The sequence below is a fragment of the Halorhabdus sp. CBA1104 genome (genome assembly GCF_009690625.1).
Taxonomy (GTDB): domain Archaea; phylum Halobacteriota; class Halobacteria; order Halobacteriales; family Haloarculaceae; genus Halorhabdus.
Map to the genome: position 1 here is coordinate 333,707 of NZ_CP033878.1, position 55,810 is coordinate 389,516.

Genomic DNA, 55,810 nt, shown 5'->3' on the forward strand with positions numbered 1-55,810 from the left:
GATGAGTTCGATCACCGCCTCGGGGTCGGTGTCTTTCCAGTTCTCTGCTTCCATCGGCCCGAGGTCGGCGAAGATGTGTTCGTGAGGGACTAACAGACCGATCTCGTCTCGATCGATGGTTCCCTGTGTCGTGCTGAGTTTTCCCATGGACGCTCTCTCGGATGCAGTTGAAAAGTACGTTTTCATCATCTCTTTGAACGAAGCCGGATTCAGCGATGCTGGGTGGCAGCTCCCGCTCTCAGTTCTCCCGGCTTTTTAAAACCGCTCACATCGACAGACTGCGGTCGAATTGTCAGTGTGAACAATAGCACTCTTTTTTCCGTGTCTCGGTTCACAGTTCAGGCGTGGTAACGATGGGTGTCTTCGACCGCGGCAGGTTCAACTTGGGGTCTGAGGATGCTGAGACGCTTCCCTATCTCTGTCTCTCCTGTGAGACGCCGCTGCCCGTCCAGTATCACTCCTGCCCGGAGTGTGGGAGCTACGACGTGCGGCGCGCGAAGTGGGTCGACGATCACTGACGGCGATCCGGTCGGCACTCCTCGGGGAACCTGTCTCGCGATCTCGGTCGCTCGCTGTCGGCGGATCGACCGTCGAGAGCGGATGCTCTACGTATTGGGAGTCCGCTTGCCCGATATCCACTCTCGCTGGCGAGCCACGACCCCTGGCCGGTGGGTCGCCAGATTCTTGGTCTCGCTGTCGGAACGCCCAGCATGCGATTTCCGAGCGAAATCGTCGTCGATCGTTTCTTGCCGACGGCCAGGGCCATGCTCGCTGGCGAATTGTCCGCGCACGGACTCACCCAACAGGAGATCGCCGATCACCTCGGCGTGACTCAGGCCGCCGTCAGCAAGTACGTCGGTGGCGACGTTGCGGTCGAGTCCCGATTTAGTGAGGACCCGCGAATGCAGTCGACCATCGACGAGATCGCCGCCGGCTTCGCGGACGGGTCGATGGACGCCTACGACGCGCTGGGTGAATTGTTGGACGTGATCCGGGCCTTCGAGGATCGGGGACCGATCTGTGAGATTCACGAGGAGGCGGTCCCGGCACTGGCCGGCCTGGGTTGTGACCTGTGCCTGCGCGGCCACGACGAAGCGGTCGCCGACGAGCGGGCAGTCCTTTCGACGGTCCGCTCGGCCACACGGCTGTTGGCTGACGAGACGGCGATGGTCGCGTCGGTACCAAACGTCGGGACGAACGTGGGCATGGCCCTGCCCGACGCCGAGGACGAGCGAGACGTGGCGGCCGTACCGGGTCGAGTCCACGCGATGCGCGGCCGGATCAACGTCCCTGCGAACCCGGAGTTCGGTGGCTCTCAACACGTCGCCCGGACAATCCTGGCGGCGATGGCCGTCGATCCGTCCAAGCGCGGGGCGTTGAACCTCGCGACCGACGAATCGCTCATCGGGGCCGCACGGGATCGTGGCATCGACCCCCTTCAGTTCGACGCCGGCTACGAGAACCGCCGCGAGCGCCTCGAAGCCGCGTTCCGTGATCGTGACGCGGTGCCAGCAGTCGTCTATCACGAGGGGGCGTTCGGGATCGAGCCGATCACCTATGTGCTCGGGACGGATGCCCTCGAAGCCACGCAGCTGGCGATCGAGCTGGTCGGCGCTGGGAAAGCCTAACCGATGGGACCCGGCCGTCACTGGTGATTCCTTTCGTGGATGTCCCGCTCGCGACGGCCCCTCAGCGGTCGATGTGGACCGGGATCCACCACACCCGCGACCGCCCACCCACTTTCTTGCTCGTGATATCCGTCGACGCTTCGAGGTCGTGCAGTTTGTTCAGTGCCGTCCGACGAGAACACCCAAGCGCCTCGGCCACCTCGCTTGCGGTCAGTGGCTCGGCGTAGTCGTCCCGGTCTTTGAACACCGCTGTTACGTCCTCGACGGCGTACTCCGTTTCGCGGCCTGATCCACTCATACGGTCCGATAGGACGGCCGCCTACTTAATTTCTCACGTAGGAACTGTCCGTCTGGACAGATGTCTACCGGTCTCAGCCGACCGCATCACTGGGTCGCCACGGTCTTGACCGCCTCGAGACGCTTGTGACTCCTCCTGTTCACAACGGCGGCATGTGCGATGCGGGCGACGGATAGTCCAGAGAGAATCGGAGCGACGGAGGTATCGACCCGGCCGAAACGACTAGAACGCTCTCTCACGGTTTCCCCTCCTTGGGCCATCTGGCGGTGGCTACGGAGCGCTGACAGCCACGACGGGAGACGAAAACAGGGGGCGAGCCCGAACACTCACAGTCCTCGACAGAGTACCTCAGCGAAACACATGGATCGTCGTCGCGGTCTCGTCATCGTCGTCACTGTGTTCGGTCTAATCGCCCTGACGCTGGCTGCAGCGACGCTGACGGATCCGACAGTCAACACCGGTGGTGGGGGGAATTCGGTTTCAGCGGTAACGGGACGGGCGGATTGTTCTCGGGGGCGGACAACCAATCGTCGGTCGATGTCGTCGTTCCGCCGGGTGTCCTGCCAGTGTTTCAGGTCTTGGCCGTTGCATTGACCCTGCTCGCGGTCGTCGTCGCCTTTCGAACGTTCTCCTGGAGTGACCTCGCCCGCGTCATACTCGCGGTGATAGCTGTGCTGTTCGGCTGGCTGTTGGTGACGTTGCTGGAGTTGCTTGCCGGCTCTTTTGAGCGGAGTGGCGGAGTACGGCCGGCCGGCATTTGTTTTCCTGGCTGCCCTGGCGGTCTTCTTCGTCCCCAGTCTGGGCGAGCAACTGTCGACCAGTCATCTGGCGGTCATCGTCATCGGGCAATCGTTCTGTTCCGGGCCGCCCCGGCCATCGGGCTGGCTGGCCCCAACTCGTCGGCACACTGCTGCTGTTGTTGATCGGTGCCGGGTTCATCATCTCCTCACTTCGTCTTTGATCGGTCCTGACGTGTCGGCGGTGACTTCGACACTTTTTCTACGGTACCGCCGGACGGTCAGACAGTGTTAACGGGTGTCAATCGGTGAGACGAAACCGCCAGCGCGTCCTCGTCGGTGTGACAGTCATTTTGGCCGTGCTTGCGACTGTTATCGTTGCGGCGGCGGTCGTTCCGACCCAGACCGCAGAGCGTCAACCTGGTAACGGGTCGGGTGGCGTATCCCTCGACCAGCCGTCTCAGGAGCCCAACGAGTTCGACATCACGGTCGATATCCCGCCACTGGTTCGGCCCATCGCCGTGGCGCTGCTTGTCGGGTTCACCGCCGTTGGGCTGTTCGTGCGGATACAGACCCTTACGCTCAAGGGCGTCGTGACATCGCTTTTGGCGGCTGGGGTCGTTTTTGCCGTCCTCCAACTCATCGACCTCTCGTTGCGCTTTCCGGGGTCGGGCCGCCAGCCCCAGAACGTCACGAATGGCACTGGTCCGGGCGGGTCGGGATCGGTCAATCCCGTCGCTCCGGGCGTCGATGTGCCGATCGTGGCGCTGGGGGGGATCGCGGTCGTTCTCCTCGGGGCAGTGGCACTGCTGGTCCTCTCTAGTGGGCGGTCGGAGTCGACCGAAGCGGCGTCCGTCGACGACCAGGCGTCGGTCGATGAGCTGGACGCCGTCGGATCGGCTGCCGGCCGGGCGGCGTCGCGCTTGGCAGCCGGTGTCGATTCGACGAATGCCATCTATCGTGCTTGGGCTGAGATGGCCGACGCCCTCGCAGTGTCGGAGCCGGAAACGACGACCCCGGGCGAGTTCGCGGAGGCGGCGATCCAGGCTGGCATGGATCCCGACGACGTGCAGGAACTCACACGTCTCTTCGAGGCCGTCCGATACGGTAACGTGCCGCCCTCGCCCGATCGGGTCGAGCGCGCCGAGGATGCGCTCCGACGGATCGAAGCCGCGTACGCTACGCCAGAGAGGTCTGGCCAGCGGACGAGTCCCGACGAGACTGGCCCACAGGAGGAGCGACGATGACCGGGCAGCGAGACATGCTATCTGACGCCGCCGAAGCACCCACCGTAGCGAGTGACGACGAAACCGAACAGCGTATCGAGTCGCTTCTCTCTCCGGTGATCGGTGCGATCGGGACTCTCCTCGTCGGCGTTGGGTTAGTCGTCGTCTGGAATCCGTCGCTCGTCGAGATCTCGATCGAATACCTGGCCGTCTACGTGATCTCGGTGGTCGCGGTCATCGCGGGCATCTGGTACAGCTATCGCCGGATCGTCTCCTCGGTGTCGGAATCGACGCCTCCGACTGTCGAAGCCCGCTCGACGACGTCGGTTCCGGGGTCGACGTTCGATCGGCTCCTTGGCGGGCCATTTCCGACACAGGCCGATCGAATCAAGGCCCGCCGGCGCGTTTCGAAACGCCTCCGGCGGGTGACGACCGACGTCCTCGATTCGACCAGTGCCGATCGTGCTGTGGGCTCGATCGAGGCGGCCCTCGCCGACGGGACCTGGAGCGACGACCCGGTGGCCGGGGACTTTTTCGCCGAACAGACCGGCGATCGCACTCTGCGTGACCGTCTCGAGACCGTCCGTCTCGCTCCACACAATCCCTTTGTTCTCGGCGTCGAGCGAGTCGTCGGGGACTTGGCGGACCGCTACCTGCCCGAGCGAACGACAGACGGGTTCGACTCCCCCGAGACGGCCCCACACACGCGGCGCCCTTCGACGTTCGGTACCGTTCGCTCGACGGGGCGGTGGCGCGGGTTGGGTGCTGTCGCGTTGCTCGCGATTGGGCTCGGAGCCGGCCTGGGCAAGCCGGGATTGTTGCTGGTTGCCGGGCCGTTGTTGCTCGTCGTCGGCTACGCGGCCATGGATGTCGAGCCTCCACAATCGATCACTGTCGAGCGGACGATCGAACCGACCGATCCCGACCCCGGCCAACGCGTTCAGGTCCGCGTTACCGTTCACAACGATTCCGGGCGGTGGGTCCCGGATCTCCGGATCGTCGATGGCGTCCCGGCCGGGATGACCGTCGTCGAGGGCTCACCACGACACGGCACCGTCTTGCGTCCGGGGGCCTCCACGTGGTTCGAGTACTCAGTGCAGGCTGCGCGTGGCCCGCATACCTTCGAGTCGCCCTATACGATCACGCACAACCTCTCGGGCTCGATCGAACGCACGTTTCGGACGGCGACCGAGGGCGATCGAACCGTCACCTACGGGCTCCGGCCGGATTTCGAGGCGACGGTTCCGCTCCGCCAACAGGCTTCGAGTCACGTCGGTCGCGTCCTGACAGACGTCGGTGGGAGTGGGCTCGAGTTCCATTCCGTTCGGGAGTATCGTGCCGGTGATCCCCTTTCGCGCATCGACTGGAACCGGGCCGCCCAAGGACAGGGACTCGCGACGCTGCAGTTCCGCGAGGAACGCTCGGCGACGGTCGTGTTGCTGATCGATACGCGCGCCGCCGCCTACGTCGCTCCCGACGAGCAAGCGCCATCCGCCGTCGATCGGAGTGTTCAGGCGGCCGCGAAAGTGTTTCGGGCCTTGCTGAATGCCGACGACCGGGTTGGATTGGCTGCCCTGTCTCCCCGGGGGTGTTGGCTGTCCCCGGGCGCCGGGCACGTCCACTGGGCACGGGCAGAGACGGTACTCACCGATGACCCGGCGTTTTCGACCCAGCCACCGACCCAGGCGTTTCACCCACACGTCCGGCTGCCGAAACTCCGCAAGCGCCTCCCCGCTGACGCTCAGATCGTCATGTTCTCGCCCCTCTGTGACGAGGAGAGTACCGCGGTCGCACGCCAGTTACAGGCCCAGGGCTATCCGATGACAGTGATCAGCCCGGATCCGACGAGCGACGGGACCGCCGGCCAGACCGTCGGGCGCATCGAACGAACGCTTCGCCTTTCGACCCTCCGGAAGACGGATGCCCGCGTCGTCGACTGGCAGCCAGCGGAGCCACTGCCACTGGCGTTTGACCGTGCCCAACGGCGGTGGTCGCGATGAGTCGAGCCGCTGGGCCCTCGCGGTTCGGCGTGGCGATGACACTCCTGCCAGCCGTGGTCTGTCTGGTATCGATATCGGGCAACGGCGCGGGCTTCGTCCTCGCTATCGCCGGGACGCTCGGAGCCCTCGTGGGGGTCGAACGCGGGCGTCGACTCGTCCTCGGTGTCGGTGTAGCCGGACTCTTCGCTTCGGTTCTGGTCGCTGGCGTCGCGGGCTATGACCCCACACTCGTTGCCGTCGCCGGAAGTGGCGCCGTGTTGACGTGGGATATCGCCGAGCACGCGATCGGCATTGCCAGACAACTGGGTACCGGCCCCGACCGCCGTCGCCTCTTGCTTGCACACACTGTCGGGAGTACGATCGTGGCTGTTGGCGCACTCGCGGTCGTCCTGGTCGGCTTTTCCGTGACACCGCGGGACTTGCCACTGGTTGCGGTCGTGTTACTACTCGCTGGATTGCTCGCGCTCGTTCCGGCACTCAAAATCGGGAGATAGGCGAGTGCGGTCGCCTCCGCCCAGACGACGCGGCTCTCTTGGCGTGTTCTCAGACCGTCGGGACGGGGGTGTCTTCGAGGACGTAATCGACGACGGCGGATTTGGCGATGTCGTCGACGCGTGCGTCGGGGGTCAATACGATGCGATGAGCGAGTGCCGGCTGGGCGACGCGTTTGACGTCGTCCGGCGTGACGTATTCCCGGCCGACCAGGGCCGCCCGCGCCCGGCTCATCTCCAGTAGCCGCTGACTCCCACGCGGGGAGACACCGACCTCGACGTGGCGGTGGTCACGCGTCGCTCGCGTGATCTGGACCATGTACCCCAGCAGGTCTGGTTCGACGCGAACGGACTCGGGAGCCGCCCGAAGCGCCTGGACTTGTGCGGGGTCGAGGACCGTCTCGACGGACGGACTCTGTTGGTCACGATCGAGACGCCGCTGGAGGAGTTCTCTCTCGCCGTCTGCCTCTGGGTAGCCCATCGTCGTCTTGATCGCGAAGCGATCGACCTGTGCTTCGGGCAACTCGAAGGTCCCCTCCATATCGACGGGGTTCTGGGTCGCGATCACGAAAAACGGCTCCGGGAGCTCGTGGGTTTCGCCGTCGACGGTTACTTGGCCTTCTTCCATGGCTTCTAGCAGTGCGCTCTGCGTTTTCGGCGGTGCGCGGTTGATCTCGTCGGCAAGGACAACGTGGGCAAAGATCGGGCCGTCGCTGAACTCGAAGGTCCGGTCGCGCTCGTTGTAGACGTGGGTACCGGTGACGTCGGCTGGGAGCAGATCCGGTGTGAACTGGATGCGTGAAAACGAGACGCCAAGCGTTTCGGCGAGCATCCTGGCAGTCAGTGTCTTGCCCGTTCCGGGGACGTCTTCGAGCAGGACGTGGCCGCGCCCGAGCACGCCAACGAGGACTGTTTCGAGAAACTCGCGGTCGGTGATCACTGCCGATTCGATCTCGTCGAGAAGTCTATTGCAGGTCTTACTCGCCTCGGAAACGTCCATGTCCCGGCTCTCTGTTGGGCGTAACTTAGTGATATCGGGACCGAACTGGGATCGAAACGGATAAACACGACAGCAGTGTACCCGACATTGTTGCCGAGGTAGCCTAGCCTGGCCAAGGCGCCTGCCTCGAGAGCAGGTGTCCTCTCGGACTCGAGAGTTCAAATCTCTCCCTCGGCGCTTCTACTTCCGAACGGACGTGAGGAAGTTGTACAACGCGGGAGTTTGAACGTTGCAAGACGCGCGCAGCGAAGCGAGCACGTCTTGCTGGAGTTCAAATCTCCCCCTCGGCGCTCTCTGAACTCGCCCCGTGAGCAGAGTGCTCGCTCTCGTCGTCTGATTCCTGTGTCGCGGTGATGTGAGATTTGAACCAGCGAATCGAGCACAGCGAGAGTCACGCTGTGCAACTCTCTTGGCACTTTTTGGCGACGAACGACGGCCACCGCGAGCCGGCCTTCCGTTACGCCAGCAGGAACAGGATGAAGCTGAGTGCCATCACTGCGAGGATGAACGCCCCCGCCATCGCACCACCCAGCGAGACGACCGCGTTCGCGGTGCTGGCCAGTGTTTCGGTTCGGTCGTTACCAAAGACCGTTACTTCGGCCTGTTCGCTCTCCATCCCGGCCTCGACCGGTTCGAGATCGTCGATGGCCTCGGCGACGAGGTTGTCAATCAATTCGAGTACCTTCGCTTTCTCGATCGCGTCGCCGACCTGGTTTTCGGCCTCGACAGTGTTGACGATGTGTGTGTCCGACGTCATCACTTCAAGGAGATCCACCGAGTCGATCGTCTCGACGATCTCCTCACGCAGCCCGGGCTCCATGTTGTTCCCGTCGATCAGGACGTAGGCCGTCGTCTGTCCGTCGACGTCGATGACCGCGACGCGAGCGCCGAGTGGACCGATCCCGTCTTGGGGTTCCCAGGGGGTTTCGTCCCAGGCTGTGCCAAGCCGGAGCGGCCCCTGGTCGGCGGCTGCGAGCCGTTCGCCCAGCCGATCGGCCCCGTGGATCAACTCGAAGGAGCGCTCGCCGCCGGGGACGACGTGGCCAAGGTTGGGGCCTTCGAGACCGTTGTTGCAGTTGTGGGCGTCGGCGAGCATCACGTCTTCGAGGTGGCCGGCTCGCGCTTCCGCCCGGGCGGACAGGCCCACCGCGTACTCGATGTCGTCGGCGAAAGCGGGCGAGAACGTGACCGTTGTAAAGGCATCGTCACCGAACGCATGCCCGGTCAGCGTGGCTTCCCCTTCCTGGAGGCGCTGGCCCTGGGTCGCCGTCTCGCTGTATTCGATCCGATCGTGGGCTGTTGTCGCCGCTTCCAGAATCGAGTCGACTTCCCCCTCGGTGACGAGGTTGAAGTCGTGACCGGCGGTTGCGTGTGGCGGAAAGCCCAGACCGTCGGCCTCGTTCGCGATTCGCTCTGGGAGGTTCCCGCCACCGATATCACCCATTGGCCCAGGGTGAATCATCGGGAGGACGAACCGCGCTTTCTCGTCTCCATCGGGCCGACGGAACGAAAGTACCGTCACCGGGACGAGCGCGTCTTCTCCGATTTCCTCGAAGAAGCTTTCGAGTTCCTGGGATCCCTCCGCGATATGGCCGATAAACCCCTGCAAGAAATCCAGCGCGCTGACGCCCAGGCTTCGCCGCCAGGGCTGATCGATAACCACGAGGAACAGCCACACGGCGAACCCATAGAACCCACAGAGCAGCCCAAGTAGCACGAAGTCACTGGGGAGGACGACCAGCAGCTCCGGGGGTGCCTGCTCCGGCCGTGAGAGGAACGACCTGGCGAGCGGGCCACCGACTTCGAGATAGCGCATCGTCCCGCTGTAGACGAACAACAGAGCGGCCGCCACGACGGTCTGGATGCTGGCAGGAACCATCGCCACCAGGAGGCGGTGGCGCGAGACCGCCATGACGATCAACAGGCGCACGGCGAAGACCGCCGCTAGCGCGAACAGCAGCGCGTCGAAGACGAAGATCTGTCCTAGCGGAGTCAGGACGGTCGCGATGCTCGCGGCCGTCAAAATGGCTATCACGAGCAACTCACAGCCGAGGGCGAGCAGTGACGCCCGATTGGGCGTCAGTTGGCCACCGAACGCCCGATCGATGTAGGGCGTAAAGACGCCGGCGGCCAGCGTCGGAAGTCCGATGTAGAACACTCCTTCCCAGGCGTTTTCGAGGAGGTATCGCGAATCGAAGGCCGCGAGTCCAGCGATGGCGGCCAGTAGCAGCGCGAAGCTGATACTCGAGTACCACCGCGGCGCGCGAAAGATATAGCGGGAGAGCTGGGCGAGATCACCCTGCGTTGCCGTCATTGCTACGAGTGGGATGCCCGATCCGCTTAAAAGTATCTACCCGTGTACGCCACTTGTGTCTGTCTCACTCACACAGGGCCAGGAAATTCTCGAAGACTTCCTGGCCGCGTTCGGTGTGTGCGACCTCGGGGTGCCACTGGACGCCGTACAGATCGCGGTCCGTGTCGCTCATCGCTTCGACGCCACAGACTCCAGAGGTAGCCGTCCGCTCAAAACCAGTCGGCACGTCTTTGACCTCGTCAGCGTGGCTGGCCCACACGCGTGTTTCCGGCGCCAGTGACCCGACAAGTGGGTCCGCGTCGTCGAGAATCTCGACCGTGACGTCGGCGTAGCCACCGTATTCGCCCGAGTCGACACGGCCATCGAGTTCCCTCGCCAGAATCTGCATACCGAGACAGATCCCGAAGATCGGCACGTCGAGATCCAGATAGGCCGGGCAGTTGCCGATACGATCCATCGACGGGCCACCCGAGAGTACGAGACCGTCACCGTCGATCTCTTCGGGTGGGGTCGTATTGTCCACGAGATCGACTTCGACGCCCAGATCGCGCAGGGCACGCTGTTCGAGATGCGTAAACTGGCCGTGATTGTCGATGACGTCGATGCGAGTCATGGGGAGCGATAGCGCCCTTCCGGATAAATATCCCCGGAAACATCTCTGAGAGGGCCACCGAGAAGCGAGCGCCACGGCTCTTGTCCGTCCGATCGCTGTTGGATCTCGTGGGTGCTATCGGTTTCTCGGGGTCGGGACTGCTCGGCGCAAACAGAGCGTCACGGTCGATCCGTCTTCGCTACGGTCCAGGTCGAGCCGACCGTTGTAGCTTTCGACGATCCAATTGGCGAGCCACAGTCCAAGCCCCTGGCTGTGTTGTAAGGGCGTCTCGGTCCCGTTTTTGAGCGTATCGAAATCTGTGGCCGGGAGGTGATTGTCCGGATCGACAATCTCGATCGCCGTCCAGCCGGGATCGCCGTGTTCGATCGTGACGAGCAGATCGGCACCCGGTTGGCCGTTGCCGATGGCCGTTTCGAACACGTTTTCGATAGCCGTTTCGAGCATCCAGTCGCCCTCGACCCAGGTCTGGTCGGGCATGTCTGTCTCGATGGTGACGTCATCGTGGGCTTGTTCGATCGCGATCACGCGCCGCGAGACGAACGCCGCTGCGTCGACCGGGTGTCGCTGGCGATTTTCTCCCGTTACTGCCAGTTCTATCTCCTGGGCCTTCTCCGAAAGTATCATCACGTCGTCTATTTTCCGGCGGATCGCCCGTACCGGCTCAGAGGACTGTTTCGACTCGTTCCCGTCGAGCTGGTCGAGATGGCCCAGAATAACGGTCATATCGTTGCGCAGATTGTGTCGCAACGCTCGGGAGAGCACTTCCGTACTTTGGGTGAGTGTCGTCGTCGAACGGTCGTACTCCCGGACGATCCCGAGGGCGGCACCACTGGCACCGCCGATGGCGATGGAACTCGCCAGAATCGCCGACTCGGGGACCCGAACCGAACGAACCCATCCACCTGCAGGACGACCAGATTTGATAACGTCAACACGCCGATTCCCAGTCCTGCGTGCGTCGCAACCCGCCAGATCTGCTCGCCGTGCATGTGACACTGGTCGAGCCAGTAGCCGGCAGTTGCGAGGACGAGTGCTGCCAGCAGCCCCATCCCACCCACGATCAAGATGGGCGGACTCGACCCAGCCACATTCAGCGTCGGGACGAACAGCGCGCTCAGCACGATTCCGGTCGCCATCACGTAATTGACGCCGAGCACCTGTTTCGTCACGACCATTCGTTCGCAATAGTGCGATTTATGTCACGTTCACTTATGAGTACGCGTCCGATTATCTCGATTGAAAACGAGGGTGGGTGACAGCCTGAATCCGGTGGCGTTCACTCGCGCTCCCGTCGGTCGGCGGCCGTCTCGAAAGTCAGTTGGGCTTGTTCACGACTCCGCCGTCGCTCGCGGGCGGCGATTGCATTCGGGTCGGGATTCGCAGGATCGTCGACACTCGCCCAGGAGTTGTGGATCTTGGCGTGACACCACCGGCAGAGATAGATCGTGATCTCGTGGCTCGGCCGCTGGGTATCACCCTCAGAGGGGGCCTGCGTGTCGCTGGCGGCCGTCGAACCACCGGCGTTGCTGTCTCGATTGGCATACGAGAGGTGATGTTCTTCCAGCAGCGGGCGCTCGTCGTCGTGGGCCGACCGCCGGGCTTCGAGGCCACACCGCGCACACTCGCGTGCGTGATCGCGCGATCGCATGTGTGGACAGTCTTTCCAGGTCCAGGGGCCAGTGAGCCCGTCGTCGAGCGGATCGCCGACGACTGGGCACCGGAAGTCTTGGCCACTCAACCCGTCGGCAAACGGTGGGTCTCGGTCACCGTGTTCGGCCGCGAACCGACAGCGCCCCTCTTCGGTACAGTAGTCACAGCGGTCGAGGAACGCATATGGATCGTCGACGCCGACGGTCGTCCCTGCGTCGGTCTTCTCCATCCTGCAGTTCGTAGGGCTCGGCTCGACAAAAACGTCCGTGTGGTGCGTCTCGAATGTCCGTCTCAGAGGAGTTCCGTCCTGTAGATCTTCCACTCGCCGTCCTCAGTCCGCAGCTCGATGGTTTGTGTCGTCGATTGGCTTTGCCCGGACGCTGACTCCGTTGCCGTGAGCGTTACTTCGACGGTGGCGCTCGTCTCGGTCTCGCTTTCGAGTTGGGCCTCGTCGACACTGATTTCGATCGATTCGAACTGCTGGATCGCGTAATCCGGAACCTCACTGATCGGGGTGTTGCGGTGTAACAGCTCGCTGGCTTTCTCGGCGTTGCCGGCGTCTAAGGCGTTGATGAACGACTTGGTGGCCCCGACCGGTCCACCGCCCCCGAGGAATTGATCGTACGCCAGCCATCCGCCCCCGAGCAGCGCAGCGAGGCCGCCCCCGTACGCGAGCAGATTTCGCCGCCGGATGCCATCGTCTTGCCCCCTGCTCGTGGCTGTTGTGGCGGTCTGCGCCCTTGTCCTTGTCGTGGTTGCTGGGCGCGCTGTCCCTGCTGCTGTGGTGGCTGCTGGGCGGGCCGGCCCTGATCCTGCGGTGGTTGGCCTCGTTGTGGTGGCTGACCCTGCGGTGGTTGGCCTCGTTGTGGTGGCTGACCCTGCGGTGGTTGGCCTTGGGATGGCTGCCCGCCTTGGGGTTGACCTTGTGGTGGTTGGCCTTGGGGTGGTTGCCCGCTCTGGGGTTGACCTTGTGGTGGTTGGCCTTGGGGTGGTTGCCCGCTCTGGGGTTGGCCCTGTGGTGGTTGCCCTTGAGGTGGCTGCCCGCCTTGGGGTTGGCCCTGTGGTGGTTGATCCTGTGGCGCCTGGTCCGCTGATTGGGTATCCGCCCCGCTTGGCCCGGAACGCAGGACGGTTCCACAGGCGTGACAGGTCTCTTGCTGTTGTTCGACTTCGGTCCCGCACTCCTGGCAATACGGCATCGATATGCCACGCTCACGGCCCTCTCACTAAAATTTTCGCTCTTTGTCTCTCTCCGGTTGCTTCCAAACCATTATTTTCGGGCGCACAGACGAGCCAGTATGCGCGTCGTCCACGACCCGAGCGACGGGACCGAGCGTCGAACGCTCGCGACGGATGTCCACGTCGCCGATGGTTTCTGGGCGAAGTTCCGCGGACTCCGGGGCCGTTCCTCGATCCCAGCGGACTTCGCTCTCGTCTTTCCTTTCGAGGCCGTCGGCCGCCGAGATATCGATATGGTGTTCGTCCGCACGCCGATCGACGTCGTGTGGGTCCGCGATGGCGACGTCCAGCAGGTATCGACGCTCCGGTCTTGGATCGGCTTCGGGCTGGCGAAAGCCGACTGCGTGATCGAGCTTCCCCCTGGCGGGGCCGACGACGTCGAGGTGGGCGATCGTGTTGTCCTCGAAGACGACAACGCCTGATCGTTTTTCGTCACCGCGCTCTTCTGGACTCGATCCGTGCCGGGACCAGTATCTTCATGAACGTCGAGCACATTCCCTCGGGTACAATGTCGGATCCATCCCCGACGATCGAGGATAGAGGAAGTCGCCCCACGGCGGCTGGGCGCGAAATTCTCCCCCAGTAGTGAGGACCGAATTTTGCCAGGATTGTTCGGCGAGCACCCCGCGACCGAGCCACTCGAATCGCTCTCGGACGTGGCGTTGCTCGATACGACGCTCCGTGACGGTGAACAGGCTCCAGGGGTATCGCTGTCCCCTGAGGAAAAAGCACGCATCGCCCGCGAACTCGATGCCGCCGGGATCGACGTGATCGAGGCCGGCAGTGCCGTCACCGGCCCCGGCGAACGCGAGACGATCCGCCGCGTCACGTCGATGGATCTGGACGCGACGATCACCAGCTTCGCCCGGAACGTCCGCGGGGACATCGACCTCGCCGTCGAGACCGGTGTCGACGGCGTCCACCTGGTCGTCCCGGCCAGTGACCGCCATATCGAGGGCAAGCTCTCGACGACCCGCGAGGATGTGATCGCCGACACCGCCGAGTTGGTCGAATACGCCGTCGATCACGACCTCTGGGTCGAGGTGATCGGCGAGGACGGCTCCCGGGCCGATCTGGATTTCCTTGAAGAACTCATGGCCGCGGCCCTCGATGCCGGCGCTGATCGGGTTTGCTACGCCGACACAGTTGGTCACGCCACGCCCGATCGCACGCTCGATGCGGTCTCGCGGCTCGCGGCTCTCGGGCCGACGAGCACTCACACCCACGACGACCTCGGGCTGGCGGTCACCAACGCCCTGGTCTCGCTTGCGGCCGGTGCCGATCTCGTCCACGGGACCATCAACGGCATCGGCGAGCGAGCCGGCAACGTCGCCTTAGAAGAGGTCGCCATCGCCTTAGAGCACGGTTACGGTGTCGAGACGATGGACCTCGACCGGGTGTACGATCTCGCCCAGCTCATCGCCAACAAGACCGGTATCCCGCTGGCTCCGAACAAGGCCGTCGTCGGCGAGAACGCCTTCACCCACGAGAGTGGCATCCACACGGACGGCACGCTCAAAGACGAGTCGATGTACGAGCCCTACCCACCCGAGAAGGTGGGCCGGGAGCGACGGCTTGCGCTTGGTAAACACGCCGGGCGGGCCGGTGTCGAGGCCGCCCTCGCCGAGCACGGGATCGAAGTCGTCGATGCGGAACTCGACGCCATCTTCGAGCGCGTCAAGGAACTCGGCGAGCGTGACAAGCGCGTCACTGATGCCGACCTGCTGGCCATCGCCGAGGACGTCCAGGACCGTGATCGCGAGCGCCGTGTCAGAGTCGAGGACCTGACGACTATCGCCGGAAGTGGCACACCGACCGCGAGCGTCAACGTCGTCATCGACGGCGTCGAGCGGACCGAGGCCGCGGTCGGCGACGGCCCCGTCGACGCGGCGATGAACGCCGTCGAGGACGCGCTGGGCCGTGCCGTCGACTGGAACCTCGATTCCTACCACGTCGATGCCATCACCGGCCGGACGGACGCTCTCGTCACCGTCGAGGTCGAGATGTCGCGGGGCGATCGCTCGGTGACGGTTGCACGCAGCGACGCCGACATCACTCGGGCCTCCGTCGAGGCGATGGTCGATGCGATCGATCGGCTGGTCGAACCAGAAACTGAACCGCTCGTGGCTGACGACTGATCGGCGCCCAGTCCCGCGCCAGTGCGAGACTACGCAGGATATCACTGTCGCTTGGCCACCAGCGCTCCCGATACCGCTTACCCCTGTCCGGATGGCGCTGCCGGCGCAGTCGTTTCCGCGATGGCCTCGACACAATTGATCTCGAAGCGTGCGCCCTCCGACTCGCTTTCGACAGCCTGGATCGACCAGCCGTGGGCGTCGACGATGTTTCGGACGATAGCGAGACCGAATCCGGTCCCGTCGGTACTCGTGGTGTAGCCGCTTTGAAACACCGCTTGGCGTTGGTCGGCCGGGATGCCCGGACCGTCGTCTTCGACGAAGAACCCGTCCGAAACCGTCCCAACGCGGACAGTGACGTCCTCACCGGCGTGGTCGATCGCGTTCCGATAGAGGTTCTCGAACAACTGCCTGAGCCGGTTCCGGTCGGCATCGATGGTATCCGTCTCTCGTATGTCGAGTGTCGCTTGGGCCGTTTCGACGGTCTCCCAGGCGTCGGTTGCGACCGTCTCGAGATCTACTTGGTCCGTTTCGGCGACGGTTTGGCCCTGCTTTGCAAGCCTGAGTAGATCGTCAATGAGTGTCTCCATCCGCTCGTGGGCACTTTCGACGCGCTGGAAGTATGCTTCTTCTCTCTCTGTCCGCGCCAGTTCGAGGTTGCCCGCCGCGACGTTGAGTGGGTTTCGGAGGTCGTGGCTGATCGCACTCGCAAAGGCCTCTAGGTGTTCGTTCGCGCGTTCGAGTTCCTGTTCCCGTTGGTGTCGCTCGGTCACGTCACGCGTGTGTACGACGATCCCCTGGACGAATGGGTTCTCGGTGAGGTCCTGACCGACCGACTCGACGACGCGAACGGTCCCGTCGGCGTCTTCGACCCGACACTCGAACCGGACGGTTCCGGTATCGACGCCGATATCGGCAAAGGCGGTTTTGACTCGGGCGCGGTCGTCCGGATGCACGTATTCGAGTGGTGATTGGCCACGGAGTGTCTCCGGCTCGCGTCCGAGGATGCGCTTGACCGACGGGCTGACGTATGCCAGTGTTCCCTCCTGATCGACGACCGTGATGATATCCGACGCGTTCTCGATGAGTGCCTGGTAGCGTTTCTCGATGCGTCGATTGTCGGTGACGTCACGGATCGTCAGCAGCCGTCCGAGAGAACCGTCGTCCCGGAGCGGGGTGAGATGAGCCGTATAGAAGCGTTGTCCGTCGTCGGTCTCGACGACGATATCGTCGTGGGTCCGACTCTCGGGATCGCGAGATTCGAACAACTGTGACAACTCTGGCAGTGCCGTCGTCGCTTGCGTGCCGATCACATCGTCACCAGCTAACGTCCGGGCGGTTGCGTTCAGATCGACGATCCGATCGTGCTCGTCGAGCACGACGAATCCATCACGCATCTTCTCGATAACGGTCGCCCGCCCGACTGGAACGACGTCCAACAATCGAAAGCGGAAGATGGCATACCCAAGCGCCAGCCCCGCAATCGTCAATCCTGTCGGCATCGTGAACAGCACGTCCCACGGTTGCCCACTCCCGGCGAAGATGTTCGTCGCGAGTGGGGCCAGGACGCCGACGGTCAGCGCGACCGACTGGCGACGATAGAGCCGATCGGAGGTCAGGACCATCCACAGAAACAGACCGATGCTTGCCAGTACCAGCGTATAGGAGTACGCCAGGTGGAGATAGTGATACAGGCCGAAGGTGTACTCCAGAGACACCGTGCCGTCCATGGCCGTCGCCACGGTCGTCTCGGCCCACATGAGGCCGTGCCAGCGATTACTCGCCGTCACCAACAGGGTGATGATCGGCTCGACGGCGAGCAGTGTGACTGTCTTCCGGGTGAGCCAATTTTCTCGGCCCGTATACGACACTGCGAGTGCGAACCACGCGCTGGGAACGAGCACGATGGCGACCTGTTCGAGGTGGAGCCACAGTCTCATCCCGTCGGCGGTCGGTGCGATATACCCCAATCCCGCTGTGAGTGCCCATCCTGTCGTCCCGAGCATCAACACGCCGAACGCCGCGAGTGTCTTGCTTGGGCGCCGATGCCAGCGGACGACGAACGTGTACATCGCCAGCAGAAGCGAGATGCTGGCGGCAGCAAGCGCGACGATGATGCGGAGTTCCTGCATACTCTCCCTCTCTTTGCGGTGCTCGTTCCTCCCACAGCACGATCCAGGCCGACTGATCGCCGCGAGCAGACCTGCATGGCTCCCTGCCGTCGCCGCTTTCGGATCCGTCCTGCACAGAAAACCACTGTGGTCTTTTTCAGCGTCCGTTTTCGTCCCAAGGGGACGGCTGACTGAAAGGTTTCGATACAGATCACTGCGTTTAGATGCGTCACTGGCCTAGCCCGTGCGTGATGGCCTGGTGGATCCTCTTCGTGGCTGGCCTCTTCGAAATCGCTTGGGCGATCGGGCTCGAATACTCAGATGGGCTCTCGAAGCCGTTGCCGACCATTGGGACGGCTGTCGCGCTCGTGATCAGTATGCTCCTCCTGGCTCAGGCCGTCAAAGAACTCCCGGTGGGGACTGCTTATGCCGTCTGGACCGGAATCGGAGCCGTCGGGACGGCTTCTCTCGGCATCGTACTTTTCGACGAACCAGCCACGCTCGCACGCATTTTCTTTATTGGGACGATCGTCGTCGGCATCGTCGGTCTGCATCTCGTCTCCGGCGGGTCCTGACCGCGTTCGGCCGCCGTCGTCAGTCGCTTGCGGGCCGCTTGCCGTCGAGAATCGCCGGTAACTCTGTGAGGCCGTCGATCTCGAATTCCGGTGTGACCGATAGCTCCTCGCCTTCACGGTGGGGCCGGCGGACGAACGCCGCGTCGATGCCAGCTGCGTGGGCTGCCTCGACGTCGGTTTCGCTGTCGCCGACGTACAGCGCGTCCGTGGTCCCGACGTCCGAGAGGGCCTGCTCTAGATAGTAGGGGCGGGCTTTTTGCGCCGGAGGCTCTCGACGGTCGGTGCCCGGCCATAGATCGTCTCGAAGTGGTCCTCGAGGTCGAAGGTTTGCAGCCCGAACTCCACGGTCGCCTGCTGGTTCGAACTCACGACGCCCATCGGTCGCTCCACTGCGTCTATTACCCCGATATCGTCGTAGACGCCCTTCTCCCCGTTGCGGATGGCCTCTTGCTGGCGACGGGCCATCAACTCGTCGCGCTCGTGCCAGAACCGGTCGGGATCGAGCCCGTACTGATCGCAGACGGCCTGCAGCTTCGGGACAGTCACGCCGATGCTCATCGCCTCGACGTGCTCGTCAGCAGGATCGTCGACACCCACATGCCGGAACGTGTCGCGGGCGGCGCGCCGGTGGAGAGCCATCTCGGTCAGTTCCACCAGCACACCGTCGTTGTCGAAGACGATGGCCTCGTACATGGCCGAAGTACGGGACTGGGCCGTAGAGAACGTTCCGGTCACGGGAGTGCCCAGTGGCCGATCAGTGACGGAATGGACGCCACGCTCTTGTGGCCCCTCTCCGGAGTAGCGGGCATGATCGAAGACGGCGCGATGGCACCGGACTTCTCACTGCCGGGCATCGTCGACGGCGAGCCCGAGTACTACAACCTGCTTGATCCTCTCCAGGCAGGTTCGGCGGCACTCTTGTTGTGGTATCCAGTCGATTTCGTCCCGACGATTACGCCGGATCTGGTCGCGGCCGGCGAGTGGCTCGACAGAGACGATCTGGTCGTCTGGGGGATCTCCTCGGATAGCCTCTTTGCCCACGAGGAGTACGCCGCAACTCGCGAGATTGACATTCCACTTTTGTCGGACCTGCACGTGTCGATCGCCGATGCCTACGACGTCGTCGCCGAGGACGTCCGCGGACACGCCGGCGTTCCCGAACGGGCGGTCTTCGTGGTCGATCCCGACTGGACGGTCCGGTATGCCTGGCACAGCGAGGACCCACTCTCGGAACCCGCACACTCGCCGTTCGTCGGTGCGGCCGAGACGCTCTCGACGGTGCTCGCCGAGCCGTTCGAAGCACCTCCCGTTTCGTATCAGTGAGACGGGCGTCCGAAGGCAACGATACCGAGAGCTATGTACCGAACATAGCAATCTACTCCTTTGGGGAAGTCCTGTGGCTACTCGATGACAGAAGACGTAACCAAGCTGGCGTTTGTCTGCGTCCAGAACGCGGGTCGCAGCCAGATGTCGACGGCCTTTGCCGAACGCGAGCGCGAGCGCCGCGGGCTCGAAGACGAGGTAGAAATCGTCACCGGCGGGACCGACCCAGCTGAGGCGGTCCACGATACAGTTATCGAGACGATGGCCGACGTCGGCGTCGACCTGTCTGATCGGGTCCCACGGGCGGTCTCGACCGCCCAACTCAACGAGTGTGACGTCGTAGCGACGATGGGCTGTTCGACGCTCGAACTCGATGCCGACGTCGAGGTTCGTGATTGGGCGTTGCCCGACCCCGACGGTGAAGATCCCGAGACTGTTCGTGACATCCGCCAGCAGGTTGCGAACAACGTCCGCGAGCTGTTCGAGGAACTGTTCGGGCCAGCCGAGTAGGCCACTTGCCGAGTGCTCTCACGGTGCTGCCCAGTCATGGTCGAGAGCCGGCTTCGACTCTCCGTCGTTTCGGTAGAAACGCATATCACGACACCTCGTGATGATCCGGCAATGTCGCTGTTCCCGACCGAGATGGAGAGCGAGCGCCTCCGGTACGAGCACCTCCACCCCGACGATATCGACCCCTTCGAACTGTACGAACACCTCAAAAAGGGTGGCCGGCGATCGACGAGATCACCGAGTACGTTACGTGGGATCCCTATTCGAACCCGAAGGAGGCCGTCGAGTGGGTCGAGTCCTGTGGGACGGATTTCGAGAACGGTGAGAGCGCTACCTGCGTTGTCCGACCGAACTCGGGAGAACGGGCAGGTGCGTTTGCCGGCCTCGCTGGCCTCGGGGTCGAGTGGGATCAGCAGCGAGCGACGCTTGGCACCTGGTTCCGCAAACCCTGCTGGGGGCAGGCTACTCCGGGGAACGAGCCGCGCGATTCTGTCTGTTACAGCATCTCGAAAAGTGAGTGGGACACAAACCGGGAGTGAGCGGTGCGTTGGAGGGGCTCACTCGAACTGTTCGATCACGTCGATAACCTCTTTGCCACACTCGCTCGGCTGGTAGGTCACGTAGTTCCCGTCCCGGTCTGTCGTCACCAGGCCTGCGTCCTTGAGTACCTTGAGGTGATACGAGAGCTTCGAGTAGTCGACCTCGAACAGTGCGACCAGATCACAGACACACAGCGCTGACTCCCCGAGTAGCCGCATAACGAGTAGCCGCCGCTCGTCGGACAGTGCCTCGAAGATATCCAGCGTGCCACCGGGGTCGCTGCCGTCGAGGATCGCTTCGAGCCGCGCCATCGTTTCGGGCTCGACCCGGTAGTCGGTAGATTGTGCGGCCATTTCTTTGCACTCGCGTACGGGACCCAGACACAAATCAGTATCTGCGTCTTCGCCCACGAGACCAGTCAAACCATCCCCGGTCAGCAATCTACACTGGGCTGCAGTCGGGACGCCCATCGTGAGTGACGCCGTGGTGTGTCCGCCTGATGTTGGTCGATCCCAGACTAGCTCCGAGTGATTCTGTGATTCCGACAGCGCCCCGCTTTCGGTCGATGCCGTTCAGAAGTCGAACTCGTCGGGCTCGTCGGACTCGTCAGGTTCGAGGTCTGGGGAAAACTCCGCGGGTTCGTCGATGTCCAGGTCCGGCTCGTCGTCCGGCTCGAACGCTTCCGGGGGCTGGCCGGCCTGTTCGACCACTTCGTCGGACACGATGATCGGACAGTCTTCCCGGAGGGCGATGGCGATGCCGTCGCTGGGACGGGCATCGAAGACTGCACTCTTACGAGACCCCTCGACGTACTGTTCGGCATCGATCTTCGCGTAGAAGGTCCCTTCTGAGAGATCGTCGATGCGGACACGATCGATCGCCGCGCCGAACTCCGAGATCATCTCGATGAGGAGGTCGTGCGTCAGCGGCCGTTCGAACGGTTCGTTTTCGATAGCCAGTTGCATCGATTGGGCCTGATCGCCGCTCACGAAGATCGGGACCAGTTGCTCGCGCGCTCTCAACAACACCACTGGCGCCCCCGCCCCGTCCTCTCCGACGCCGACGCCGACCCCCTCGATCGTCGCTTCGTGTTCCATGCCGCGAAATTGGACATGACGCCTGAAAAGTACTCCCCCGCCGCTCGGTTCCGGGGCCGTCGTCCTTTTGCTCGCCCGTCCCGTAGCGTAGCTGTGACCGCGCCACCCGTGGACCGAGAGTTCGACCGTCGACAGGCCCTCAAAGCGGTGATCCCGTTTTTAGCACTTGGCCTCGCGGATCTCCTCTTGTTGCTCGGGTGGGGACTCGATCCGCTGTGGGGCTTTATGATTCTGCCGCCAATTCTGTTCATCTCAGTCCTCGCCTGGATCGGCTTCCGGACGGGATTTATCAGCGATCGTGCCGAGGGACATACCCTCGAGGATCGCGGCTGAGCTACGACGAGAAGAGTTCGTCAACTGCGCCACGTGCCGCAAGCGCTGCGTCGTCGACGACAGTTTCGGGATCGGCCTGCCCGTCGGGTGCATCGAGATACACGTCGACTTCGAGTCGGCCGTCTTCGAAGCTGACAGTGATGTCGACGTCTTCGATATGCGAGCGGTCCAGCCGCGAGAACACGACGGTTTCGGCGGCTTCCGCAGCTGTCTCGACGACGGTTTCGGCGTCCGGGTCGTTACCGGTGTTCATGCACCGCCGGCGCCTGGGCCGGGTGCGCCGCCCATCGGACCGCCGCCGCCGGCACCGCCGAGCATCTCCTGGAGCTCGCTCTGTAGTTCCTCGAACTGCTCTTGGACGCGCTCTTCTTGCTTATCGAGCGTCTCGACGCGGACTTCGAGCGTGTCGACTTTCTCCGAGAGGTCTTCCTCGGCCGTCTCGTAGTCGGTCTCGACGAGGAGCTCGCCGACCTCGCGGTACATCCCTGTCTCGGGGTCGATGTCTTCGAGCGTGTCGAAGGCGTTCTGGGCCTCGGTCAGCTGGGTTTCGGCCTGCCCCTTCTGCTGGGCGACTTCCTGGGCCGTCTCCTGGAGGTCCTGCAGTTCTTCGAGCTTCTCTTGTGCTTCAGGTGGTAGATTACCCTGCATACCAACCAAGTCGGGACCCGTACTGAAAAACCCACCTTTCGAGACTCGTCACGGCTCGTTCGATAAGCGGCCGTCTCACGTCCGACTAGCCGCGATACCACCGATTCCGCCACCGATAATCGGATACACGAGACCAACGAGGACGACTCCCGGCACGAGACTCGGCCCGACGGACGCAGTGACTTCGGTCCCCAACTGGCTGATCGACAGCCCCCACTCGGTCAGAAACACACCTCCGATAGCAAGCGACCCGTATCCGAGGACGACCGATGCGCCCGCTTGAAACCCGCTCGCGGCGGTCTGGACGGGAGCTGTCCACGCCACGATGAACCCCGCGATCAACAGGGCGACGATGGGGACGACGAGGAACCACGGTTCCCACAACAGCCCGTTGGTGACCGGCAGGGACCGACTTATCGATTGTCCCGCTGTCGAGAGATCCATCGTAATCTCGACGTTGTGGGCTGCATAGAAGACCCACCCACCGACCTGCCAGGCTTCGGGGAGCGTCACGTCGCCGCTCAATTGACCTATCTGGCCGAGAGTCTGCGTGAGGTCGTTCTGTATCGCTCCCGACTTCGCAAAGAGGATGGCGAGAAACCCGACGAGGTACGCACTCGCCCCACCGATGATCCCGCCGACGACCGGAATGCCACTGCTTGCCTGTGTCGAGTGACTGTGCTGGGCCATGCCACTGGCAACGGCGATTTCTCGCATAAACGTACCGAAGCAGTCTCTGTGCCCATGCAGGTGGCCGTCTGTGGTGGGACCTGAGCAACTGGCAGCTTTCAGATCCCTGCCGCACCTTCGGCGACCTCGACGAGCCCACTCCAGGTCGTCAGCCCGGCACGCAACGCGACCAGATCAGCTGCCTGAATCGTAACGGTCAGTGTCGCCCCCTCTCGCTCGACCAGCGCTTGCGTGCGATCGCCGTCGATCTCGTCGACTTCGAGGGCAATGCTCCGCTCGACGAGGCGAGCGCTATCGGGGTCGTCGTACGCGGCGGTGAGAACTGCCTCGTGGTCCATCCGACGTCCGTCGCTACTCGACGTTGACTTCCTTGACGTCTCGGGTCCGTTCTTTCAGCAAGACGCGGTGCCCGCAGTAGGGACAGCGAACGCCGCCGTATTCGTCGAGTTCGACGTCACGCTTGCAACGCGAGCACTTGTAGGCCATGTTACTCCTCCTCGGTCGCCGTCTCGGCGAGTGCAGCGCGGATCGACCGCTCGGCTGCTCGACCGCCCGGCGTCTGTGGGCTGTAGGCGCCGCCCGTGAACGTGTAGCCACAGTAGCTACATTCCCAGATGCCAGTCCCCTGGCGGGAGACGCGGTCGTTTCCGCACTCGGGACACTCGTGTTCGTCGCGCATGTCTTCCTCGATCTGTGCGACGCGACGCCGAGCGACTCGCCCGTAGCGTGCGCCGAACCGGCCAGCGCTGCCGGTCTCTCCTCGTTCAGCCATAGTACCAGCAGTTCGGGCGAGCGCGCCCATAAACCTGTTGAGTCGCGGGCACTGCACCACGACGGCCCAGCTATTCCGCCAGGTCGACTTCGCGAAGTGCTTCGTTGAGGTCGGCCCGGACGTGCTCGCCGAGTTCGCGATCGCCTGCGGTCGTCACCACGCGGTTCTCCTGGACACTTGATCCATCCCGGATGAGGAGTCGGACGTTGCCGCCCTCGTCGGCGCGGGTCGCTTTCGCCCGGACGCCACCACGGGTGCTTGACCCGCCGGCGTCGATCGGTCCGGGGATAATCTTCTTGACGTGTGGGTGCCCCGCGACGGTTTCGATGGCTCGCTTGCCGTCCCGGTTGCCGATCAGCGTCGAGTGGGTGCCACCGATCTTCTCGGCGGGACTGGCCTCGACGACCTCGAGGGCAGGTTCGCCCTGTCGCTCGATGACGCGCTCGACGGGATCGTCGCCTTTGACGCGAAAACACTCATAATGGAACTGCGACCGGACGGCGTCGATGACCGTCCGATCCCCGGTGACGTAGACTTCTTCCGGGCGCTTGCGATGCACCTCGTCGGCAACTTGCCCGGCGAAGTTGCGCAACTCGACGCCGCTTAGCTCGCCGTCCTCGGGCGTCGTCGTGACGACCCGCGTCCCCAGGATCTTTTCGCCGTCGAGAGTCGTCACGCGTGCCCGATCCCGATCGAGATCGAGCACGACCACGTCGGCGTTTGCTGTTCGACAGACCAGACAGTAATCGCCCGGTCGGTCGAGGTCAGCGGCGCACTCTCGACACTGCATTACTGTCTCGTGGGGACTCACGCCGAATAAGCGGGACGATCCGCGCGCCTCGGGCGACTCACCGGTAGGCCTCGAACTCCTCGCCGAAGACGAGGAAATAGCCCGTCCCGACCGCCCCGATCGCGGCCGCAAGCGTGAACGCGATCTCGGGGCTGGCAAAGTCCCAGAGGTACCCGCCGATCGCCGCGCTGGGGATGACAACCGTGTTTCGCAGCAGGTAGTACGTCCCGGTGACACGGCCGCCGGCGTCTTGCTTGGCTGGGCCGACGATGAGTGCCTTGTGGGACGGCAGGCCGGCAAAGCGCAGCCCCGAGAAGGCAAAGACGGCGAGCATTGCGGTCGCCGTTGGCGGTGCATTGATCAACACCACCGGGAAGATCGCATAGACCGCAAAGCCGACCGCGACGACTGGTTTGAGGCCGACGTATTCGGCGACCTTCGCTGCGGGTGCCATCACCAGCAGCGCGACCAACATCTCGACGCCGAGCAGGACACCGAAGAAGGCCGCCGGCGAGAGGTCGATCGCGTAGGAAACGCCACCGATGGCGACGGTCGTCTCCAGGCCGACCGCGAAAAATCGGGTGACGACGAGCACGAAGAAGACGTAGACCATACCGTTGGCGAACCGGACCAAGGTATCCCCGACGAGCAGTGGCCGGAGTTCCCGGGGCATCTCTCGGAGGTCCGCGCGGATCTGTTCCAAGCCAGCGAAGCTATCGCCGATGGTGTCTTCGCTGGCGTCGTACAGCCAATGTTGGACGAGCGTCCCGACAGCACCGAAGGCGACTGCGACCGCGAGCACGTACCGGAAACTGACTGTAAACGACGGGTGGAGGCCGATCAAAACAGTCGCGAGTACGGGGCCGACCAGAAAGGCGACCCGCCGGAACGTCTCGGTCGCCGCGAAGCCGGCCGCCAGCCGCGAGGGCTCGGTCGCCTGCTTGACGACGGCGAAGGTCGCCCCGAGGCCGAAGGATTTCCAGGCCTGGGCCAACAGCAGGCCGACGAAGATCCACACCCACGGCTCGACGGTCAGGCCGGCGACCGTGAACGCGCCGAGTTGGCCCGCGGCCAGCCAGACAGCGAACCCGAGCGTCGAGAGGAAGCCAAACAGCGTCAGGGCGTATCGCGACCCGATCCGATCCGAGATCGCACCGCCAGGGTAGGGAAACACCGCCGAGATGATGTTTCCGAACGTCCCGAAGAGACCGACGACGAATCCCGACGCGCCGAGTGTACGCATGTACTCGGGGAGAAAGCGGCTGGTCATCTGGAAGCCGAGGCTGAAGGCGAACATCGCAATCGAGAGGATGAGGACGTCTCGACGGAGCGCGAAGACGGACCGAAACGCGTCGATCGGGCCTGCGGCTTCGGCCTGCTCGTCTGGCATGTCCCAGCTTCCAGCGCCGAGCGCCAAAATTCTTCGCCGTGCGTGCCCATCTTCGGCTCCGCCACACTCGAGTGTCGAGGCGCCACTCCGATTCGAAAATGCGAAACCACCGCTGAATCGTCCGCGGTAGAATAGTGCCTGGCTGCGTCTCAGGCTACCTGCTTTGAGACGTATGCTCCCCAGGACTCGTGTTCGACCACGAGTGCCTGTGGCTCTGTGGATACCGACAGTGTGATCGAATCTCCAGCCTCGATCACATCGTATTCGTCGGCCCAGACGTTCGGATAGGACGTCCGCTGGCTGGCATAGGTCGCGACAGCTACCTCCGCCGGGTCGATTTCGCTCTCTGTCTGTGAGGTGATCGTCAGCGATTCCGCTTTGGCGTCATATTCGACGTCGAACTCGAATGGTGGATGGAACGTCTCCGAGAACACAGTCTCTTCGTCGGACCCGTTTTTCCAGACGACCTCGACAGTCGATCCGGTCTCGGCGGCGAGGTCGATACTATCGCCCTCGGTGACGGTATCGGAGAACCCGTCGATTGACTCGCCATCTACCGTCATCTCGAAGGCATCAGCCGACCACTCGCCCTCTCCTGCAAACGTCAGGGATTGCCCGTCCATCTCGAAGTGGACCATGCGACGCAGACTAATCCCATCGATCCGGACGGATTCTTCAGGCCCAGTCCATTCTACGGTGACGATACTCAACCGATCGAACTCGATGTCGATACTGTCGCCGTCCGCAAGCGTTTCGTACTCTTGGGCGAATGGCGTTTTCGCCTCCAATCCGTGTGACTGGACGGTGAACGTATCGGGATCGCCCGTATAGCCGTCGTCACTCCGATAGACGAGCTCGAACCCGTCCGTAGAGTGGTGCAACTCGAAGGAGACCGGCGGTTTGATATACTCACTGAAGGCCGTCGCTGGCCCGCCCGGCCCGACCCACTCGACGAGGACTTTGGCCCCCGGATCGGCGTCGATGGACACGCTGTCGCCGGATTCGAGGGTTTCGTATTCATCGTCTAACCCGCTCGAAAGCTCCGTGCCATCGACGGTCACTCGGTACTGTTCGGGGTCACGGGCTTCCCGGCCCTGATACACAAGCGTGGGGTGGTCTTGTTGATCGAGTGAGAAGTACCCGGGGACCTCGGCATGGAAGTAGTAAATCGACGTCGATGTCGATTCGGTCACGGTGCCTCGCTCAACCGAGTGTGTTGTAGAAAGGGTGACCCGATCGTACAGTGTGACGTCGTCGATCTCGATTTCGTCTTCCGGGGACAACGTCTCGTGAGATGCCCCAAGAGATCGTTCCGTCGTCTCCTGTCGCTGGTAGTCGTCCTCACGGCCCGATGTCGAACGGTGTTCGATCTCGATGCGCTCAGTGGCTGTGATCGGCTCTGGACCAGTGTACGTCAGCGTCAGTGTCTTGGACTCACGGTCGTAGTCCTCCTGGAAGGTCACACCGTCGGCGATCAGCTCGTGACTGACGACCGTCTGGTATTCGGGATGCTTCGGATCGGTCCACTCCAGTACGATCGTCGAAAGCAGATCGGCCTCGACGGTGATGACCTCTTCCGGGTCGAAGGTCTCGCCGTTCCAGACATTCGTTACTTTCTCGCCGTCGACGTACAGTGCTAGCCCCTCCGTCGAGACCGCTTTTTCCTGCGTGTGGTGGAGTTTCGCTGTCCCCGCTTGGGAATCATACTGAACGTGTAACCAGAGATCCGGCGCGCGTTCCCGGAGTGCCTCTGAAGGGGCAGGTACACGAGTCGTGCCGATGGCGACGCGACCGTCTCGTTTGATCGCTTTCTCGTCGATGTCGTCGACGCTCGTACTCTCCAACAGCGCCTCGAAGTCGTCCCCGTCGTAGGCCGCTGTCTCCGTATACACACCGACAATAGAGAAACTGATCGCCGTCGGGTCGATCCGATCGACGCCAATGGCCACCGTTTCTAGTCCGTCCGTGTCGATATCGGGAACGCCAGTGTCCGAACTCGGAGGGAACGACGGGAATACTTGAATGCTTGCCGAATCGACGACCTGTGCCAGCGACAGGCGCGTCTCTTCGGAGAACTCGAATTCGTCACCGATTGCATCTTTCGCTGCCGAGAGGCCGTCGGTCCAGGCTCCGCTCTGGGGAGCCACACCGAGAACAAAGAGCCCGTCGTCGCGATGGACCCCGTTTTCGGGTACTCGTTTCGGAACGGTTGGATCGGTGGCGTCAAACGAACCGACCAGCGCCAGGATCTGCTTTCGGTTTTCACCGTAGATCGCAGTTGCAACTCGATCGACGGCTTCCTCGTCGAGATCGAACTGATCTGTGCCTGCTCCCCACATCGTCATCGCAGTGGTCTCTTGATCGGGCGACGGCACAGTAACACTGAGGCGCGAGGCCTGCGTGCCGTCGACGGACTCCGGGATGGGATCGAGAACTGCCTCGACGTCGTCGGGGAGGGCTGTCTCATCCGAGTCGGGCGTCGGCGTTGCCGTTTCGGAGGGGGACGATTCGGCCCCAGTTGTCGTCTCGCCTGCGGCGGCGATACTGAACCAACTGGGGAGGGCGGCCATGGTGACACCGGCAAGGAGTTGCCGGCGGGTACTGCGCACCATATCCACGTCGTTGCACCTCTCACTCATTAAGATTTTCAAATACACAACTCGTGGCAGGACATCTGCTGCCATCGTCCCGCTACGTATCACGAAGCCCCCTCACACTTCCCAAGCAGGGGCCAGAATCAACTGCTGGCGTCGAGATTAGTCTCGTCGTCTGTGGCTGGCCACTGCTGCTCACTTGCGAATGGGAAATCAGCCTGGCCGATACCCCACGGTTTCTCGGTCACACTGGGAGGGACGCCAGTGGCGTCGAGAGCCGAAACGGCGTCAGTTCCCTCCAACACCACCAGCCCGTGGGGGTGGCCTAGACTGCCTTGCAACAGCGGGAGGCCGTCTCTGAATACTGGGCGTGAGCCGGTTTCACTGTGTTCGAAGTCGTACGGAGTGCTCTGGAGTTCCCATACTGTTCCTGATTGGTTCGATCGCATTTCGATCAGTTACGAACGACCCCACAGCGAGACCGAGCGGGAAGCTGTCGAGTACGATCGACTGCCGTCGGAGCTGACTGGCCAACTCAGAGGGCTGCTGGATCTGCCTTCGTGATCTCCCGGAGGACGACCGTCGCATAGGAACCTTTCGGGAGCGCAAACGAGAGCGTCAGCGGATCGCGCTCGACAGCCAGAGCCGTCCGCAGCAACATCGCCCGTCGCGTCCCCTCCGAGTGGAACTCTCCCGGAAGGTCGAAGTCCGCCGGACTGATTCCCAACTCGTCGAAGACAGCCCGCTCGATCTCACCAGGCTCACCGTCCGCAAGCTCACTTTCCGACCCGAGCAGCGGTGCAGTCACGAACGCTCGGCCGCGCTCACAGTGTCGGCGAACTGTCCCGACATTATCTTCGGTCACACGCTGGATCCGATCGGTGTCCGGCAGTTCGAGTCCGTCAGGAGCGTCGCTGTCGGCGAAACAAACCACGTCGCCGGCCACCGGCTCGTCGAAGGGCAGGCCACGTTCCAGCCGTGCCGAGAGGATACGATTGAACGCATAGGACTGGGCGGCGTTGACGAACAGCTGCTGGAGATTCGTCGGGACGGCCTCCAAGGCGTCCCGGAAGTCGTCTGGCTCGTTGGCCCCGTTCTCGGCCAGACGATGGCACATCGACCGTTCGTAGCCCAGCCGGTTTGGCAACCGGTCGAGTGCGCCCGCCCAGTCCTCTGTTTCCGTAACGTATGCCCGCGCCTCACGGGTTTCCTCGCGCTCACGCTCGTGTGGATTTCCGACGTAGGCGAGAACCGCAGCTTTCCAGTCGCCCCGGGCGATGGCGAGGCCGACCTCGTGGGTGACCGGCCGCTCGCTGCCGAACCGTTGCTGGCCGAAGAAGTTGGGCACGCCGACGGTCGTCGCGTCGCCCTCGCCGTCGAATCCACTGCCGGCGAACGTGGCGAGTTCGTCGACGACGGCTTCAATCCGGTCTGGACTGTCCGGTTCGCTGACGACGATTTCGAACGCGTTGCCGGCCAGATCGCCAAAGAGGATCGGTCTGCCGCTTCGACCCAAGACTTCGATCTCGACTTCCGAGAGGTCGATCCCATCGAGAGCCCCAGGATCGACTTTCGTGGCGGAGAACAGCTGGGTCGTCCGGGCGTGTTTGTCTTTCGTCCCGGCCCAGGAGACACGTTCGCGGCTAATCGACAGCTGATCGGAGAGGACGTTTGCGAAGTCGTTCGTGTCCCACCCCGAGAGGGTCGCCCGAAAGACGACATGGGGATATGCCCCGCGCTCGGCATCGATCGACTCGACGTCGAAAGCCTCGATCTCGCGGACAGCGAAGGCTGCGGGCTCACGGCGGAGGTGCCCGCCGACGCCGTCGCTATCGCTGACGTAGTATGCCATCCCGACCGCTTGCTCGAGTGGGTGTGCCTGGCGCATGTGGGGGTTCGGTTTGGCTACACTGTCGGCCGAAAAGAGCGTGCTGGTCTCTGGGGCCGAAACGACGGACAAATCGAAAACAGACCGCGCGCGTCTACAGCGCGTCCGCGAGCTCGTCGAACTCGTCGATCTCGACGCCCTCGTCGGTGATCTCGGCGATCACGAGCCCGTTCCCGGAGCCGGTGTCGCGCTCGCTTGCGGCCTGGACCGCTTTCGTCGCGAGTTCGCGGGCCGCCGCCGTCGAGAGGTCAGGTTCGTATTCGCCTTCGAGGGTCCCGTAGGCGAGTTGCATTCCGCTGCCGGTCACAGCGTAGTCGTCTTCCATGACGCCGCCGGCGGGGTCGATCGTGTAGACGTGACTGCCCTCGTCGTCGACGCCACCCAGGATCGGGTGGATCGCAAAGAAGGGGCCGCCACGGGCGAAGTTGCCCGCAAGCGTCGCCAGAGCGTTGATGCTCATCGGCTCGCCGCGCCGGGTCCCATAGAGGCTGGCCTCGGAACGTAGCGTGCGGATGAACGACTGGGCGCCACCGACCGAACCGACCAGCGTCATGGCCGCAGTCGGGTGGATCTGGTCGACTTTCACGACGTTCTTGTTCGAGACGAACCGGCCGCCAAGGCTGGCTCGGCGGTCGGTCGCGATGACGACGCCGTCCTCGGTCGCGAGGCCAACCGTCGTCGTGCCGGTCTTCGTTACGTTTTCCTTGTCACCGTTCTCGGTCGCGATCGAGCCGAGTTCCGGACTGTACGGGTCGATTGCGTCGTCGCCAGTCGGGTCGAGATTCATGTCGGGGTTCATTCGTCGTCACCACCAAGTAGGTCGCGTTCTTCGAGATGCTCTTCGAGTACGTCCTGGCCGACCGTGAGGACGCCCTCCTCGTCGACCGTCTGGAGGTCGACGCCGTCGGGGTCGAGGCCGTCGTCTGCAGGCTCGGCCAGCCCTTCCAAGGCGAGGCCGACGCCCTGCTCGAGGGTCAGTCCGTCCTCGTAGTTCTCTTCGAAGTACTCCTGGATATCCTCGCGGCCGCCACCGACCGCCAGAGCTGACCACTCGTATGGGGTCCCGGAGGGATCGGTCTCGAACAGGCGTGGCTCGCCGTTCTCCATCCCGCCGACGATCAGTGAGACACCGAACGGTCGCGCGCCGCCAGTCTGGGTAAACTCTTGGATGGTGTCCGTGATCGCCTTCGTCAGGGGCTCGACGCCCATCGGCTCGTCGTAGCGCAGCCGGTTGACCTGTGCGCGCCGACGGGCAAAGTCGATGAGTTTGCGCGCGTCAGCGACGTGGCCTGCCGAGGCGATGGCGATGTGATCGTCGATCTTGTGGGTCTTCTCGATACTGTCGCGTTCGATCAGGTCCGACCGAGCCTGGCGGTCGGCCGCCAGGACGACGCCCTCTTCGGTCCGGATGCCGACGCTCGCGCTGCCGCGTTTGACGGCCTCGCGTGCGTACTCTACCTGGTAGAGCCGGCCGTCCGGCGAGAAAATCGTGATCCCGCGATCGTAGGCCTGTTGTTGCTGGTTTCCTTGCATAGGTCGTGTGTTCACTCCGAGTTAGGGCACGTGACACATAAAGGCTTCAGTAAGAGGTAAATAGGAGGATTGAAAGCGGTCGAGTCGTCGCCGATCAGTACAGCGAGAGGTCGCCGGTAACACGGTCGACGATATCCTCGCGTGCCGGGCCGACGGCCAGTGCCGAGACGGTGCCCGGTTCGAGTTCGGTGTGGCCGGCGTCCCGGACGATGGCGTGAGCGATCCCTTCGCGCTCTGCGACATCGGCGAGTTCGAACAACTGTGACTCGCCGTCTGCTTGCAGGACGATTTTCTTTTGGCCCTCGCCTTTCCACTCGGTTTTCGTCCGCCGGTCGGCATCCTCGTAGGCCGAAAGCGAGGCGTGAGCGACCTGGGCGGCGAGTTTTCCCTCGCCCATGTTCAGGTCGGCGCGGGCGACGATCGCCTGTTTCATACTCGCGATCAGTTCTGGGTGGACAAAGGGGCGACGATTGTACGTGGGGTCGACGATCAGCGCGCCCGTTTTTCCGAACCCGACGCTTCATTAGGACGGCCATTCGAGAGGTGGGTATGATACTCTCAGATACGGACATTCTGCGGCGACTCGAGGAGGGTGACCTCCGTATCGAACCACTCGACGATCTTGATTTACAGGTCCAGCCCGCAAGCGTCGACCTTCGGCTCGGTCGTGAGTTCCTAGAGTTCCAGCACGCGAACATTCCGTGCATCCACCCCAACAGCGAGCAGGAAGTCGACGAGTACGTCGAAGAGACCGTCGTCGAGGAGGGTGGGGAGTTCATTCTCCATCCCGGCGATTTCGTGTTGGGTACGACCAAAGAACGCGTCGCGATCCCCGACGACTTGATCGCTCACGTCGAGGGCCGCTCCTCGCTGGGTCGGCTCGCGGTCGTGGTCCACGCCACAGCGGGACTGTGCGATCCCGGGTACGAGGGCCAGATCACCCTCGAACTGTCGAATCTCGGGACCGCTCCCGTCGCGCTCAATCCGGGCATGCGCATCTCGCAGTTGACGTTCACCGAACTGTCCAGCCCTGCAGAGCGCCCGTACGGCGAGGAACGCGGCTCGAAGTACCAGGGCCAGGAGGGGCCACAGGCATCGCGGATCCAGGGCGACCGGGAGTTCGGTGGTGACCAATGAAATTCGTCGAGGAGATCGTCGTCGAGGAGTTCCTGCCGACGTTCCGATCGTTGCTTGCCGAGCGCCTTCGCGATCGGGGCCTGACCCAGCGAGAGGTCGCCGATCTGCTGGGGATCAGCCAGAGTGCGGTCTCGAAGTACGCCCACGGCGAGGTCGAACGCAACGAGCGGCTGCTTTCCGACCAGCGCCTCGAAGAACTGGTCGAGCGCCTGGCAGACGGCCTGGCCGACGGAGAGATCAGCACCGTCCAGGCCCTGGCCGAAGCGGAGGTGTTCGTCCGCCAACTGGAGGAGGGTGATCTGCTCGCCCAACTCCACGAGGAGGCGTTCCCGCAACTCTCCGAACACGGCGGGACGATCGCGATCCACGATCCGGAGAGTCGCGTCCGCCAATCTGAGCGTGCGCGCTCGTCGGTCCGCCGGGGTCTAGGGATTCTCGAAAACACGAGCGGGTTCGCCCGACTGATCCCGGCCGTCGGGTCGAACCTCGTGGAGTGTCTCCCGGGTGGGGACGGCATCGACGACGTCGTGGCCGTCCCCGGACGGATCCTCGACGTGAAGGGGCGAGCGTCGGTCCCGGGGGATCCGGAGTTTGGGGTCAGCGAACACGTCGCCAGCGTCCTGCTTGCGGCCCGCGAGTACGGCAACGACGCCCGAGCGACGCTGAACGTCGCCTACGAGGCCGAGTTGATCGACGCCCTGCAAGCCCAGGGATACGTCGCGGCCGAGTTCGACGCAGACGCGGACCTCGACACTACTTTCCCGGACGTCGATGGCATCGCCGACGCAGATGTCCTCTACCAGACTGGCGGGTTCGGCGTCGAACCGATCGCCTATTTGCTCGGATCGGACGCACCCACGGTCGCCGAACTGGCGCGTGACCTGGTTTAGGTATGCCGACCGACCGGCGGGCGATCCGGCAGTTCTACGATCGGATCGCGGGACCGTACGACCGACTGGCAAGCGGACCGGTCGTCCGCCGCTGGCGGCTCGATGTGATCGACGCGCTCGCGTTGCAACCAGGTGACGTCGTCGTCGAGATGGGCTGTGGCACCGGGGCAAACCTGTCAGCACTTCGCCAGCGAGTCGGCGAGGGCGGGCGCGTCCTCGGCATCGACCTGACGCCAGGGATGCTCGAACGGGCTCGCAGGCGCGTCGACCGAGCGGGGTGGGAGAACGTCACTCTCCTGACCGGGGACGCCCGGGACCCGCCGATCGAGGGTGGTGTCGACGCCGTGCTCGGGACGTTCGTCGTCGGACTGTTCGACGATCCGGTCGCCGTCGTCGAGGCCTGGTTTGCCCTGCTTGCGGGCGGGGGTCGGCTCGGATTGCTCGACGGGACGCTCAGCGACCGGCTGGCCGGGCGGCCGTTGAACCTGGGTTTCAGGGCGTTCACTCGATTGTCCGCCCCCTCGAGTCGCGGCGACCGCGTGTCACCGGCCGTAACCCTGGCCCGCAGGGTCCGAGACGCTCACGATCGAGTCCTCGAACGGTCGCATGACGGCGAATCCAGCCGACGCGCGCTCGGCTTGGTCCGCCAGTCGAGTGGACGGATCGAGTGAGACTGCACCTGTGCGGAGACGAAACTGTTCGCCGTGCTATCCCGCTCGTTGCCAACATTTGAATGCTTCATCTCTCGGCCGTCCAATCTACCTGCGGATGGCGTCTCAGATCGTCCGTCTGTGCCTTGACAGTCTCTCGGTCGCTGCCGCTGGCCGTACGGGGTTGCTCGGGACCGAAACTGACAGTTCGACGGTCACACCAGCACCGTACCGGCGAGGCGGTCGCCGTCGACGTCGGTCAGTAGCACCGCCAACGTTCTCACTCGTAGTGGGCGTGTTCCGGGCAAAATTCTGGCTCACGAAGTTGTGCCTCGACGACACCTGGCTGGCGATGTGGGTTCGACAGCCGACAGCGATCGTCGTCACAGAACCCCTCGCCGGTTTCGAGATAGTCGACGGCCTGGAGGACGTACCCCTTCAGTGCGTCGGTCGTCCGGGGATCGTCTGCCACCAGAAAGTCCCCGTCGACCTCGTTTTCGAGGACTTCTCGCGGCGGGGCATCTCCGGACAGTAGGGCGTGTTTCTGCTTTTCTTTGTAGTATTGTTCGGGCTTTGCGGGGGCCTCGTAGAGACCGGGTACGGAGAGCAGCGTGGGCTGGCCGAGGACGTTCACGCGCTTGTGCCAGCGCCCGTCGTGATCGCCCCACGTGCCGAGGACGCGATCGACCAACGGGACGTGGAGATGGTCGAGGCTGCGCTCCTCGGCGGGGAGCCGGCCCCACAGTGCCTGCTGAACAGCCAGACCGTCGTAGAGGACGCCCCCAGCCCGCTCGGGGTGTTCGAGTGCGCGCTGCTCGTAGCGGACGATCCCGAGCATCGTGTTACCAGTCTCGGGATCGGACGGATCGAGCACCCTGGCCGCCGCGAACGCCTCCGGGAGGGTGTCGTCGGCAAATCGCGAGAGGAGTCGGTCCCGGACGCTGACGCTGGCATCGATCCGTTCGGCCAGCCACTCGGCGATCGAGTCGGCGTCAGCGACGGTCGTCGGAGCGCGGTATAAGGTGACCTCTTCGACCATATTTTTGGTGGTACCACTGGGTAAAACGAGTTGCGGACCGGCCATCGTTTCTCTCAGGGGCGCGTGACGTGATCGATTCGATCCGACGGTCCGTCGTGGCGGGGTGGTTGCGTCGTTTCGGTCCGGAACCGACGACTGCTCCTGTCAGACGAACGCCGGACCGATGGGCTCTGCGTCTTCGGCCTCACGCCAGGAGTGGGCGGGTTCCCAGCCCAGATCCGTCCGGGCCTTCGCGGTCGAGAACGCGGATTCCTCGCCCTCCAGCGCACAGCGGTCCGGCAGGTCCCCGAACACCGTCTCGATGGTTTCTGCGGTCGGCCGGCCGAGGTAGTTCTCCGCCGCGACGGCGAGATACGCCTCGTGACCGTCGATGTCGGCCCCGAGCGCCGCTTCGACGAGTGAGACCACGTCGCGGACATCGATGTACGACCAGAAGTTGCCAGATCGGTCTGCCGTCTCTGGGCCGAACCCGTCACGGACTGCCGTCAGGTCGTAGTCGCCGGGGTAGTTCACCCACGACGGCCGCAGCGAGGCGACCGAGATACCGTACTTCCGGACGGCCATGCGAGCGAGGTGTTCGCTCACGAACTTCGAGATGCCATACGGGTCTTCGGGGCGCTTTGGGTGCGCTTCGTCGATGGGCAGATAGTCCGGCAGGAACGGCGGGTCGGCGTAGGGCATCCCGTAAAGACTCTCGCTTGAGGTGTATACCACGTCGGCGTCGACGGTGCCGGCGGCCACGAACACGTTGTAAGCGGCCATCACGTTCACGCGGAACGTCTCCGATCCCGGCCGCTCGCCCATTCTGGGGATGCCCGCACAGTGGACCACTGCATCCGGTCGGGTCGTCTGGATCAATTCGCGCGCCTGGCCGTGATCGGTCAGATCGGCCCCGAGAAAGCGCGCGTTGGTACGCTCGCCCGGTGGCCGACGCAGGTCCACGCCGACGACAGCGTGGCCGTCGGCCGCGAGACTGTCGAGGACCCAGCTTCCGATGCCACCCGTCGCGCCGGTGACGAGGACGTTCATGTCCATTGCTCGGCCGGGGCCGTGTTAACGTCGTTGCTCGCCGCGACTGCGGGCGGAGTCTACGGAGGGCACTTGATCGCGTCAGTCGTCAGCGGGTGCGCGCGTCGTCATATCGACCGGCTCGGCGTCGACGCCGAGTTCGTCCAGGGCGACCTGTGCGCCGCGCTTGCCCGACAGCAGCATGGCACCGAAGGTCGGCCCCATGCGCGGGAGGCCGTAGGTCGTCGCCGTGGCCATGCCCGTCGTGATGAGACCGTCGTGGACGAGACCAGTGTGTTCGACAACCGCGTCCTCGCTCTCGCCGACCCACATCGAGTCGTGGCCGGGCGAGTCGTGGCCGGGTGCACCGTAGGTATCCTCGCCGGTCTGGTCCATGCCGCTGGCTTCGTCTTCGAGACCCGGCGCGTTGAGCACGCCGCGCTCGTCGAGTTTCTTGACGGCCATGGCGTCGTGACCCGTCGCGTCGATCACCAGATCGGCCTCGACGGCGATCGGGTCGACGCAGGTGATCTCCCGTGGCAGGGCGTGGACCGGCGTCCAGTTCATGACGATGCCGCCGACGCGGTGGTCCTCGCGGATCACGATGTCGGTGAACTCCGTCATGTTCTGCATCTTCGCGCCGGCGTCACAGGCGGCCTTGATCAGACCCGAACAGGCCTCGGGGCCGTTGGCGACGTACAGCCCTTCGCTGTCCTGGGAGCGCTTGAAGTCGACGTCCAGGTTCTCGAGCACCTGCTGGGCCGGGTCACGGACCGTGACCTTGTTCATCAGGAAGCCACCGAGCCAGAAGCCGCCCCCGAGATAGTTGTTCTTCTCGACGACCATCGTCTGAACCCCGCGTTCGGAGAGTTCCTTGGCGGCCATCAAGCCGGAGGGGCCGCCACCGACGATGATCACGTCGGAATCGGAGAAGTCCATGAACTCTTCGGTCCACTCCTGGCCGATCGCACGTGTTACCTCTGCCTCGCCGACATCGCTGAACTCGTCGAACTCTGAATCGCTCATACCACCTGGTGGTATCACTGGGTAAAACAAGTGTGTTTCGATGGCGGAGACAGTTCTCACTGCTGAGTTAGGGAGCGTTTGTCGGGAAGCACACGGCCGGCTAATCGACGCGTTTCTGGGCGAGGCCGAGCATTTGGGCCGTCGGCAGTTCCCAGCCGTAGTTGACCGCGAGCAGTCGCGAGCCGACGGTCATCGCCCCACAGCCCCCGGCGGTGAGGCCGGGCGAGACGCCCGCCACTGTCAACAGCCAGTAGGTGGTTCCGCCCAGGACCGCACAGCTCGCATAGAAGTCATCGAAGAGGATGAACGGCGAGCGATCGAGCAGGACATCGGCGTAGGCACCGCCGCCAGCGGCGTTGATGGTCGCGACGGCGACGACACCGAAGGCGTTGACACCGGCCTCGGTCGCGACGATCGACCCGGCGGTGGCGAACGCCGCGAGCCCCACCGCGTCGGCGACGAGCGTGATCGGATGTTCGTCCGGCGATTCGAGCAGGACGCTCAGCCCAAGCGCCAGCGAGACACCCAGGATTCCCAGCCCCATCTCGCCGAGATTCTGGAGCGCCAGCGGCGTCCGCCCGACCAGCACGTCACGCGTCGCACCGCCGCCAAAGGCCGTCACCAGGCCGACCACACCGATGCCGAAGACGTCGAACTCCTCGCGGATGCCCTTGGCCGATCCGACGAGGGCGAACGCGACGAGGCCGATCGTGTTCATCACCGCGAAGGGGTCAAGCAACGCGGAATCGAGCAGTTCGGCAAGCACTAGTTGCGAGGATGCAACCGGTCCTAAAGAGCGCTCCGCTCCGCGGGCACTGTGTCGGTCTCCGTCCGTCAGCCACGAGCTACGAATGGCAGTGTCAACGGACCCGTCCCGCTCGTGAACGCTGTGCTCGGTGCCCCGTGGCTGTCACAATTGGGCTCGTGATAGTGTGATAGACCCGCTCCGATCGGAGTCGATCAACCGGTGGGTACACTGGCCGACGAGACGACCCGCTCGCGTTCGGTACTCGACGAACCCTCGGTTTCGACGTAACTGCGGCCGATGATCTCTGTCGAGATCACGGCGACTGCCCGCCGAACTTCGACGATCCGTACTTGGCGAACTTCCCACGGACCCGGCACCGCCGCTGTCGTTTCGAGAACGATCCGCAGAGACGTTCACGCGAGTGGAGCGTCGGTCGTGGATTTTGGGCCAACCATTGCAGAACTGAGCGACTCAGGCGTTGTCGGCGATGTCTGTGGAGGCGATCGTGTCTTCGCCGACGACGGTTTCGACGTCGATATCCTGGATCAGATCGACCAGTTCGACAAGTTTGGGGAAGGTGTAGATCGTCAGCCCGACGTCACCCTCGCTCGCGGTCAACTCTGAGTCGATGACGAACGCGATGTCCTCCTCGGGCCAGCCACCCATCTTGTCGACGATGCCGCTGGCCGGCCCATACGCGAACGATGGTGTCGACATTCCGATCGTCGTGTCTAGTACGTTTGCCCACCCGTCGATGTAGCCGGAGGTCATGATGTTGCCGACCTCTTGAATCGCCGATCGTTCCATATCAGAAAAGCCCTCGCTGTCGTCACTGCCGATGTCGCCGACCAGCAGGCTCGCCAGTTCTTTGGCGTCGTCGGATTCGAGCATGAACAGGACGTAGCCGTGGGGCGGTTCGGTCAATTCGACGTAGATACCAACACGGTCGCCCTCGCCCATGTGGGTGCGGACGTCCTCGATATCGAGGAAGTTGATCTTCGAGACGGCAATCTCCGTCTGCAGACCAGCCATTTGATCGAGGTGGGCCGAGACCTTTTCGGACCCCTCCCGTGCGATCTTGTTGAAAAGATCGAGTTTCCGGATGTCCACTTCCAGACTCATGGCCCTCTCTACCCGGCGCGGCTACGTAAGTACTCCGCCATTCCCGGCGGTCGCCCCAGCGCTACTCGCTGTCGCCGCTTCTGATCGCTTGCTCGGCGGCGGCGAGAGTCGCCTCGGTGTCGAAGTCCGCGACGATCGCGCGCAATTGCTCGTCGTCGTGGGCTCGTAACTGACGGGCGTGGGCCGTCATGTTCGGGATGGCCCGGATCACGTTGTCGATAATCGGGACTGTGGCGGCCTGGGCCGATCGGGACAGCGGATTGAGGTCGATCACGATTTCGGTTTTGTCCATCTCGCCCAGTGCTTGGGCGCGGTCGCCGTCTTCTAGGGGGACGACGACCACATCGGCGTCGTAGATCCCGTCGGCGTCGACTTTCGCCCGCTCGTGGTCCAGGCCCGGGATCCGTTCGTCCGCCGCGAGGCCTTTGACTGACTCGGCACCGTGTTCACGGAGGTGCTCGGCGATCGCCTGGATGCGTTGCTCGGTCCGGTTGAACAGGTTGACCTCCAGGTCGGCACCCGTCGCCGCGGCGAGTTCCACGACTTCCCCGGGAACGAGGGCGGCGACGTTGCCGTTGATCGAGAGCACGGGATGGTCGGCCAACAGCAGATGTGCGGCCGCGGCGCGTTCGGCCGCTTCGGCGCTGTCGATCGTCCGCTCGCCCAGCAGGTAATCGAAGGCTTCGCCGCGACCCTGGGCGATCAGCCCTTGCTGGCTCGTGATCCCTTTCTCGACCCCTGCCTCGATACGGTGGCGGGTCAACAGCGACTCGTAGCGTGGGTGACTCTCCGGAACCTCGACATCGCTCATATCACTCGGTCGGGTCCCGTCGGTGAAAAACGTCGGCAACTCGCCGTCGCCGGGGCGGCCGCCCTGCTGGCCTGTTACTTCCCGTCGCTGGCGTGTGGTTGCAGCTCAGCCTGGTCGCGATGACTGCCTCCGAGTACTGTCGCACCTGTGGGATCGACACGACAGACGTGCGGGTCGTATCCGGCGTCCGAGAGGCCGGTCCCGAGTGCGAACACCGTCTCGCCGAGCATCGCCATCGACGCTTCGCCACCGGCCTCTGTTACGTCCATGATCACGTCTTTGACGTCGGGTGTCAGGAGCCCAGCTTCGCGGGCGAAACGCCGCGAGGCGTACATGAACTGCTCGACGGTCGGTTGCTCGACGACCCGTGAGAGGGCGTCGTCGCCGGCTGCCGAGAGGCGCTCGGTGTCGCCGCCGATCACGTCGCTCGTGTCGAGTTCGCCAAGTGTCAGGTATTCCACGCGAGGGCGGGCCGGTAGCCCGTCCAGTTCGTTCGCCCGAGGCCCACCCGCTTCGAGCCGTAACACCATGCCCCCGCGGGCCTGTGCGACCACGTCACCCAGACCGGTCCCGGCCTGGACCTCTGCGCCGTGGGCGACGGTCGTGAGTTCGGCCATCGAGAGTTCGAGATCGAATCCGTCAGTCGCTGCCAGTGCCGTTCCCAGTGCCATCGCCCCGGAGACGCCAAAGCCCGAACCGAGTGGCAGATCGGTCTCGCCGATCACCGTCGCCTCGATCCCGAGAGCTTCCAGAACACCCTCGACAGCCCCGATGTCAACGCTCACGTCGTCGAGGAGTATCTCGGTCTCCGTATCGGGCCTGACCGTCACTGTCACGCCGTCGGAAAGCGTCAGCCCGCCTCCACGCGAGCCTGTCGTCGTCGGATCGTCGGTCCGCTCGACGGCGAAAAATCCCGTCACGTGCCCCGGCACGAACGCTTTCGCCTCGTCGGTCATCGACGGCTCTTCGATGGCCGTCCGGTAGAACCCTTCGAGACCGTTCCGGCGGTCGCCAGATTGATGTGTGTTTACGCTGTCTCCGATTGTATACACATGCCATCAGTCAGCGTTCGCTTGCCCGACGAGGAGAAGGCCGAACTCGAATCAGTGGCCGAGTTACTGGAGGAAGACCGCAGTACGACGATCCGTAAGGCCCTTCGCGAGGGCCTGTCTGACCTGCGGGTTCGGCTCGCTGTCGAGCGCTATCAGTCCGGTGACGTCGGCGTCGCCGAGGCGGCCAGGCTGGCGAACGTCACCGTCGGCGAGTGGCTGGCGATCGCCCGCGATCGAAATTTGACGGTCCAACTGACGCGGGAGGACATCGAGCGTGAGGTCGAGGCGGCCAGAGACCTATGACTCGGATCTTCGTCGGGCCGGTGCCACTGGTCGATCTGGGGATTGTCGGGGAGACAAAACTGCTTGGTACCTTCGACGGCGACATCGTCGTCCCGCAACTGGTCGCCGAGGCGGTCTCGACCGAGCCAGCCAAGACGAACCTAGCGAAGTTCGTCGACGACGGCGGCGCGACGATCGAACCCATCGATACCGAGTACGCCGAGCAGGCCCAGACAATCGTTGGCTTCTCTGAGCCCGTTGTCGAGAGTCGGCTGTTGGAACCGATTTTGGCAGCGATGGACGGCGACGAGGCGTCGGCAATCGGGCTCGTCACCGACGATCGCCCGTTTCGGACCATCGCCGACGGCCTCGGAGCGACAGTCACTGGGACCTTTGGCGTCGTGGTCCGGGCCGCAAGCGAGGACAAGTACCTCAAGACCACCCAGGCAAAGCGGATCGCTCGCCGGATCGACAGCCACGGGTTGCACTTGACGGGTGCACTCCGCGCCCAGGCAATTGGGGATCTCTGACTCCTGGCTACACAAGCGCTCGACGGAGTGTGTCACTGGCCCCACCGTCTTCACCGCTCGTGTTTCGAGGCTACACTTCCTTCGACCTCGCTAGGGGCTCAGCCGCTGTCGGTCTCTGGCCGCTACGAGATCGGGCGACTCTACGGGGAGAGTCGCTGACGATCTCGCGGGAACGCCGGAAGACGGTCCTGCTCGCCTCGCTCCGCTCGACTGCGCGAAAGGTCGGCTTTGCCGACCTTTAGGAACGTGGCCGGCTGCGCCGGCCACGCGGGCTGTGACTTCCGAGCCTCCGCCGACAGGAACGTTCTCGCCTACGGCGAGAGCCGTTGCCTGTCTCGCGGGAACAGCACCGCTTCGCGGATGTTCTCCAGCCCGAGCATCGTCATGACCAGGCGCTCGCCGCCAAGGCCCCAGCCAGCGTGTGGCGGCATGCCGTACTTGAACATCTTGGTGTAGTACTCGAAGGCTGACGGGTCCAGGCCCTGCTGTTCGAAGCCGTCGACGAGGTGGTCGTGGCGGTGTTCACGCTGCCCGCCCGAGACGAGTTCCATCGAGGGGTGCATCATGTCGAAGCCCGTCGAGAGTTCGGGATCGTCGTCGTGATCCTTGATGTAGAAGGGCTTGATCTCGCTGGGCCAGTCGGTGATGAAGTAGTGCTCGCCGACAGCCTGGCCGAGGGCGTGTTCGGCCTCCGTCGAGAGGTCGTCGCCCCACACCAGCACGTCATCGAGTTCGCCAGTGGCGTTGACGCGCTCGATGGCCTCCTCGTAGGTGAGCCGCGGGAAGTCGCCCCCGGGAACTTCGAAGTCCTCGGCCAGGCCGAGCGTTTCGAGTTCCTCGGCGCAGTTCTGTGCGACGCCTTCGTAGGCAGCTTTCACGACTGTCTCGCAAGCGTCCATCGCCTCGGTGTGGTCGTAGAAGGCCGACTCGAAGTCGATCGAGGTGGCTTCGTTGAGGTGCCGGGGCGTGTTGTGCTCTTCGGCACGGAAGATCGGGCCGATCTCGAAGACGCGTTCGAGGCCGGAGCCGACCATCAGCTGCTTGAACAGCTGGGGGCTCTGATTCATGAACGCCTCTTGGCCGAAGTACGTGATCGGGAACAATTCGGTTCCGCCCTCGGTCCCGGTCGCGACGATTTTCGGCGTGTTGATCTCCGTGGCGTCCAGGCTGCGGAACGCCTCCCGGACGGAGCGAAGGATCTCCGCGCGGATCTCGAAGATGGCCTTGACCTCGGACTTGCGGAGGTCGAGCGTCCGGTTGTCCAGGCGAGTCGGGAGTTCGGCGTCGACCTTGCCCGACGGGTCCAGTGGGAGTTCGGGATCGGCGGGCGCGATCACGTCGAACTCCTCGGGCGTGATCTCGACACCGGTCGGCGCGCGTTCCTCGTCTTCGACTGGTCCGACCACGCGGACGACACTCTCCCGATGGACGTCGAGTGCACTCTCGACGATTTCCTCGGGCAGTTCGTCTTTCTCGATTTTGATCTGGATCTTGCCGGTCTGGTCACGGAGGATCAGGAACGCGATCCCGCCGAGGTCTCGGATCTCGTGTACCCAGCCCGCGACGGTCGCGGTCTCTCCTGATTTGGCTACAGCAGCGTACGTCCGATCGTGCATGCCCCCGTATTTTGCCGCCGGGGATTAAACTCCACTTATCCTGACTCGCCCCGCAATGGTGTCGTGATATCGCCCGCCTCCTCGATTTCGTTGCGATACCAGCGGCGCGAACCGGACCGACGAACAAATGTATTTAAGTCACTCTCTCATGAAAGATCAGGTATATGGCACCCAAAATGGGTGAACCCCAGGCCGGGACGATCGAGCTCGTTCACTATCACGTTGGTGGCGACGGTGAGCGCGCACTCGAGGCGTTTCTGGAGGAATATCGGCGAACCCACACGACGGCCATCGACCCAATAAGTTACGACAATACGCGCCTTCAGGTCAAAAGTCGTATTCTGGACGGTGACCCACCGGATGTCTGGACCGGGTGGGCTGGGGCGAATCTCCGGGCTTACGACCAGGCGAACGTGCTCGCGGACGTGACAGACCTGTTCACGGAGACTGCGATGGAACGCAACTACCGGGACGTGGCTCGTGACGCCGCCCAGGTCGATGGTGTGTATCGAGCGGTTCCGTACTCGATGCATCGGATCAACGACCTCTACGTGAACGTCGCTGCGGCCAAAGCAGCGGGCATCGATCCGTCGACGCCCGATTCCCCCCGCGAGTTTGCCACACTCGTGGCTGAGGCTGATATCGACGGCGCGGCGTTTCTGCTGCCGATGAAAGAACCGTGGCTCGTCTTGCAGCTTTGGGAACTCGTCTTGCTGGGGCAGTACGATCACGAAACCTTCGAGGCGGTGACCGGTGGCCGTGCTCGTCCAAACCGGGACGCTATCGTGGATTCGCTCGACATCGTGGCCACGTTCGCCGCCGCGGCACCCGACGATGCCGTCTACACGTCACTGGTCGAAGCCAACGAGCGGTTTATCGCCGGTGATGCCCCCTTCTACCAGCAGGGTGACTGGGCTGGTGGCGTCTTCGTCGGGACCACGGAGTTCACCTACGAGGACGACTGGCAACGCGTCGCGTTCCCCGGGACCGAAGACATGTACGTCGTCAGCATCGACGCGATGACGCCCTCGAAAGCCGCAGACATGGCCCTCATCCGTCCGTTTCTGGAGTACACCGGTTCGCCCGACGGCCAAGTCGCGTTCACCCGGGCCAAGGGATCGCTCCCAGCCCGGAGTGACGCCCCGACGGACGCCCTTTCGGCGTTCGGACAGGATCAGGCCAGCGCCCTCGAGCGTGCCCGCGACCAGCCCCAGTCGATAGCCCATGGCCTCAGCGCCACCACCCAGACGCGTATCGAACTGCTCGACGCCTTTGCGTCGTTCATGACCGACTGGGACAGCGACGCCGCTACAGACCAAATCATCGACGTCTTCGAACAGTAAGACGCCCTCGCGGGACGACGACCACAACGTTTCTTTTCGTCCACCCGGAACGAAGTCCAATGGCGACTCACGACCTCGATGACCTCGATCGGGCCATCATCTACGCGTTGCAACACGACGCCAGGAACATGTCGACGAGCACGATCGCCGAACGCATGGATGTCGCGCCGAGTACGGTCCGAACCCGAATCAAATGTCTCGAAGACGACGGGGTGTTGACGGGGTACCACGCAGAGATCAATTACGAACAAACCGGATTACAGTTACACACACTCATTCTCTGTACGGCCCCGGTTCCCCAACGGGAGCGGCTCGCGAACCAAGCCCAAGAAGTCGACGGTGTGGTCGCCGTCCGGGAAGTGATGACGGGCAACGAAAACGTTCACGTCGAGGCTGTCGGCCGGGACGGCGACGACCTGAGCCGTATCGGTCGGGAACTCGACGAGATTGGCTTCACGATCGAAGACGAGGATATCATTCGCAACGAGTACGAGACGCCCTACGAGGGGTTTGCCGTCGAAGACTAGTCCCGTCGGTGGACGCCTCTGTGGCCCGGCCTGCCGTTCATTTCCTCACGATCTGGCTGTTTTCGTCCCGTCGCAGTCGGGGTCTGTAGACGGATATCGAAACGTCGTCGTGGTGGCCGCTCTGCCTGAGCGTCGTCGCTGTCTCCCATCGAGTTACGCCCCTCCTCAGTCATATTTGCCGATTTATTTGACGAACCGTCGAAAAAGGCGACTAGTTTATCACGCTCCGTGAATAACGGCTAACCGAATGCAGCAACGTGGTTCGACGTGCACAGGAGACTGTGTACACAAGACGGTGATCGCCCTCCGAGACGACCCAGGAGCATGGCTGCCAGGATGAGTCAGCGTAGCATCGATCGTGAAGACGTTCTCGCCGTCGAATCGACCAGTGACGTCAGAGGCGACCAGAAACGACGGGCCGAGCGCGCCAGTGTCTCGGCGCAACTGACTGAGGTCGATGGCGAGAAGTTGCGGACCGAGGTCGCCTTCCTCGGGACTCGGCGTGCATCAATCAAACCACTCCCCGCCCGACAGCTCCCCACCGGCCACGGTGTCGACCGACTGATCGCTCGTGTCGGCGATTCGGCCCAGGAGACCGCGTTCGACGATACCCCGGCAGCGACGATTCCTCCGATCGACCCCTTCGCGTACACTGCTCAGCGTTCGCTTGAGACTGCTTAATTCACAATGCCGAAAGAACTGGAACGAGACCTCGGATTAGCATCAGTACTGGCAATCAGCATCGGCGCGATGGTCGGCAGTGGCATTTTCATCCTGCCGGCCCTCGCGTTGAAGATGGCCGGCCCAGCGGTGGTACTGGCGTACGTTTTGGCCGCACTGGTCGTCCTTCCGGCTGCACTCAGCAAAGCAGAGATGGCGACCGCGATGCCCGAAGCCGGGGGCACCTACCTCTACATCGAACGTGGGATGGGACCGCTCCTCGGGACGATCGCGGGGATCGGGACGTGGTTCGCCCTCTCGTTCAAAGGCGCGCTCGCGCTCGTCGGCGGTGTCCCGTACCTGTTGTTGTACTTCGAGTTGCCGATCAAGCCGGTCGCCCTCGCGTTGGCAGCCGTCCTCATCCTCGTGAACCTCTTTGGGGCAAAACAGACGGGACGTCTCCAGGTCATTATCGTCGGGGTGATGCTCGCGGCGATGGCCTGGTTCGTCGGCGGGAGTCTCGGGTCGGTCCAGACTGCTTCCTTCGACGGGTTCCTGGGGTCGGGAGCCGGTGGTATCCTGGAGGCGACCGGGTTCGTCTTCGTCTCCTATGCGGGGGTGACGAAGATCGCGAGCGTCGCCGAGGAGATCGAGGACCCCGATCGGATCATTCCCCGCGGGATGATCTGGTCGCTTGGCTTCACCACACTCCTATACGTCCTGGTCGTGGCAGTGATCGTCGGCGTCGATCCGTCAGGGATCGTCGGTTCGAAGACGCCGGTGGCCGACGTGGCTCAGGCGACGATGTCCACGCCCGGCGTCATCGCGGTGGTCATCGCGGCGATCTTCGCGCTGATTAGCACGGCCAACGCCGGATTGCTCTCCTCGTCGCGCTACCCCTTCGCGATGAGCCGCGACGACCTCGCGCCGCCGACCTTCGCCAACGTCAGCGACCGGTTCGGGACGCCCGTCACGGCGATCGCCCTGACGGGTCTCGTCATGCTGGGGCTGATCGCGTTCGTCCCGATTATGGATATCGCCAAACTCGCGAGCGCGTTCCAGATTCTCGTGTTCGTGTTGATCAACGTGGCTCTGGTCGCATTCAGAGAGAGTGACATCGACTACGATCCCAGCTACGAGTCACCGCTGTACCCCTGGTTGCAGGGATTCGGCGTCCTGGGTGGGCTCGTCTTGCTCACCCAGATGGGACTGATCCCGTTTGTCGGTGCGATCGCTATCATCGTCGGTAGCGTCGGCTGGTACTTCGCGTACGCTCACCGCAACGTGGCCCGGGAAGGCGCACTCACTGATGCGATCCGACGCGGCATCGACAGGCGAGCCGTCGAGGAGACTCGCTCTGTCTGTCACGACGCCGATAAATCTGACGTCCTCGTGGCGCTCACCGAGGGCACCACGGCGGCCGCCGAGGAGCGACTGTTGGACGTGGCGGTCCCGGTCGCTCGCGCCCGAGACGGGACGGTCACGGTCGTCCAGTTCGATCAGGTGCCCGACCAGACGCCGCTGTCGTACGCCGAGTCGACGCTCTCGGAAGCCGATCAGGTGTTCGAAGAACGGACAGCCACCCTCGCAGAGAACGCCGGTGTCCCCGTCGAGTACGGTGAGATCGTCAGCCACGACGTCGACCGGGCGGTGGCGAACGTCGCTGATCTCCACGGCTACGATCTTCTCGTCGTCGACGAATCCGGCCCGACGTTCACCGAGGGCCTTTCGGACGTCCTCTTCGGCCCAAACCGCTCGTTCGACGTATTGGGCGTCGACGCCGAGAGCCTCGATGGCATCGACCGTATCGCCCTAGTCGACGACGGCGGTCCCTTCGACCCCGAGAAAGTTCGGATCGCGAACCTGCTCGCGACGGCCCGTGAGGCGACGATCGAACTCGTCCACGGGATCGCGCCGGATGCGACCCAGGAACGGCGTGCTTCGGTCGACCAGTACCACGCCGAGATGGCGGATCTCTGTTCGGTCCCGACCGAATCGGCGATCGTCGAGAGCGACGACGACGCGGCCGCCCTCGTTCGGGCGACCGACGACGCCGATATCGTCGTCGTTGCCGATACGGGCGGTGCGATCCTCCGTACTGGTCCCGGGATCGACGTCGCGAAACGTGGAAACGCGCTCGTGTTACACCCCGGAGGCGACGGACAGCCCGGACTGATCGGGCGACTCATCCAGCGTATCGTGTACTGACGATCGTGGGTGCCAGAACGGAACTCAGGCGGACAACTCGGTCTGCCACTCCCGGATTCGATCCGCACTGACCCCCTGGACGTCACCGGCGATCGTGTCGGGATCGACAGCTTCGAGATCTTCGGGCGCTTCGACGCCAACGTCTTCGAGTTTTTCGGCAGTCGCCGGGCCGATGCCGTCGATGTCCTCCAGTTCTTCGACGGCATTGCGGGCCTGGAACTCTTCGTAGTTGCAGATCGGACACCCCAGTTCCCAGGGCTCGTCGTCCCCGTCGTCGTGGACTTCGATGTGTGGTAACTCGTGGTCCTCGCAGGTCGCCTCGGTCACGACGATCTCCCCCCGGCGGGGCAGCGGCAGCGAGTACTCACAGTCGGGATAGCGCGTACACCCGACCAGGCGCGAGCCCGATCGAAGGTGTTTGATGGCCAACTCGCCGCCCTCATCTGTCTCGGCGGCTTCGCCGCCTCCGTTCCGGTGCTCCGCTGGAGCACCGCTAGCCCCGCACTCGGGACACGTCCCAATCACCTCGTCCTCGCTCTCGTCGGCTGCCTCGGCCTTGCAACGCGGACAGCCGTGGACGAACGTGTCCCGACCAGCGAGCATCTTGACGTGCTGGAGGTCGTGATCCTCGCAGGTTTCGTCTATCACCTGTGGCTCGCCCGAACTCGGCAACGGGAGGGTGAATCGACATTCGGGGAACCCATCGCAACCGACGAAGTGCGAGCCGTGGCGGCTCTCCCGGACGAGCAGGTCCTCGCCACACTCCGGACAAGGCCCCAGGGTCCGATCGGCCTTCAGTGACTCTTGTAGGAAGTCGCCGATCTCTTCGCGCGAGGCGCGAAGTTCCTCGAAGATCTCCCGGAGCATCTCTCGGGACTCGGCGGTCACGTCTTCCAGGGCCACGTCACCGTCGGCAATCGCTGTCATGTCAGCCTCCAGTTGGGCCGTCATCTCGTCGCTGACGACGTGATCGGCGTACTCTTCGGCGGCCGTGACGACCGCCTCTGCGAGTTTCGTCGGCCGGGGTGGGTCGTCCTCGACGTAGCCGCGGTCGTAGAGTTTCTCGATGATGTTGTGCCGTGTGGAGTTGTGAACTACGACTCCACCTTCGACGGCGAAGTTCGGCGCGTCTGGGTCGACGGTGAGGTCGTACACGGGCCCGTCGTATTCCCGTCCGATGACATCAATAACGGTCGAACCTGACGGGTAGCCGAGAACGGCGGCGAAAATCGAGTCAGCGAATCCGTCAGCTACGTATCGGTTTTGACTACCAGTTTCAACCTCACGCGTCGTGAGATAATCCTCCTCGCGGAGCGACCGTATCAACGCTTCGGTCCGACTTACGGACAGGCCGGTTCTGTCGGCGAGTTCGCTGCTTGAGCGCGGTGTCTCCGCAGCGGCTTCGAGAATCCGCGCCTTGTGGCGAGTCACGTCGTACTGCTTGAGTCCGTCCAACCCACGATAGAACTTCTCGTCCGCGGCAACCGGAATCGTATCGAAAAACTGCTCAAGGTTGTTTCGGCCCCTGATGTGTAGTTTGTGCTGCTCGGTCGACAGTGTCGTTTCGATGCCCCAGGACTCGAGCATCGTCGCGACTCCGGTCAACAGGTCGTGGTCCGTATTCGAAATGAACGCCTTCCGTTCTCGAGAGGTGTGGCCCTCATCGTCGAACAGTGCACCGACAAACACCGGCTGTAGCGGCTCCGGGACTGTCGGACATCCGTCAGTCGTTATCGTCTCGAGCAGATACTGGAGCACTCGGCCGACAGCTCCCGGCAGAGTTACCTGATACTTTGTCCGATGGGCCTCGTCCCGTTGTTGCCGTTCGGAAACCGTCGGTGCGATACCGAACAGCGCCTCAATGTCTCGGACGAATCGGTCGATGAGTCGTCGATCGGTGTTGTGGTACCGGACGTCGACTGTGTTTTCGTCGGTGTTCACATGGATTGATCCATCGCCGAGAAGATTTGCCAGAATTCGTGCCAGCTCTGGACTCCACCGGACCGGGAACGGATTGTCGAACCGTAGATCGTAATTCAATCCGTGCAACTGCTCGGGCCGGATCCCGAGTTCGCCTAGCAACCACACTGGAACGTCTCGTTTTCCGGTTTCATACTCGCTGATGGCCGCTTGATCCGTCCCGTATCGCTCAGCGAACGACCGCTGTGTCTCGCCGAGATCTTCCCGATGGTCGCGAAGTTCATTCGCACATCCAGCCCCATACAGCTTCGAGTGTATATCACAGCTGTTTGCGAACTCCATCCACTGGCAGACGACCGACGGGTCGTTGCGGTCCCAGCTTCCATCGACAGCTGGGCGTGTCGTCAGTACTTCGTCGCCGGGAGCGATCGTCCCAGCGTTCCGGACCTCGATCCCGGTATCGGATCGGACGTATACGGGGTGATCATCAGTGACTGAGAGTCGTCCATTCGTCGTCGTGATCTCGATGATCTGTTCGTCTTCCGCGAGCGGACGTTCGCTGACGAGCGTCTGTTCGCGCTCCTCCAACCTGCCGTGATCTTCGACGAACGACAGCGTCGTCGGCCCCTGTTCTGTCGTCGCAATATCCGTATCCCCGTCCGCCAGTACAACGCTCCCACGCTCGAACAATTCTGACACTGCTGTCCGTACGATGTCCCCGTTGCGATCCCTGTGTAGTACCTTCGTGTCCGATGTCAGGCACTTCGTTCCGATCCCCAGTTGTTCCATCCGCTCGATCAGCCGTGATTGGCCGTATCGCCGGGGTGGCTGGGTTTGCTTGGCTTCCAGTTCGACGTCGCTGATCGCGAGTTCGTCGCCCTCCTCGACGGCGGGGACGAACGTCTCGCCGGCCGAGGAGTACGGGTAGACGGCGTGGTATCCCTCCTCGATCAGCCGCTTGCCGTTTGCCTTCAGCGATCGCCCCTCGCACTGGGCGACGACGCGGAGGTGTGCCCAGGTGGCCGGTTGTGCGACAGTTGCGAAGAACCGCCGGACGACGAGTTCGTAGACTTCCCAGGCATCCGCACCGATTTCGTCGCGGTCGGGGATCTCGCCGGTCGGATGGATCGGCGGGTGGTCGGTCGACTCGTTGTCGCCGCGGGTCGGTTCGATGTCCTCGTTTTCGAGCAAGCTCTGGGCGTCGTCGCCGAACTCGTAGTTGCCTTCGAAGGCTTCGAGTAGCTCCTCGGGATCGAGATCGTCCGGATAGACCGTGTTGTCCGTCCGGGGGTAGGTCATGTACCCGTCGGTGTACAGTTCTTCGGCGATCGACATGGCGCGTTGAGCAGAGTAGCCCAGCGAGCCGGCCGCCGAAATGAACGCGGTCGTATCGAAGGGGGCCGGCGGGTCGTCGGTCCGCGTCCGTCGGCGGACTTCCGTGACAGTCACCCGATCTGTGTCCGCGAGATCCGCGTGTGCCGCTTTGGCGGCCGATTCGTCCCAGATGCGTTCGGCCTCGCTGCCGTCGTCGTCGTAGAAGTACTGGGCCTCGAAGGCGTCGCCGTCTTTCGCGAGGTCTGCGACGATCTCCCAGTAGTCGTCCGGCTCGAACGCTTGTATTTCGCGCTCGCGGTCGACGAGGATCTTCAGCGTCGGGCTCTGGACTCGGCCGACGGAGATGAAGTCGTTCCCCAGTTGCTTCGCTGAAAGGGAGAGAAACCGCGTCAGTGCTGCTCCCCAGATCAGATCGACGATTTGGCGGGCTTCCCCTGCCGCGGCGAGGTCGAAGTCGATCTCGTCCGGGTTCTCGAAGGCCTCACGGACTTCCCGCTCGGTGATCGAGGAGAAGCGGACGCGTTCGACGGGTGCTTCAGTCTCTTCGCGGATCAGCTCGTAGGCTTCTTTGCCGATGAGTTCGCCCTCGCGGTCGTAGTCTGTCGCGATGACGACCCCTCGGCCGTCCGCGCGAGACTCCGTAGCGTCGCGACGATGTTCTCGCGGGTTGGCGTCGTGACGACGTCGGCGTCGATCAACTCGACCGGTTCGACGTCCCGCCAGTCCTCGTATTCGGGCGGGAAATCGACGCCGACGACGTGTCCCGAGAGGCCGACGACACGCTGGCCGCCCCATCGGTAGACGTTGACGCCGTTTTGCCGCTCGGCGTTCGCTGATTCGCCACTGAGGATCTCGGCGATCCGCCGAGCGGCATTGTCCTTCTCGGTGACGATCAGGCGCACCGCCGATCACCACCGGCAGGCTGGTCACTCATTATGCCTCGCTACGCGGAGAACGTCCCATATGTCTTTCGGCGACAAAATCGCCCGACTGCGGCGGGACAAGACGCGCACGCGTTACTCGCGCGCATGCGCTGTCGACGTGTTGACCGATGTGAACTCGTCACAATAATCGGTGTCGATCGACTCCATCGAGATAGCCGTCTCGCGCACAGGAACCTCACCTGCTGGTGTGTTCGCTCTCGACCGGGGGCTGTGTGCACTCGATTTCGAACCTCGCGCCGCCGCTTTCGCTCTCCGCGAGTGAAATCTGCCAGCCGTGGGCCTGGACGATGTCCGAGACGATAGCGAGACCAAAGCCCGTCCCGTCTTGACTCGTCGTGTATCCTTGCTCGAATACACATTCACGCTCCTCGCTCGGAACGCCGCTGCCAGTGTCTTCGACGTAGAACCCACGCTCCTCGGAGAGGGGACCAACTCTGACGGTCAGACTAGCCGACTCATTATGCTCGATACTGTTTCGAAAGAGGTTCTCGAAGACGTTGCGCAGACGATTCTTGTCTCCGTTCAGTTGCAGGGACTGTTCGATCACGAGCGCTCCGTTAGCGGTTTCGACACTGCTCCAGGCGTCACGGGCGAGCGTTTCGAGATCCACGGGTGTCCTCTCAGTTACCGTCTCTCCGGATCGGGCCAGCGTGAGTGAATCCTCGATGATCTGTTCCATGCGGTCGAGTTGGCGCTGGATCGTCTCAATAGAGTCCGAATGACCCTCGCCAACGTCTGCCGTGAGCATTTCGAGGCGCCCAGTGGCGACGTTCAGCGGATTCCGGAGATCGTGAGAGACGATGCTGGCGAATTGATCGAGACGTTCGTTCTGCCGTTCGAGTTTTCGCTTTTGCTGTTGAGTCTTCGTTATATCCCGCACATTTAGCACGACCCCTTCGACAAACGGGTCCTCGAGTAAGTTTCTCGCTCGTGCTTCGATAACTCTCCACTCCTCGGCCGAGTTGCGGACCCTCACTCTGTACGTACTGGTGTATCCGTCCTCGTCGATGTATTCGGCCAGATCCGAGCGGATCGTCTCTCTATCAGCAGGATGGACGCGTTTGGCGACGTTTTCACCGATCAAATCGTCCGTTTCGTACCCGAGTATCTCCTCGACCGATTGACTGACGTGTGTTATTGTTCCGTCTCCGTCGATAATCGCAACCATATCCGAGGACTGCTCGATGAGTCGCTTGAATCGCTCCTCGACAGCGTGGCGCTCTGTCACGTCACGGTAGATGAATATCGACCCTCTCGGTGTGCCGGTCCTGTCGGTCAGTGTCGTCCGGCTACTATCGAAAAACCGGACGGTATCGTCGGTCTCGACGGTCACGTCAGTACTGGAATTCTCATCGCTGTCACGCAAGCAGTCGAACGAGGGAATGACCTCAGCAGCGGGCTGTCCGAGAAAGTCCTGCTTTTGGGTGCCCAAGAGTTCTATCCCTGCTTTGTTTATATCGATGACACGATCGTCGATGTCGACGACGAAAACCGGATCGCTCATCTCGTCGACGAGCGTGTGTCTCGCGACGGGAACCAAATCAAGGAAGTCAAACCGAAACAGTGCGATTGCGACGACGATACCGGTAATCGTACTCGCGAACGCTGTTGGATCCCAGGCTGCCGATGGGTTCCCGTACAGCAACAGTATCATCGAACCCACGAACGGCAGCACGCCGCCAGACAGTATCAGCAGGACTTACGTGCGATACCGACCGCCTCGGTTGAGTCCGACTTCCGCTATCAGCCCATACGTCACAACGATCAACACGTATGTATATGCGATATTCACCCAGACGAGTGGGCTGTCGACGCGGTTGACCGATGCAACTGGTGCTGTTGTGGCGAATCCCTTTACGGTCCACAGGAGATCGTGCATCGGTGCGGTCACGACGAGGACGAAGGCGATGGCTGGCCACGCCAGCAACAGTATCCACCGCCGCGTGGTGAGCAGCGAATCTCTCCCGGTGTAGGTTACGCCGAACCAAAGTTGCGTGGGTCCGAGTCCAAGGATGCCGGCATATTTGACGACGGTCCCAGCTCGATACAGTGTAAGGGTCTCACTCGCTGCTCGGACGCCGGCTCCTAGCGTGTACAGTGATATAGCGACCATCACGGCAGCAAACGGGATCGCGCCCCGGACTCCCTGCCGGCGCGCAGCGATAATCGCAATGCCTATATTGATACCGGAGACGACGAGTAAAATCCACGTTGGTAGCCCAGCTGTGAATCCCACACTTCTAAATATCAGAAGCGATTCCCTTATCAGTTCTATCACTTTTATGACAACTTTGCATCGGCCGGATCTGCCGATCAGCAGTAGCTTGCACCGGGTTGTAGACCCATCTAGTTTGGAAACCATCGATATATGACAGCAGACGACACCCCGAGCAGAGACGACCCACTCCTGGAGTGACACGACGACAGCCTCGACTCGATCACCGACTGGATCGTCAAACGCGACGAAACCCCTCGCTCACGGGCGGTGTGCCGGGAAGCCGCGATAGTTTGCTCGGACGGCCACGAAGTCCGTGTCGACGAGTCGTCGGGGCTTTGCGGTCAGGCAGGGGGCTACTCTTGGGCCTGCCTCAAGAGTCGAACAGCCGGTCGAGTCCCAAGACCAGTGCAGTTCCGAGCATCGTAAACGCACCGACTGCTGCGGTCATCCACAGCCAGTGGGTCCAGCCCAGCGGCTCGACGCTGAAGAACGTGTTCACGGGCGTGTACAGCACACCCAGGTGGAGGACGATCGAACTCGCAAGTGCCCCGACGAGCCATTTGTTCGAGAACAACGACAGGCCGTAGGGCCACCGCAGGATTTGGGCCTGGATAATCTC

The 55,810-nt window shown here is 63.2% G+C and carries 53 protein-coding genes, 1 tRNA gene and 4 pseudogenes (2 of these 58 cut by a window edge); 22 read left to right on the plus strand and 36 right to left on the minus strand.

Features of this window, described 5'->3' with window-relative positions; genetic code table 11:
• Positions 1-147, minus strand: the beginning of a protein-coding gene (locus tag Hrd1104_RS01810) for a phosphotriesterase (RefSeq protein ID WP_229770510.1). It extends 783 nt beyond the left edge of the window; the window shows 147 of its 930 coding nt (coding positions 1-147); the start codon lies at positions 145-147; the stop codon falls past the left edge of the window.
• Between the two features lie 206 nt (positions 148-353).
• Here Hrd1104_RS01810 and Hrd1104_RS01815 point away from each other — a divergent pair, with 206 nt between their 5' ends.
• Together Hrd1104_RS01815 and Hrd1104_RS01820 are read left to right on the plus strand one after the other, a co-directional pair.
• Positions 354-518, plus strand: a complete 165-nt coding sequence (locus Hrd1104_RS01815; protein WP_229770583.1) for a hydrogenase maturation nickel metallochaperone HypA — start codon at positions 354-356, stop codon at positions 516-518.
• Positions 519-710: 192 nt separating this feature from the next.
• A complete protein-coding gene (locus Hrd1104_RS01820) occupies positions 711-1,628 on the plus strand; it encodes a thiamine-phosphate synthase family protein (RefSeq protein WP_154551145.1) in 918 nt (305 codons plus the stop codon).
• A 61-nt stretch (positions 1,629-1,689) separates the two neighbouring features.
• Here Hrd1104_RS01820 and Hrd1104_RS01825 read toward each other — a convergent pair whose 3' ends face one another.
• A complete protein-coding gene (locus Hrd1104_RS01825) occupies positions 1,690-1,926 on the minus strand; it encodes an HTH domain-containing protein (RefSeq protein ID WP_154551146.1) in 237 nt (78 codons plus the stop codon).
• 1,045 nt (positions 1,927-2,971) lie between these two features.
• Here Hrd1104_RS01825 and Hrd1104_RS01830 point away from each other — a divergent pair.
• From Hrd1104_RS01830 to Hrd1104_RS01840, 3 genes are read left to right on the plus strand one after another with little or no spacing between them, the layout of a single operon-like run.
• Positions 2,972-3,910 carry a DUF4129 domain-containing protein gene (locus tag Hrd1104_RS01830; protein WP_154551147.1) on the plus strand — a complete coding sequence of 313 codons (939 nt, stop codon included), beginning with the start codon at positions 2,972-2,974 and terminating at the stop codon, positions 3,908-3,910.
• Positions 3,907-5,889, plus strand: a complete 1,983-nt coding sequence (locus tag Hrd1104_RS01835; protein ID WP_199268299.1) for a DUF58 domain-containing protein — start codon at positions 3,907-3,909, stop codon at positions 5,887-5,889. The genes Hrd1104_RS01830 and Hrd1104_RS01835 overlap by 4 nt, the downstream gene beginning before the upstream one ends.
• Complete coding sequence (locus Hrd1104_RS01840; RefSeq protein ID WP_154551148.1) at positions 5,886-6,383, plus strand: hypothetical protein; 498 nt, start codon at positions 5,886-5,888, stop codon at positions 6,381-6,383. Before Hrd1104_RS01835 ends, Hrd1104_RS01840 begins: the two co-directional genes overlap by 4 nt.
• Positions 6,384-6,432: 49 nt before the next feature.
• Here Hrd1104_RS01840 and Hrd1104_RS01845 read toward each other — a convergent pair whose 3' ends face one another.
• The gene (locus tag Hrd1104_RS01845; protein ID WP_154551149.1) at positions 6,433-7,380 is read right to left on the minus strand and encodes a MoxR family ATPase; all 948 of its coding nucleotides are present in this window, start codon (positions 7,378-7,380) and stop codon (positions 6,433-6,435) included.
• Between the two features lie 92 nt (positions 7,381-7,472).
• On the opposite strand from Hrd1104_RS01845, the gene Hrd1104_RS01850 reads away from it, so the two are divergent.
• A tRNA-Ser gene (locus Hrd1104_RS01850) sits at positions 7,473-7,557 on the plus strand.
• Positions 7,558-7,837: 280 nt separating this feature from the next.
• Here Hrd1104_RS01850 and Hrd1104_RS01855 read toward each other — a convergent pair.
• From Hrd1104_RS01855 to Hrd1104_RS01870, 4 genes are all read right to left on the minus strand, one after another.
• A complete protein-coding gene (locus Hrd1104_RS01855) occupies positions 7,838-9,694 on the minus strand; it encodes a DUF2070 family protein (RefSeq protein ID WP_154551150.1) in 1,857 nt (618 codons plus the stop codon).
• Between the two features lie 64 nt (positions 9,695-9,758).
• Entirely contained in the window at positions 9,759-10,307 is a 549-nt protein-coding gene (locus Hrd1104_RS01860; RefSeq protein WP_154551151.1) for a GMP synthase subunit A, read from the minus strand.
• A gap of 114 nt (positions 10,308-10,421) precedes the next feature.
• A complete protein-coding gene (locus Hrd1104_RS01865; protein ID WP_229770511.1) occupies positions 10,422-11,303 on the minus strand; it encodes an ATP-binding protein in 882 nt (293 codons plus the stop codon).
• Positions 11,304-11,583: 280 nt separating this feature from the next.
• Positions 11,584-12,186, minus strand: a complete 603-nt coding sequence (locus Hrd1104_RS01870) for a hypothetical protein (protein WP_154551152.1) — start codon at positions 12,184-12,186, stop codon at positions 11,584-11,586.
• 1,069 nt (positions 12,187-13,255) lie between these two features.
• Between Hrd1104_RS01870 and Hrd1104_RS01875 the strand changes: the two genes are divergently transcribed.
• Both Hrd1104_RS01875 and Hrd1104_RS01880 read left to right on the plus strand, forming a co-directional pair.
• Positions 13,256-13,618, plus strand: a complete 363-nt coding sequence (locus Hrd1104_RS01875) for a DUF192 domain-containing protein (RefSeq protein ID WP_154551153.1) — start codon at positions 13,256-13,258, stop codon at positions 13,616-13,618.
• A 177-nt stretch (positions 13,619-13,795) separates the two neighbouring features.
• Positions 13,796-15,334: a (R)-citramalate synthase gene (locus Hrd1104_RS01880; RefSeq protein WP_199268297.1), complete on the plus strand. Its 1,539-nt coding sequence runs from the start codon at positions 13,796-13,798 to the stop codon at positions 15,332-15,334.
• A 77-nt stretch (positions 15,335-15,411) separates the two neighbouring features.
• On the opposite strand, the gene Hrd1104_RS01885 is transcribed toward Hrd1104_RS01880, so the two are convergent.
• The gene (locus Hrd1104_RS01885; protein ID WP_154551155.1) at positions 15,412-17,463 is read right to left on the minus strand and encodes a histidine kinase N-terminal 7TM domain-containing protein; all 2,052 of its coding nucleotides are present in this window, start codon (positions 17,461-17,463) and stop codon (positions 15,412-15,414) included.
• Positions 17,464-17,693: 230 nt separating this feature from the next.
• Here Hrd1104_RS01885 and Hrd1104_RS01890 point away from each other — a divergent pair, with 230 nt between their 5' ends.
• On the plus strand, positions 17,694-18,017 hold the full coding sequence (locus tag Hrd1104_RS01890; RefSeq protein ID WP_154551156.1) for a multidrug efflux SMR transporter: 324 nt from the start codon (positions 17,694-17,696) through the stop codon (positions 18,015-18,017).
• 19 nt (positions 18,018-18,036) lie between these two features.
• Here the strand turns inward: Hrd1104_RS01890 and Hrd1104_RS01895 are convergent.
• Positions 18,037-18,710 (minus strand): annotated as a pseudogene (locus Hrd1104_RS01895) (HAD family hydrolase).
• Positions 18,711-18,824: 114 nt separating this feature from the next.
• Between Hrd1104_RS01895 and Hrd1104_RS01900 the strand changes: the two are divergent.
• The 3 genes and pseudogenes from Hrd1104_RS01900 to Hrd1104_RS13540 form a co-directional block, all read left to right on the plus strand.
• Entirely contained in the window at positions 18,825-19,340 is a 516-nt protein-coding gene (locus tag Hrd1104_RS01900; protein ID WP_158854910.1) for a redoxin domain-containing protein, read from the plus strand.
• A gap of 84 nt (positions 19,341-19,424) precedes the next feature.
• Entirely contained in the window at positions 19,425-19,850 is a 426-nt protein-coding gene (locus Hrd1104_RS01905; RefSeq protein ID WP_154551158.1) for a low molecular weight phosphatase family protein, read from the plus strand.
• 111 nt (positions 19,851-19,961) lie between these two features.
• Positions 19,962-20,337: pseudogene (locus tag Hrd1104_RS13540) on the plus strand (GNAT family N-acetyltransferase); the annotation flags it as partial.
• 70 nt (positions 20,338-20,407) lie between these two features.
• On the opposite strand, the gene Hrd1104_RS01910 reads toward Hrd1104_RS13540, so the two are convergent.
• Positions 20,408-20,743, minus strand: a complete 336-nt coding sequence (locus tag Hrd1104_RS01910; protein WP_154551159.1) for a helix-turn-helix transcriptional regulator — start codon at positions 20,741-20,743, stop codon at positions 20,408-20,410.
• Between the two features lie 219 nt (positions 20,744-20,962).
• Entirely contained in the window at positions 20,963-21,487 is a 525-nt protein-coding gene (locus tag Hrd1104_RS01915; protein WP_154551160.1) for a bifunctional nuclease family protein, read from the minus strand.
• A gap of 93 nt (positions 21,488-21,580) precedes the next feature.
• Here Hrd1104_RS01915 and Hrd1104_RS01920 point away from each other — a divergent pair, with 93 nt between their 5' ends.
• Positions 21,581-21,820: a hypothetical protein gene (locus Hrd1104_RS01920; RefSeq protein WP_154551161.1), complete on the plus strand. Its 240-nt coding sequence runs from the start codon at positions 21,581-21,583 to the stop codon at positions 21,818-21,820.
• A gap of 1 nt (position 21,821) precedes the next feature.
• On the opposite strand, the gene Hrd1104_RS01925 is transcribed toward Hrd1104_RS01920, so the two are convergent.
• The 13 genes from Hrd1104_RS01925 to pth2 form a co-directional block, all read right to left on the minus strand.
• Positions 21,822-22,073 (minus strand): DUF3194 domain-containing protein, encoded by a 252-nt coding sequence (locus Hrd1104_RS01925; protein WP_154551162.1) that lies wholly within the window; start codon positions 22,071-22,073, stop codon positions 21,822-21,824.
• Entirely contained in the window at positions 22,070-22,468 is a 399-nt protein-coding gene (locus Hrd1104_RS01930; RefSeq protein WP_154551163.1) for a prefoldin subunit beta, read from the minus strand. The genes Hrd1104_RS01925 and Hrd1104_RS01930 overlap by 4 nt, the downstream gene beginning before the upstream one ends.
• A gap of 75 nt (positions 22,469-22,543) precedes the next feature.
• Positions 22,544-23,158 carry a hypothetical protein gene (locus Hrd1104_RS01935; RefSeq protein ID WP_154551164.1) on the minus strand — a complete coding sequence of 205 codons (615 nt, stop codon included), beginning with the start codon at positions 23,156-23,158 and terminating at the stop codon, positions 22,544-22,546.
• Between the two features lie 98 nt (positions 23,159-23,256).
• Positions 23,257-23,496 carry a KEOPS complex subunit Pcc1 gene (locus Hrd1104_RS01940; RefSeq protein WP_154551165.1) on the minus strand — a complete coding sequence of 80 codons (240 nt, stop codon included), beginning with the start codon at positions 23,494-23,496 and terminating at the stop codon, positions 23,257-23,259.
• Positions 23,497-23,509: 13 nt separating this feature from the next.
• Positions 23,510-23,644: a DNA-directed RNA polymerase subunit P gene (locus Hrd1104_RS01945; protein ID WP_154551166.1), complete on the minus strand. Its 135-nt coding sequence runs from the start codon at positions 23,642-23,644 to the stop codon at positions 23,510-23,512.
• 1 nt (position 23,645) lies between these two features.
• Positions 23,646-23,930 (minus strand): 50S ribosomal protein L37ae, encoded by a 285-nt coding sequence (locus Hrd1104_RS01950; protein WP_154551167.1) that lies wholly within the window; start codon positions 23,928-23,930, stop codon positions 23,646-23,648.
• Positions 23,931-24,000: 70 nt separating this feature from the next.
• Positions 24,001-24,720 (minus strand): DUF2103 domain-containing protein, encoded by a 720-nt coding sequence (locus Hrd1104_RS01955; RefSeq protein WP_154551168.1) that lies wholly within the window; start codon positions 24,718-24,720, stop codon positions 24,001-24,003.
• A 58-nt stretch (positions 24,721-24,778) separates the two neighbouring features.
• Complete coding sequence (locus Hrd1104_RS01960; RefSeq protein ID WP_154551169.1) at positions 24,779-26,110, minus strand: MFS transporter; 1,332 nt, start codon at positions 26,108-26,110, stop codon at positions 24,779-24,781.
• Positions 26,111-26,259: 149 nt separating this feature from the next.
• Positions 26,260-28,722, minus strand: coding sequence for a hypothetical protein (locus tag Hrd1104_RS01965; protein WP_154551170.1), 2,463 nt, complete (start codon positions 28,720-28,722; stop codon positions 26,260-26,262).
• Positions 28,723-29,239: 517 nt separating this feature from the next.
• Positions 29,240-30,592, minus strand: coding sequence for a tRNA pseudouridine(13) synthase TruD (gene truD / locus Hrd1104_RS01970; RefSeq protein ID WP_154553170.1), 1,353 nt, complete (start codon positions 30,590-30,592; stop codon positions 29,240-29,242).
• Positions 30,593-30,686: 94 nt separating this feature from the next.
• On the minus strand, positions 30,687-31,391 hold the full coding sequence (gene psmB / locus Hrd1104_RS01975; RefSeq protein ID WP_154551171.1) for an archaeal proteasome endopeptidase complex subunit beta: 705 nt from the start codon (positions 31,389-31,391) through the stop codon (positions 30,687-30,689).
• Complete coding sequence (gene psmA, locus Hrd1104_RS01980; RefSeq protein WP_154551172.1) at positions 31,388-32,125, minus strand: archaeal proteasome endopeptidase complex subunit alpha; 738 nt, start codon at positions 32,123-32,125, stop codon at positions 31,388-31,390. The genes psmB and psmA overlap by 4 nt, the downstream gene beginning before the upstream one ends.
• A 94-nt stretch (positions 32,126-32,219) precedes the next feature.
• Complete coding sequence (pth2, locus tag Hrd1104_RS01985) at positions 32,220-32,558, minus strand: peptidyl-tRNA hydrolase Pth2 (RefSeq protein ID WP_154551173.1); 339 nt, start codon at positions 32,556-32,558, stop codon at positions 32,220-32,222.
• A gap of 116 nt (positions 32,559-32,674) precedes the next feature.
• On the opposite strand from pth2, the gene dcd reads away from it, so the two are divergent.
• The 3 genes from dcd to Hrd1104_RS02000 are packed head-to-tail and all read left to right on the plus strand — an operon-like array spanning position 32,675 to position 34,823.
• Positions 32,675-33,262, plus strand: coding sequence for a dCTP deaminase (gene dcd, locus Hrd1104_RS01990; RefSeq protein WP_154551174.1), 588 nt, complete (start codon positions 32,675-32,677; stop codon positions 33,260-33,262).
• Positions 33,259-34,152 (plus strand): thiamine-phosphate synthase family protein, encoded by an 894-nt coding sequence (locus tag Hrd1104_RS01995; protein ID WP_154551175.1) that lies wholly within the window; start codon positions 33,259-33,261, stop codon positions 34,150-34,152. Before dcd ends, Hrd1104_RS01995 begins: the two co-directional genes overlap by 4 nt.
• 2 nt (positions 34,153-34,154) lie before the next feature.
• Positions 34,155-34,823 carry a class I SAM-dependent methyltransferase gene (locus tag Hrd1104_RS02000; RefSeq protein WP_154551176.1) on the plus strand — a complete coding sequence of 223 codons (669 nt, stop codon included), beginning with the start codon at positions 34,155-34,157 and terminating at the stop codon, positions 34,821-34,823.
• A gap of 259 nt (positions 34,824-35,082) precedes the next feature.
• Here Hrd1104_RS02000 and Hrd1104_RS02005 read toward each other — a convergent pair whose 3' ends face one another.
• From Hrd1104_RS02005 to Hrd1104_RS02035, 7 genes are all read right to left on the minus strand, one after another.
• Entirely contained in the window at positions 35,083-35,841 is a 759-nt protein-coding gene (locus Hrd1104_RS02005; RefSeq protein ID WP_154551177.1) for a DUF7001 family protein, read from the minus strand.
• Positions 35,842-35,985: 144 nt separating this feature from the next.
• Positions 35,986-36,870: an NAD(P)-dependent oxidoreductase gene (locus Hrd1104_RS02010; protein WP_154551178.1), complete on the minus strand. Its 885-nt coding sequence runs from the start codon at positions 36,868-36,870 to the stop codon at positions 35,986-35,988.
• Between the two features lie 81 nt (positions 36,871-36,951).
• On the minus strand, positions 36,952-37,875 hold the full coding sequence (locus Hrd1104_RS02015; RefSeq protein ID WP_154551179.1) for a sulfide-dependent adenosine diphosphate thiazole synthase: 924 nt from the start codon (positions 37,873-37,875) through the stop codon (positions 36,952-36,954).
• 100 nt (positions 37,876-37,975) lie between these two features.
• The gene (locus Hrd1104_RS02020) at positions 37,976-38,593 is read right to left on the minus strand and encodes a trimeric intracellular cation channel family protein (RefSeq protein WP_195837649.1); all 618 of its coding nucleotides are present in this window, start codon (positions 38,591-38,593) and stop codon (positions 37,976-37,978) included.
• A gap of 501 nt (positions 38,594-39,094) precedes the next feature.
• Complete coding sequence (locus Hrd1104_RS02025; RefSeq protein WP_154551181.1) at positions 39,095-39,745, minus strand: chemotaxis protein CheC; 651 nt, start codon at positions 39,743-39,745, stop codon at positions 39,095-39,097.
• A gap of 61 nt (positions 39,746-39,806) precedes the next feature.
• On the minus strand, positions 39,807-40,556 hold the full coding sequence (locus tag Hrd1104_RS02030; RefSeq protein WP_154551182.1) for a 4-phosphopantoate--beta-alanine ligase: 750 nt from the start codon (positions 40,554-40,556) through the stop codon (positions 39,807-39,809).
• Positions 40,557-40,630: 74 nt separating this feature from the next.
• Entirely contained in the window at positions 40,631-41,512 is an 882-nt protein-coding gene (locus tag Hrd1104_RS02035; RefSeq protein WP_154551183.1) for a pantoate kinase, read from the minus strand.
• Between the two features lie 96 nt (positions 41,513-41,608).
• On the opposite strand from Hrd1104_RS02035, the gene Hrd1104_RS02040 reads away from it, so the two are divergent.
• Positions 41,609-41,911 (plus strand): UPF0175 family protein, encoded by a 303-nt coding sequence (locus Hrd1104_RS02040; protein ID WP_154551184.1) that lies wholly within the window; start codon positions 41,609-41,611, stop codon positions 41,909-41,911.
• Complete coding sequence (locus Hrd1104_RS02045) at positions 41,908-42,420, plus strand: hypothetical protein (protein ID WP_154551185.1); 513 nt, start codon at positions 41,908-41,910, stop codon at positions 42,418-42,420. The genes Hrd1104_RS02040 and Hrd1104_RS02045 overlap by 4 nt, the downstream gene beginning before the upstream one ends.
• A gap of 311 nt (positions 42,421-42,731) precedes the next feature.
• Here the strand turns inward: Hrd1104_RS02045 and aspS are convergent, their stop codons facing one another.
• A complete protein-coding gene (gene aspS, locus Hrd1104_RS02050) occupies positions 42,732-44,036 on the minus strand; it encodes an aspartate--tRNA(Asn) ligase (RefSeq protein ID WP_154551186.1) in 1,305 nt (434 codons plus the stop codon).
• Positions 44,037-44,200: 164 nt separating this feature from the next.
• Here aspS and Hrd1104_RS02055 point away from each other — a divergent pair, with 164 nt between their 5' ends.
• The 4 genes from Hrd1104_RS02055 to Hrd1104_RS02070 all read left to right on the plus strand — a co-directional run bounded on the left by Hrd1104_RS02055 (position 44,201) and on the right by Hrd1104_RS02070 (position 48,774).
• Positions 44,201-45,379, plus strand: a complete 1,179-nt coding sequence (locus tag Hrd1104_RS02055; RefSeq protein ID WP_154551187.1) for an ABC transporter substrate-binding protein — start codon at positions 44,201-44,203, stop codon at positions 45,377-45,379.
• A gap of 59 nt (positions 45,380-45,438) precedes the next feature.
• Positions 45,439-45,906, plus strand: coding sequence for an Lrp/AsnC family transcriptional regulator (locus Hrd1104_RS02060; protein ID WP_154551188.1), 468 nt, complete (start codon positions 45,439-45,441; stop codon positions 45,904-45,906).
• A gap of 324 nt (positions 45,907-46,230) precedes the next feature.
• The gene (locus Hrd1104_RS02065; RefSeq protein ID WP_229770512.1) at positions 46,231-46,587 is read left to right on the plus strand and encodes a hypothetical protein; all 357 of its coding nucleotides are present in this window, start codon (positions 46,231-46,233) and stop codon (positions 46,585-46,587) included.
• Positions 46,588-46,593: 6 nt separating this feature from the next.
• Positions 46,594-48,774 carry an amino acid permease gene (locus tag Hrd1104_RS02070; RefSeq protein WP_154551190.1) on the plus strand — a complete coding sequence of 727 codons (2,181 nt, stop codon included), beginning with the start codon at positions 46,594-46,596 and terminating at the stop codon, positions 48,772-48,774.
• Positions 48,775-48,798: 24 nt separating this feature from the next.
• Here Hrd1104_RS02070 and Hrd1104_RS02075 read toward each other — a convergent pair.
• The 4 genes and pseudogenes from Hrd1104_RS02075 to Hrd1104_RS02085 form a co-directional block, all read right to left on the minus strand.
• Positions 48,799-52,931, minus strand: a pseudogene (locus Hrd1104_RS02075) (DNA topoisomerase I).
• 217 nt (positions 52,932-53,148) lie between these two features.
• Positions 53,149-54,477, minus strand: coding sequence for a PAS domain S-box protein (locus Hrd1104_RS13220; protein WP_229770585.1), 1,329 nt, complete (start codon positions 54,475-54,477; stop codon positions 53,149-53,151).
• 87 nt (positions 54,478-54,564) lie between these two features.
• A pseudogene (locus Hrd1104_RS13225) lies at positions 54,565-55,335 on the minus strand (histidine kinase N-terminal 7TM domain-containing protein); the annotation flags it as partial.
• A gap of 226 nt (positions 55,336-55,561) precedes the next feature.
• Positions 55,562-55,810, minus strand: partial view of a cation-transporting P-type ATPase gene (locus Hrd1104_RS02085; RefSeq protein ID WP_154551191.1) — the 3' portion only. Its footprint extends 2,451 nt past the window's final position; 249 of the gene's 2,700 nt are visible here — the last part of the coding sequence; its start codon lies beyond the right edge, outside the window — the gene reads right to left on this strand; the stop codon is at positions 55,562-55,564.

What these genes read in the sequence shown, in the direction of transcription:
- Hrd1104_RS02030 (WP_154551182.1), bottom strand. Translation starts at nt 40,556, where the DNA reads ATGAGCGATGTCGAGGTTCCGGAGAGTCACCCACGCTACGAGTCGCTG.
- Hrd1104_RS01860 (WP_154551151.1), bottom strand. Translation starts at nt 10,307, where the DNA reads ATGACTCGCATCGACGTCATCGACAATCACGGCCAGTTTACGCATCTC.
- Hrd1104_RS01835 (WP_199268299.1), top strand. Translation starts at nt 3,907, where the DNA reads ATGACCGGGCAGCGAGACATGCTATCTGACGCCGCCGAAGCACCCACC.
- Hrd1104_RS01820 (WP_154551145.1), top strand. Translation starts at nt 711, where the DNA reads ATGCGATTTCCGAGCGAAATCGTCGTCGATCGTTTCTTGCCGACGGCC.
- Hrd1104_RS01935 (WP_154551164.1), bottom strand. Translation starts at nt 23,158, where the DNA reads ATGGCCCAGCACAGTCACTCGACACAGGCAAGCAGTGGCATTCCGGTC.
- Hrd1104_RS01930 (WP_154551163.1), bottom strand. Translation starts at nt 22,468, where the DNA reads ATGCAGGGTAATCTACCACCTGAAGCACAAGAGAAGCTCGAAGAACTG.
- truD (WP_154553170.1), bottom strand. Translation starts at nt 30,592, where the DNA reads ATGCGCCAGGCACACCCACTCGAGCAAGCGGTCGGGATGGCATACTAC.
- Hrd1104_RS02005 (WP_154551177.1), bottom strand. Translation starts at nt 35,841, where the DNA reads ATGGTCGAAGAGGTCACCTTATACCGCGCTCCGACGACCGTCGCTGAC.
- Hrd1104_RS01885 (WP_154551155.1), bottom strand. Translation starts at nt 17,463, where the DNA reads ATGCAGGAACTCCGCATCATCGTCGCGCTTGCTGCCGCCAGCATCTCG.
- Hrd1104_RS13220 (WP_229770585.1), bottom strand. Translation starts at nt 54,477, where the DNA reads ATGAGCGATCCGGTTTTCGTCGTCGACATCGACGATCGTGTCATCGAT.
- Hrd1104_RS01955 (WP_154551168.1), bottom strand. Translation starts at nt 24,720, where the DNA reads ATGCAGTGTCGAGAGTGCGCCGCTGACCTCGACCGACCGGGCGATTAC.
- Hrd1104_RS01815 (WP_229770583.1), top strand. Translation starts at nt 354, where the DNA reads ATGGGTGTCTTCGACCGCGGCAGGTTCAACTTGGGGTCTGAGGATGCT.
- Hrd1104_RS02070 (WP_154551190.1), top strand. Translation starts at nt 46,594, where the DNA reads ATGCCGAAAGAACTGGAACGAGACCTCGGATTAGCATCAGTACTGGCA.
- psmA (WP_154551172.1), bottom strand. Translation starts at nt 32,125, where the DNA reads ATGCAAGGAAACCAGCAACAACAGGCCTACGATCGCGGGATCACGATT.
- Hrd1104_RS01945 (WP_154551166.1), bottom strand. Translation starts at nt 23,644, where the DNA reads ATGGCCTACAAGTGCTCGCGTTGCAAGCGTGACGTCGAACTCGACGAA.
- Hrd1104_RS02055 (WP_154551187.1), top strand. Translation starts at nt 44,201, where the DNA reads ATGGCACCCAAAATGGGTGAACCCCAGGCCGGGACGATCGAGCTCGTT.
- Hrd1104_RS02060 (WP_154551188.1), top strand. Translation starts at nt 45,439, where the DNA reads ATGGCGACTCACGACCTCGATGACCTCGATCGGGCCATCATCTACGCG.
- Hrd1104_RS01840 (WP_154551148.1), top strand. Translation starts at nt 5,886, where the DNA reads ATGAGTCGAGCCGCTGGGCCCTCGCGGTTCGGCGTGGCGATGACACTC.
- pth2 (WP_154551173.1), bottom strand. Translation starts at nt 32,558, where the DNA reads ATGAAACAGGCGATCGTCGCCCGCGCCGACCTGAACATGGGCGAGGGA.
- Hrd1104_RS02020 (WP_195837649.1), bottom strand. Translation starts at nt 38,593, where the DNA reads ATGAACACGATCGGCCTCGTCGCGTTCGCCCTCGTCGGATCGGCCAAG.
- aspS (WP_154551186.1), bottom strand. Translation starts at nt 44,036, where the DNA reads ATGCACGATCGGACGTACGCTGCTGTAGCCAAATCAGGAGAGACCGCG.
- Hrd1104_RS02000 (WP_154551176.1), top strand. Translation starts at nt 34,155, where the DNA reads ATGCCGACCGACCGGCGGGCGATCCGGCAGTTCTACGATCGGATCGCG.
- Hrd1104_RS01965 (WP_154551170.1), bottom strand. Translation starts at nt 28,722, where the DNA reads ATGGTGCGCAGTACCCGCCGGCAACTCCTTGCCGGTGTCACCATGGCC.
- Hrd1104_RS02035 (WP_154551183.1), bottom strand. Translation starts at nt 41,512, where the DNA reads ATGACCGACGAGGCGAAAGCGTTCGTGCCGGGGCACGTGACGGGATTT.
- Hrd1104_RS02045 (WP_154551185.1), top strand. Translation starts at nt 41,908, where the DNA reads ATGACTCGGATCTTCGTCGGGCCGGTGCCACTGGTCGATCTGGGGATT.
- Hrd1104_RS01915 (WP_154551160.1), bottom strand. Translation starts at nt 21,487, where the DNA reads ATGGAACACGAAGCGACGATCGAGGGGGTCGGCGTCGGCGTCGGAGAG.
- Hrd1104_RS01845 (WP_154551149.1), bottom strand. Translation starts at nt 7,380, where the DNA reads ATGGACGTTTCCGAGGCGAGTAAGACCTGCAATAGACTTCTCGACGAG.
- Hrd1104_RS01870 (WP_154551152.1), bottom strand. Translation starts at nt 12,186, where the DNA reads ATGGAGAAGACCGACGCAGGGACGACCGTCGGCGTCGACGATCCATAT.
- Hrd1104_RS01910 (WP_154551159.1), bottom strand. Translation starts at nt 20,743, where the DNA reads ATGGCCGCACAATCTACCGACTACCGGGTCGAGCCCGAAACGATGGCG.
- Hrd1104_RS02010 (WP_154551178.1), bottom strand. Translation starts at nt 36,870, where the DNA reads ATGAACGTCCTCGTCACCGGCGCGACGGGTGGCATCGGAAGCTGGGTC.
- Hrd1104_RS01875 (WP_154551153.1), top strand. Translation starts at nt 13,256, where the DNA reads ATGCGCGTCGTCCACGACCCGAGCGACGGGACCGAGCGTCGAACGCTC.
- psmB (WP_154551171.1), bottom strand. Translation starts at nt 31,391, where the DNA reads ATGAACCCCGACATGAATCTCGACCCGACTGGCGACGACGCAATCGAC.
- Hrd1104_RS01825 (WP_154551146.1), bottom strand. Translation starts at nt 1,926, where the DNA reads ATGAGTGGATCAGGCCGCGAAACGGAGTACGCCGTCGAGGACGTAACA.
- Hrd1104_RS01925 (WP_154551162.1), bottom strand. Translation starts at nt 22,073, where the DNA reads ATGAACACCGGTAACGACCCGGACGCCGAAACCGTCGTCGAGACAGCT.
- Hrd1104_RS01855 (WP_154551150.1), bottom strand. Translation starts at nt 9,694, where the DNA reads ATGACGGCAACGCAGGGTGATCTCGCCCAGCTCTCCCGCTATATCTTT.
- Hrd1104_RS01950 (WP_154551167.1), bottom strand. Translation starts at nt 23,930, where the DNA reads ATGGCTGAACGAGGAGAGACCGGCAGCGCTGGCCGGTTCGGCGCACGC.
- Hrd1104_RS02040 (WP_154551184.1), top strand. Translation starts at nt 41,609, where the DNA reads ATGCCATCAGTCAGCGTTCGCTTGCCCGACGAGGAGAAGGCCGAACTC.
- Hrd1104_RS01890 (WP_154551156.1), top strand. Translation starts at nt 17,694, where the DNA reads ATGGCCTGGTGGATCCTCTTCGTGGCTGGCCTCTTCGAAATCGCTTGG.
- Hrd1104_RS01960 (WP_154551169.1), bottom strand. Translation starts at nt 26,110, where the DNA reads ATGCCAGACGAGCAGGCCGAAGCCGCAGGCCCGATCGACGCGTTTCGG.
- Hrd1104_RS01940 (WP_154551165.1), bottom strand. Translation starts at nt 23,496, where the DNA reads ATGGACCACGAGGCAGTTCTCACCGCCGCGTACGACGACCCCGATAGC.
- Hrd1104_RS02025 (WP_154551181.1), bottom strand. Translation starts at nt 39,745, where the DNA reads ATGAGTCTGGAAGTGGACATCCGGAAACTCGATCTTTTCAACAAGATC.
- Hrd1104_RS02065 (WP_229770512.1), top strand. Translation starts at nt 46,231, where the DNA reads ATGGCTGCCAGGATGAGTCAGCGTAGCATCGATCGTGAAGACGTTCTC.
- Hrd1104_RS02015 (WP_154551179.1), bottom strand. Translation starts at nt 37,875, where the DNA reads ATGAGCGATTCAGAGTTCGACGAGTTCAGCGATGTCGGCGAGGCAGAG.
- Hrd1104_RS01905 (WP_154551158.1), top strand. Translation starts at nt 19,425, where the DNA reads ATGACAGAAGACGTAACCAAGCTGGCGTTTGTCTGCGTCCAGAACGCG.
- Hrd1104_RS01900 (WP_158854910.1), top strand. Translation starts at nt 18,825, where the DNA reads ATGATCGAAGACGGCGCGATGGCACCGGACTTCTCACTGCCGGGCATC.
- dcd (WP_154551174.1), top strand. Translation starts at nt 32,675, where the DNA reads ATGATACTCTCAGATACGGACATTCTGCGGCGACTCGAGGAGGGTGAC.
- Hrd1104_RS01995 (WP_154551175.1), top strand. Translation starts at nt 33,259, where the DNA reads ATGAAATTCGTCGAGGAGATCGTCGTCGAGGAGTTCCTGCCGACGTTC.